This is a genomic window from Paenibacillus oralis, from assembly GCF_003863965.1.
GTDB classification, from domain to species: domain Bacteria; phylum Bacillota; class Bacilli; order Paenibacillales; family Paenibacillaceae; genus Fontibacillus; species Fontibacillus oralis.
In genome coordinates this window covers 7,496,960-7,554,630 of the sequence record NZ_RRCN01000001.1, presented here as the reverse complement: position 1 = coordinate 7,554,630, position 57,671 = coordinate 7,496,960, and the positions used below count along the sequence as shown (strand labels likewise).

The 57,671-nt window shown below is 49.0% G+C and carries 47 protein-coding genes and 1 pseudogene (2 of these 48 running past the window's edge); 40 read left to right on the top strand and 8 right to left on the bottom strand.

What is annotated here, in order from left to right; translation table 11 throughout:
- The 6 genes in view from EHV15_RS33515 to EHV15_RS33490 are tightly spaced (at most 41 nt apart) and all read left to right on the top strand, a layout consistent with a single transcriptional unit that may run on beyond the window.
- Window positions 1–1,247, top strand: the 3' portion of a protein-coding gene (locus EHV15_RS33515; protein WP_128635080.1) for a HAMP domain-containing sensor histidine kinase. The gene continues 286 nt to the left of window position 1, outside the view; 1,247 of the gene's 1,533 nt are visible here — the last part of the coding sequence; its start codon lies beyond the left edge, outside the window; the stop codon is at window positions 1,245–1,247.
- Window positions 1,222–2,124 (top strand): carbohydrate ABC transporter permease, encoded by a 903-nt coding sequence (locus EHV15_RS33510; RefSeq protein ID WP_246061872.1) that lies wholly within the window; start codon window positions 1,222–1,224, stop codon window positions 2,122–2,124. The genes EHV15_RS33515 and EHV15_RS33510 overlap by 26 nt, the downstream gene beginning before the upstream one ends.
- 41 nt (window positions 2,125–2,165) lie before the next feature.
- Window positions 2,166–3,086 carry a carbohydrate ABC transporter permease gene (locus EHV15_RS33505; RefSeq protein WP_128635079.1) on the top strand — a complete coding sequence of 307 codons (921 nt, stop codon included), beginning with the start codon at window positions 2,166–2,168 and terminating at the stop codon, window positions 3,084–3,086.
- A gap of 12 nt (window positions 3,087–3,098) precedes the next feature.
- Window positions 3,099–4,280 carry an efflux RND transporter periplasmic adaptor subunit gene (locus tag EHV15_RS33500; RefSeq protein ID WP_128635078.1) on the top strand — a complete coding sequence of 394 codons (1,182 nt, stop codon included), beginning with the start codon at window positions 3,099–3,101 and terminating at the stop codon, window positions 4,278–4,280.
- A gap of 5 nt (window positions 4,281–4,285) precedes the next feature.
- Window positions 4,286–5,701, top strand: coding sequence for an ABC transporter permease (locus EHV15_RS33495; protein ID WP_178076032.1), 1,416 nt, complete (start codon window positions 4,286–4,288; stop codon window positions 5,699–5,701).
- The gene (locus EHV15_RS33490; protein ID WP_178076031.1) at window positions 5,691–7,073 is read left to right on the top strand and encodes an ABC transporter substrate-binding protein; all 1,383 of its coding nucleotides are present in this window, start codon (window positions 5,691–5,693) and stop codon (window positions 7,071–7,073) included. The genes EHV15_RS33495 and EHV15_RS33490 overlap by 11 nt, the downstream gene beginning before the upstream one ends.
- Before the next feature lie 614 nt (window positions 7,074–7,687).
- On the opposite strand, the gene tet is transcribed toward EHV15_RS33490, so the two are convergent.
- The 3 genes from tet to hisC form a co-directional block, all read right to left on the bottom strand.
- Window positions 7,688–9,622 (bottom strand): tetracycline resistance ribosomal protection protein, encoded by a 1,935-nt coding sequence (gene tet, locus EHV15_RS33485; RefSeq protein WP_128635075.1) that lies wholly within the window; start codon window positions 9,620–9,622, stop codon window positions 7,688–7,690.
- 404 nt (window positions 9,623–10,026) lie between these two features.
- The gene (gene dapA / locus EHV15_RS33480) at window positions 10,027–10,890 is read right to left on the bottom strand and encodes a 4-hydroxy-tetrahydrodipicolinate synthase (protein WP_128635074.1); all 864 of its coding nucleotides are present in this window, start codon (window positions 10,888–10,890) and stop codon (window positions 10,027–10,029) included.
- A 53-nt stretch (window positions 10,891–10,943) separates the two neighbouring features.
- A complete protein-coding gene (gene hisC / locus EHV15_RS33475; RefSeq protein WP_128635073.1) occupies window positions 10,944–12,053 on the bottom strand; it encodes a histidinol-phosphate transaminase in 1,110 nt (369 codons plus the stop codon).
- A 38-nt stretch (window positions 12,054–12,091) separates the two neighbouring features.
- Between hisC and EHV15_RS37755 the strand changes: the two genes are divergently transcribed.
- From EHV15_RS37755 to EHV15_RS33410, 12 genes are all read left to right on the top strand, one after another.
- Entirely contained in the window at window positions 12,092–12,616 is a 525-nt protein-coding gene (locus tag EHV15_RS37755; RefSeq protein ID WP_246061871.1) for a bifunctional 4-hydroxy-2-oxoglutarate aldolase/2-dehydro-3-deoxy-phosphogluconate aldolase, read from the top strand.
- A gap of 15 nt (window positions 12,617–12,631) precedes the next feature.
- Complete coding sequence (locus EHV15_RS33465) at window positions 12,632–14,131, top strand: aminotransferase class I/II-fold pyridoxal phosphate-dependent enzyme (RefSeq protein WP_128635072.1); 1,500 nt, start codon at window positions 12,632–12,634, stop codon at window positions 14,129–14,131.
- An 89-nt stretch (window positions 14,132–14,220) separates the two neighbouring features.
- Window positions 14,221–15,078, top strand: coding sequence for a COX15/CtaA family protein (locus EHV15_RS33460; protein WP_128635676.1), 858 nt, complete (start codon window positions 14,221–14,223; stop codon window positions 15,076–15,078).
- 191 nt (window positions 15,079–15,269) lie between these two features.
- Window positions 15,270–16,190 (top strand): ubiquinol oxidase subunit II, encoded by a 921-nt coding sequence (cyoA, locus tag EHV15_RS33455; protein ID WP_128635071.1) that lies wholly within the window; start codon window positions 15,270–15,272, stop codon window positions 16,188–16,190.
- Window positions 16,191–16,210: 20 nt separating this feature from the next.
- A complete protein-coding gene (locus EHV15_RS33450) occupies window positions 16,211–18,199 on the top strand; it encodes a cbb3-type cytochrome c oxidase subunit I (protein ID WP_128635070.1) in 1,989 nt (662 codons plus the stop codon).
- Window positions 18,199–18,792 (top strand): cytochrome o ubiquinol oxidase subunit III, encoded by a 594-nt coding sequence (gene cyoC, locus EHV15_RS33445; RefSeq protein WP_128635069.1) that lies wholly within the window; start codon window positions 18,199–18,201, stop codon window positions 18,790–18,792. Before EHV15_RS33450 ends, cyoC begins: the two co-directional genes overlap by 1 nt.
- Window positions 18,793–19,119 (top strand): cytochrome o ubiquinol oxidase subunit IV, encoded by a 327-nt coding sequence (cyoD, locus tag EHV15_RS33440; protein WP_128635068.1) that lies wholly within the window; start codon window positions 18,793–18,795, stop codon window positions 19,117–19,119. It abuts the gene before it with no gap.
- Window positions 19,120–19,200: 81 nt separating this feature from the next.
- Entirely contained in the window at window positions 19,201–19,509 is a 309-nt protein-coding gene (locus EHV15_RS33435) for a c-type cytochrome (protein ID WP_128635675.1), read from the top strand.
- A 16-nt stretch (window positions 19,510–19,525) separates the two neighbouring features.
- Window positions 19,526–20,101 (top strand): SCO family protein, encoded by a 576-nt coding sequence (locus EHV15_RS33430; RefSeq protein WP_128635067.1) that lies wholly within the window; start codon window positions 19,526–19,528, stop codon window positions 20,099–20,101.
- A 13-nt stretch (window positions 20,102–20,114) separates the two neighbouring features.
- Window positions 20,115–20,639, top strand: coding sequence for a TlpA family protein disulfide reductase (locus EHV15_RS33425; protein WP_128635066.1), 525 nt, complete (start codon window positions 20,115–20,117; stop codon window positions 20,637–20,639).
- Window positions 20,640–21,407: 768 nt separating this feature from the next.
- Window positions 21,408–22,040 (top strand): phosphatase PAP2 family protein, encoded by a 633-nt coding sequence (locus EHV15_RS33415; RefSeq protein WP_128635064.1) that lies wholly within the window; start codon window positions 21,408–21,410, stop codon window positions 22,038–22,040.
- 330 nt (window positions 22,041–22,370) lie between these two features.
- Window positions 22,371–22,928: a YjgB family protein gene (locus EHV15_RS33410; protein ID WP_246061869.1), complete on the top strand. Its 558-nt coding sequence runs from the start codon at window positions 22,371–22,373 to the stop codon at window positions 22,926–22,928.
- A gap of 302 nt (window positions 22,929–23,230) precedes the next feature.
- On the opposite strand, the gene pdxR is transcribed toward EHV15_RS33410, so the two are convergent.
- The gene (pdxR, locus tag EHV15_RS33405) at window positions 23,231–24,688 is read right to left on the bottom strand and encodes a MocR-like pyridoxine biosynthesis transcription factor PdxR (protein ID WP_128635062.1); all 1,458 of its coding nucleotides are present in this window, start codon (window positions 24,686–24,688) and stop codon (window positions 23,231–23,233) included.
- A 221-nt stretch (window positions 24,689–24,909) separates the two neighbouring features.
- Between pdxR and EHV15_RS33400 the strand changes: the two genes are divergently transcribed.
- The 15 genes from EHV15_RS33400 (at window position 24,910) to rsiV (ending at window position 39,751) form a co-directional block, all read left to right on the top strand.
- Window positions 24,910–26,037, top strand: a complete 1,128-nt coding sequence (locus tag EHV15_RS33400; protein WP_128635061.1) for an MSMEG_0568 family radical SAM protein — start codon at window positions 24,910–24,912, stop codon at window positions 26,035–26,037.
- Entirely contained in the window at window positions 26,034–26,525 is a 492-nt protein-coding gene (locus EHV15_RS33395; protein WP_246061868.1) for an MSMEG_0567/Sll0786 family nitrogen starvation N-acetyltransferase, read from the top strand. Before EHV15_RS33400 ends, EHV15_RS33395 begins: the two co-directional genes overlap by 4 nt.
- Complete coding sequence (locus EHV15_RS33390; RefSeq protein WP_246061867.1) at window positions 26,476–27,426, top strand: amidohydrolase family protein; 951 nt, start codon at window positions 26,476–26,478, stop codon at window positions 27,424–27,426. The genes EHV15_RS33395 and EHV15_RS33390 overlap by 50 nt, the downstream gene beginning before the upstream one ends.
- A gap of 53 nt (window positions 27,427–27,479) precedes the next feature.
- Window positions 27,480–27,992, top strand: coding sequence for an MSMEG_0572/Sll0783 family nitrogen starvation response protein (locus EHV15_RS33385; RefSeq protein WP_128635059.1), 513 nt, complete (start codon window positions 27,480–27,482; stop codon window positions 27,990–27,992).
- Between the two features lie 46 nt (window positions 27,993–28,038).
- A complete protein-coding gene (locus EHV15_RS33380) occupies window positions 28,039–28,962 on the top strand; it encodes a methylenetetrahydrofolate reductase (RefSeq protein WP_128635058.1) in 924 nt (307 codons plus the stop codon).
- Between the two features lie 34 nt (window positions 28,963–28,996).
- Window positions 28,997–30,163, top strand: coding sequence for an MSMEG_0565 family glycosyltransferase (locus EHV15_RS33375; RefSeq protein WP_128635057.1), 1,167 nt, complete (start codon window positions 28,997–28,999; stop codon window positions 30,161–30,163).
- Window positions 30,138–31,103: an AIR synthase related protein gene (locus tag EHV15_RS33370; protein WP_128635056.1), complete on the top strand. Its 966-nt coding sequence runs from the start codon at window positions 30,138–30,140 to the stop codon at window positions 31,101–31,103. The genes EHV15_RS33375 and EHV15_RS33370 overlap by 26 nt, the downstream gene beginning before the upstream one ends.
- Window positions 31,093–32,691 (top strand): nitrilase-related carbon-nitrogen hydrolase, encoded by a 1,599-nt coding sequence (locus EHV15_RS33365; RefSeq protein ID WP_128635055.1) that lies wholly within the window; start codon window positions 31,093–31,095, stop codon window positions 32,689–32,691. Before EHV15_RS33370 ends, EHV15_RS33365 begins: the two co-directional genes overlap by 11 nt.
- A gap of 4 nt (window positions 32,692–32,695) precedes the next feature.
- Window positions 32,696–33,247 carry an NADPH-dependent FMN reductase gene (locus EHV15_RS33360; protein WP_128635054.1) on the top strand — a complete coding sequence of 184 codons (552 nt, stop codon included), beginning with the start codon at window positions 32,696–32,698 and terminating at the stop codon, window positions 33,245–33,247.
- Between the two features lie 4 nt (window positions 33,248–33,251).
- Entirely contained in the window at window positions 33,252–34,238 is a 987-nt protein-coding gene (locus EHV15_RS33355) for a sugar phosphate nucleotidyltransferase (RefSeq protein WP_128635053.1), read from the top strand.
- A 140-nt stretch (window positions 34,239–34,378) separates the two neighbouring features.
- A complete protein-coding gene (locus tag EHV15_RS33350; RefSeq protein ID WP_128635052.1) occupies window positions 34,379–35,863 on the top strand; it encodes a spore germination protein in 1,485 nt (494 codons plus the stop codon).
- A gap of 22 nt (window positions 35,864–35,885) precedes the next feature.
- The gene (locus EHV15_RS33345) at window positions 35,886–37,013 is read left to right on the top strand and encodes a Ger(x)C family spore germination protein (protein WP_128635051.1); all 1,128 of its coding nucleotides are present in this window, start codon (window positions 35,886–35,888) and stop codon (window positions 37,011–37,013) included.
- A 16-nt stretch (window positions 37,014–37,029) separates the two neighbouring features.
- Window positions 37,030–38,088: a GerAB/ArcD/ProY family transporter gene (locus tag EHV15_RS33340; RefSeq protein ID WP_178076028.1), complete on the top strand. Its 1,059-nt coding sequence runs from the start codon at window positions 37,030–37,032 to the stop codon at window positions 38,086–38,088.
- Between the two features lie 277 nt (window positions 38,089–38,365).
- Window positions 38,366–38,866, top strand: a complete 501-nt coding sequence (locus EHV15_RS33335) for an RNA polymerase sigma factor SigV (RefSeq protein WP_128635049.1) — start codon at window positions 38,366–38,368, stop codon at window positions 38,864–38,866.
- Complete coding sequence (gene rsiV, locus EHV15_RS33330; RefSeq protein ID WP_128635048.1) at window positions 38,867–39,751, top strand: anti-sigma-V factor RsiV; 885 nt, start codon at window positions 38,867–38,869, stop codon at window positions 39,749–39,751.
- Between the two features lie 10 nt (window positions 39,752–39,761).
- Here rsiV and EHV15_RS38495 read toward each other — a convergent pair.
- The 3 genes and pseudogenes from EHV15_RS38495 to EHV15_RS33315 form a co-directional block, all read right to left on the bottom strand.
- Window positions 39,762–39,860: pseudogene (locus tag EHV15_RS38495) on the bottom strand (IS3 family transposase); the annotation flags it as partial.
- 312 nt (window positions 39,861–40,172) lie between these two features.
- Window positions 40,173–40,535 carry a nuclear transport factor 2 family protein gene (locus EHV15_RS33320; RefSeq protein ID WP_128635047.1) on the bottom strand — a complete coding sequence of 121 codons (363 nt, stop codon included), beginning with the start codon at window positions 40,533–40,535 and terminating at the stop codon, window positions 40,173–40,175.
- A gap of 86 nt (window positions 40,536–40,621) precedes the next feature.
- A complete protein-coding gene (locus tag EHV15_RS33315) occupies window positions 40,622–42,961 on the bottom strand; it encodes a glycoside hydrolase (RefSeq protein ID WP_128635046.1) in 2,340 nt (779 codons plus the stop codon).
- A 574-nt stretch (window positions 42,962–43,535) separates the two neighbouring features.
- Between EHV15_RS33315 and EHV15_RS33310 the strand changes: the two genes are divergently transcribed.
- The 3 genes from EHV15_RS33310 to EHV15_RS33300 all read left to right on the top strand — a co-directional run bounded on the left by EHV15_RS33310 (window position 43,536) and on the right by EHV15_RS33300 (window position 48,284).
- Entirely contained in the window at window positions 43,536–44,183 is a 648-nt protein-coding gene (locus EHV15_RS33310) for a response regulator transcription factor (RefSeq protein WP_128635045.1), read from the top strand.
- A complete protein-coding gene (locus EHV15_RS33305) occupies window positions 44,176–45,579 on the top strand; it encodes a sensor histidine kinase (protein ID WP_128635044.1) in 1,404 nt (467 codons plus the stop codon). Before EHV15_RS33310 ends, EHV15_RS33305 begins: the two co-directional genes overlap by 8 nt.
- An 89-nt stretch (window positions 45,580–45,668) precedes the next feature.
- Window positions 45,669–48,284, top strand: a complete 2,616-nt coding sequence (locus tag EHV15_RS33300) for a winged helix-turn-helix domain-containing protein (protein ID WP_128635043.1) — start codon at window positions 45,669–45,671, stop codon at window positions 48,282–48,284.
- Between the two features lie 116 nt (window positions 48,285–48,400).
- Here EHV15_RS33300 and EHV15_RS33295 read toward each other — a convergent pair whose 3' ends face one another.
- A complete protein-coding gene (locus EHV15_RS33295; RefSeq protein WP_218571260.1) occupies window positions 48,401–49,219 on the bottom strand; it encodes a methyl-accepting chemotaxis protein in 819 nt (272 codons plus the stop codon).
- Between the two features lie 675 nt (window positions 49,220–49,894).
- Here EHV15_RS33295 and EHV15_RS36790 point away from each other — a divergent pair.
- From EHV15_RS36790 to EHV15_RS33275, 4 genes are all read left to right on the top strand, one after another.
- The gene (locus EHV15_RS36790) at window positions 49,895–50,059 is read left to right on the top strand and encodes a hypothetical protein (protein WP_178076027.1); all 165 of its coding nucleotides are present in this window, start codon (window positions 49,895–49,897) and stop codon (window positions 50,057–50,059) included.
- 43 nt (window positions 50,060–50,102) lie between these two features.
- On the top strand, window positions 50,103–52,694 hold the full coding sequence (locus tag EHV15_RS37975; RefSeq protein ID WP_281281705.1) for a winged helix-turn-helix domain-containing protein: 2,592 nt from the start codon (window positions 50,103–50,105) through the stop codon (window positions 52,692–52,694).
- Window positions 52,695–53,407: 713 nt separating this feature from the next.
- On the top strand, window positions 53,408–53,842 hold the full coding sequence (locus EHV15_RS33280; RefSeq protein ID WP_128635041.1) for a hypothetical protein: 435 nt from the start codon (window positions 53,408–53,410) through the stop codon (window positions 53,840–53,842).
- Between the two features lie 602 nt (window positions 53,843–54,444).
- Window positions 54,445–57,671 carry the 5' portion of an Ig-like domain-containing protein gene (locus EHV15_RS33275; RefSeq protein ID WP_128635040.1) on the top strand. Its footprint extends 817 nt past the window's final position, so the window shows 3,227 of its 4,044 coding nt (coding positions 1–3,227); the start codon lies at window positions 54,445–54,447; the stop codon falls past the right edge of the window.

Genomic DNA, 57,671 nt, shown 5'->3' with positions numbered 1-57,671 from the left:
ACGCAGGCGGGGAGGCTACACCGAAACAGGACGGTAACGCAGGCGGGGAGAGTAGCTCGAAGACGTCGCCTGTAACAGGTTTCACGAGAGGCCCGAATATCGGCCATCTGGTGTTGGCGGACGGCGAGACGGCCTTTTTGAGCAAAAATCCGGATCTCCCTGAAGCGTTCCTTAAACGCCTTGAGCGGGAAGCCGCCGGGCAAGTCCGGGAAGTGGAGACACACTCGGCCAACGTCGAGGGCGACACCCTGTTGTACGTCATCTTCAAAATCGGCAAAGGCAGTTCCAATGCGCTGATTTCCTACGCGTGGGCCAACTATCGCAATGAGATGGTCGGGACGATGTTCTGCAATTTGCTTCTGCTCCTGATCGCGCTCATGCTGCTCAGTTCGCTTCCCTGCATCTGGCTTGCCCGCTATTTGTCCAGGCCGCTCGACGTGATAGAGCGGCAGGTGAAACGGATGTCGGAAGGCAATTGGCACGAGCCGTTCGAGTCGACGCGAAGAGACGAGATCGGCAGGCTGTCCCGGGCTTTCGACGGGATGCGCCGGCGTCTCCTGCGACAGGATGAGGCACAGCAATCGTTGCTGCAGCACATCTCCCACGAATTGAAAACGCCGGTGATGATTATTCGCAACTATGCCCAGTCGATCGTCGACGGCATTTACCCGAGAGGCTCGCTGGCGGGCAGTGTGGACACCATCCTGCAGGAAACGGACCGGCTCATGGAGCGGGTGTACGAATTGCTGTCGCTAAGCAGGCTCCAATACGTTTCTTCACGCGAGGTTCCGAATCAGTGGTTTGACGTCGGCGACGTGCTGCAGGACGCGGTGGAGCGGCTGCGCTTCCGCCGGCCGGAGCTGCGCTGGGACGTCGAATCGCCGCCTTGGCGCATCCACGGCAATGCCGACCAATGGAAGGTCGTGTTCGAGAACCTGCTCGACAACCAAATCCGCTACGCCAATCAACAGATCTCGATCGTGCCGGTTTCCGCGGACGATTCCCGGACGCGTGCGATTGAAATCCGCAACGACGGACCGCAGGTGAAGGCCTCTCTCCTCGACCGCCTGTTTGATTTGTATCGTACCGGTGCCGACGGCCGGTTCGGTCTGGGCCTTGCGATCGTCCGGCAAATATTGAACGGCTGCGGGGCGCAGATCGAAGTGTTCAACGAAGAAACCGGCGTCGTCTTCCGTCTGACGCTTCCCAAGGAGGACAAGGATGATGAGAACCGCGTTCGCGAATAACATCGGTCGCCGGCTCGCGCGGTTCCGAAAATCGGATGGGGCCAGCGCCATCTGGCTTCTGGCTCCGAGTCTGGCCGGCTTCTGCCTTTTTTTTATCCTGCCGTTCGGCGTCGCCTTCTATTATTCGATGGTGGATACGCCTGTCGGCGGTTCCTTCGTGGGACTTCACAATTATGCGATGCTGCTCGACAACGCTTCCTTCCGGCGGGCACTTTGGAACTCGCTGCGGTTCACCGCGCTGTGCGTTCCGCTCAACATGATGCTGGCGCTGGCGCTGGCAACCTGGCTGCACGGCGGAGCCTACGGCCGCCGCTGGTTCCGCATCGCGTTCGTCACGCCGCTGGTCATCCCCGTTGCTTCCGTTGTGTTCGTCTGGCAAATGTTCTTCGATCTGAACGGCGTTCTGAATGGCTGGCTCCAGTCCTGGGGCTGGACGCCGACGGACTGGATGGGCAGCAGCTCAGCGCTAGGGGTCACGGTTGTCGTCTATTTGTGGAAAAACGTCGGTTATAACATGTTGCTGTTTCTGGCCGGCCTGCAGAACATCCCGGTCGACTATTACGAAGCGGCGCGAATCGACGGCGCGGGAAGATGGCGGCAGTGGCGCTCGATTACCCTGGTATATTTGATGCCGACAAGTTTTTTCGTTCTGGTTATGTCGATCGTCAATTCGTTTAAAGTGTTCCGGGAGACGTACATCCTTGCAGGCGCGTATCCGGACCCGAGCATGTATACGCTGCAACATTTTATGAACAACATGTTCCAGCAACTTGATTATCAGAAGATGACGGCAGCAGCTTTTCTGCTCGCAGCCGGTATTTCGTTGCTCGTGCTTATCCTGTTTATTGCGGAAGACCGTTTCAACCGTTCATTATAAGACAGCGGGAAGAACATCCAAATGCAAAGGAGGTGATGCAAATGGGGGTGGCTCGGAGTTTTGATCGGTTGCGCCGCAACATTGGCGGCGGGTTATACAAAGGACTGCTCACCGTTCTGCTGCTCATATGGACTGTACCTTTCGTGTTCCCGATAATCGTGACCGTGACCCATGCATTTATGTCCGAGAAAGAATTGGCGAGGGAATTGACGCCGATCTCGGGAGATTCGTCAAGCATGGCCGGGCGGATGACCGAGGGTAATGAATTCGTTCAACTGAGCTGGATCCCACTGCAGGCGACATTGAATGCGTTCTATGATACCCTTGTCGGCCAACCGCAATATTTGCTGCTGTTCTGGAATTCCGTGAAGCTGACCGTGCCGATCGTCGCCGGACAACTCGTCGTCGCCTCTATGGCTGGCTACGCGTTTTCGCAGCTTCGGTTCCGCCTGCGCAAGCCGTTGTTCTTCGTCTATATTACGGTGATGATGATGCCGCTGCAGGTCACACTTGTTCCAAATTTTATCATGGTCAAGCGGCTTGGTTTGTTCAACAGCGATTGGTCGATCATTCTGCCCGGCATCTTCGGCGCCTTCGGCGTGTTTCTGATGCGGCAATTTATGCAAGCCGTGCCTTATGCCTATATCGAAGCGGCGCGCATGGACGGGGCGGGTCACAAGACCATTATGATCCGGATCGTACTGCCGATGTGCAGGTCCGGTCTGGCTGCATTGGCAATTCTCACGTTTATCGATAACTGGAACCTGGTGGAGCAGCCCCTCGTTTTCTTGCAGGATGCATTCAGGCAGCCGTTGTCCGTCTATCTGACAGCCATTAACGAGAAAGATCGGGCCATCGCCTTTGCGGCGTCCGTGCTGTACATGATGCCGGCGATCCTCCTCATGATGTACGCGGAAAATGATCTGATCGAAGGGATACAAACATCAGGAATTAAAGGATAGAAGGTGAAAAGGATGGAAACAGCTGCTCCCTCAAAAGGGACGGCCGCGGCCGTCCCGCCGGGCCGCAGGACGGCGGGCCGCCTGCTGCTCGCATTTATCGCGACTTTACTGCTGCTCACACTGTTCTCAAATACTTTGCTGCAATATTCGTTGCCGCAGGTATCCGTAAAGATGCCTATTCAAGGAATGCTTCAGTACAAGAAGAACGGCTCGGGAACGATCAAGCCGGTCGAGACGTTCGAGCTGAGGACGGAGGCGGAGTGGCCGATAAAAGAGCTTAAGGTAAAAGTCGGCGATTCGGTCCGCAAAAACCAACCGCTGTTAGAGCTGGATACCGAGGAGGCGCGGAACACCCTTGACACCGAGGAGCTTAGTTACCAGCAACTAAAAATCAACCTTGAAAAGCTGCAACTCGACTATAAACAGGCTGTCTATAACGGCGACGAGCAGCAGCAGGACTCCCTTGCGCTCGATTTAGAGAGCGCAAGGCTATCGCTGGAGGCGCAGAAGCTCAAGGTAAACCGGCTGCGGGAGAAAATTTCGCGCGGGTCGGTCATGACTTCATCAGCGGACGGCGTGGTAACGGAACTGAACGTATCGGTAGGCGGAGTGGTGCCGGCGGGGACGCCGGCGGTCAAGGTGGCGTCGCTCGCGGGCGGGTTCCTGTTCCACGCGGTCTTGTCGGAAGAAGAGACGGAGCTTCTCCGGGTCGGGGATGCGCTCTCGATCACCGTGCCGGAACTGGACGACGCCTCTTTGCAGGGGAAGATCCAGTCGATTCAAACGCCGGCGCCCGAATCGCCGGGCGGGAAGGAAGAGAATCCGCCCGCGAGCGGACAGAAAGAAGTGACGGCGACGGTCAGCGACAAGCGGCTCCGGGGAGGTGAATCCGCTACGTTCGAATGGGTCCGCAAGACCCAGCAGAAGAAGGAGAACATGCTCCTTCCGCTCAGCGCGATTCGCGAAAGCGAAGATGACGGCACGTTCGTTTATTTGCTGGAGGAACGAAAAGGCGCGCTAGGCACCGAATACTACCTCCGGACATCCAAGGTGACAGTCAAGGACACCGACGACAAAAACGCGCTGATCGGAGACGGCGTCGCATGGGGCGAGCAGGTGGTCGTCTCGGGGGATTCGTCGTTGAAAGATGGAAAAAGGGTGCGTGTGGACGATGCAACGCCGGAGGGGGGCTAACGGATATGAGGGAGAAACGCTGGGCGACGGTTCTGGTTCTGGCCGGCATCCTGCTCATGTGCTTCGGCAGCGGCTTCTCCGAAGCGGCGAATCAGGCTTGGCGGGAGTCGGGCGGCTCGGTCGGTCCGGATCGATGGACCATATACGCCCTGCCCGATTCCGGCGGCGCGAACGGCGATTCAGGTTTCACCCTTCAGCAGGCGGAAAGACTGGACGAGAAGTGGCAGGGCGAGGTTGCTTATGCTGCCGGAATACCGGATGATATCCCTCTGAAGGCAAGGTTTCAAGCACGGACCGGGCGAATTGCCGGAATCGGCGGCGCGTTCAGCGATTTCACCACGTTGCGCTTGCGCGAGGGCAGGCTGTTCCACCAAGAATCTGCTAACGGCAATAGTTGGGAAATTGTGCTAAGCGACGCTTTTGCGGAGAAACTGTTCGGCTCGGCGAATGCGGTTGGGCTGGAAGTTCGGCTGCTTGACAAGATGTTTCGGGTCGTCGGCGTCTACCGCTCGGATGACGATCTGCTTCGATGGACCACCGGCGGCGCGCTGCCGGATGCGCTCGTGCCGATCGGCGCGCTGGCGGAACTCCAGCCGCAGCTTCGGGTACAGGCCATCGAATTGCAAGCCGCCGGCGAAGGGGACGCCGGCAGAGAGCAGGCGGTGAGGAGCGCTTTGACGGAAAGTGGCTTTGCCACTTCCAACTATTCGCTGCGAAGCGGAGTCCGGGAATGGGCGCTGAACGCGCAGCTGCCGCGGCTGATTCCTTTTGCGGCGGGGGTGATGGCCATCGGCTCCTGTATCGCCCGCATGCGCCGGTTGATCCAAGCCGCCATCCCCCGTCTCCGCGTGGGCCTAGAGCCGCTTCCGGCGGCGATTCCGGAACAATCCGACAGGCGTCGCCGCGTCCTGCTGGGAATGGCGGCGGCGTTCGCCGCCAGCGGAGCCGCAGCGGTGATGATGTGGCTGCTCATCCGCTATCCCTTCTATGTGCCGCGGGAGCTGGTACCGGAACGATGGATCGATCTCGGTTTCTATCAGAGCAAGCTGATGACGTTATGGAATGAGCATCCCGTTCTATCCCAAGCGGCGCTCTCCCCGTTCGACCGAACGGGAGAACAACTGGGCCGCTTGATCGGCGGCCTGTCCGCCGCAGGTTTGCTGGCCGGTCTGCCGCTCTTGCGGATCGGACTCCGGCAATGGCGGCTGCTCGGGCTGACACCGTCCGCCGCTTTGATTCGGGTGTGCGGCGGGATGACGGGGGCTGTTTTCCTGACTGGACTCGCTTCCGCGGCATCCGGCATTCCGCAGGCGATGCGCCCGGGCCTGATCACGGCGCTGCTTGGGTGTTGCGCGATTTTCGCGACCAATATACACATGAAACGAAAGGACGATGAAGGAAATGAAGAAAATGAGCTTTAAACGTTCTGCTTGGAAAGCGTGGATGCTGGGGGCGTTGGCGTTGACACTGGCAGCCTGCAGCGCGTCAAACGGCGGCAGCGCCGAGAACGGAGGAAGTGGCGCACCCGGCGATGGCGGTTCCGCCTCGGGTGGGCAGAACGGACAAAAAGTTATCGCGGTGTCCGTCGTCGAATCCAACCGCTTTCTGGACCTGGCGAAACAGAAATTTGAAGCGGCCCATCCCGATATCCGCATTGAGATCAAACCGGCTTTCTCCACACCGCAATCGGAATCTGGCATGGCCAGGGCGACGGGCTTTTTCGATCCGAACACGCTTGAGAAATATGCGACGACGATCAACGCGGATCTCATGAACGGCACCGCCTCCGACTTGCTGGTGGTTGATCCGCTGCCGTATACGAAGTATGCGGACAAAAAACTGCTGGCCGATATGGGCGAGTTCATGAAAGACGACGACCGGTTCAGCCCGGACAACTATTATATGAACGTGTTTGACGCGTTGAAGTATGATGGCGGCCTGTACGGGATTCCTTACAGTGTCTCCATGATGGTGTGGATGGGCAATCAGGATCGGCTCGAGCCGCTGGGCATCCGTCCGGACCGCTGGACGTGGAAAGAATTCAAGGAGAAGATCGGCACACTGGCGCAGGACCCGAGCGGTTCTCCCTTGCAGTGGGAGGACCCGGGAGATTGGATCATCGAAAGGGTCGGCGCGGAACGGAACGCCTTCATCGACAGTGACAGCCAAACCGCCGAATTTGCCGGACAAAAGTTTATCGATTTGTTGGAGGAGACCAAATCGTTATATGACCAGAAATTTTTCTCGCAGCCGGATGTATCTATATCACTTTCCGGAGACAAAGCCGGTTCCGAATTGTCAGTATTTTTTCCTGTAAGGGTCGGTGATTTCGCCGCGGCCGCAATAGGCCATTTGCTCTTCGCCAACCCGGCGATTTACGAAGTTCCGTCTGAAAGCGGGGAGCAGGGAATGTCGTTTGATGCGCACACAATGCTGGCCATTAACAACAAGTCGCCGAACAAACAGGAAGCGTGGGAGTTCTTGAGCTTTCTGCTAACGGATGAAATGCAGTTTTCCCCGGAATTGGAAGGCCTGCCGGTTCTGAAAAAGGCGAGCGAGGCTCAGATGGAAGCAGCGAAGAATGCCAGCGTTGAAGGTAGCCCCAAAGCGACGCCCGAGGAGTTGAACAAGATTCATGAATTGCTGTCCCAAGTGAACCGGTTTGCCGGACTCGATCCGAAAATTGAAGCCATTCTGAAAGAGGAGACGAAGCCGTTCTTCACCGGACAGAAGACGGCGGAAACGGTCGCGAAGAGCATCCAAAACAAAGTTAACCTGTATTTGCAGGAATAGCTGCTTCGAGAGGAGTGTGGGAGGCGGGTGAGCCAACGATACTTGGCAACCCGGTGCCCGCCAGCCGTTCGTAACGGTTTCGTTCTTGACAGGCATTTCAGGGCCCCTGTACAAACCAAAATGTATTGATAATGCACATCCAATGCTGCCGATTATCGTTAGAACAATTTGAAGGTATAAGTATCTTCATGGCTCCTCTTGTATCAATTAATGGTCCCAAACAATCTGCATAATAGCAAGAATTAACATATAAAGGGATTCCGAAGCATTGACGAGAGAAAGAGATACTTGAAAAGAATCCCTTTAATACCGACAATATGGGGGAATAAATATTTTGGGTTAGTGATGCGAGAAAAGAACTAAAACAGACAAGATAAAGCAAGAACACAGAGTTTTTCTGCGTTTTTTCCATAGTTCATGACTGCTTAAGATTGGTTTGGAATATAGTTTCCTAGAAACATTAAAACATAGAGGTGATCCTCTACTGTTAAATAAAAAAGAAATGCGCGGGGAGGGGGAAGAACTATCAATGCCCCCCTCCCGATTGCTTCGGTCTGATTGGGAAATGTCTGCTACCGGCTTTCGAAATTCAGATTTATGTCAAGTTGTTGGTCTCATCCATCCTTCTGTTCTTGAAATTTCTCAAACAAATGGCGTGTCTTGTCCAGTCGAGCATTTGGCTTTCTAGCTTGATAAACAGGCTCTCCATCATTTAGCTGATACCCAGCCGGTTCCGTCAAGAAAACTCCACGCCCTTCTGTAAACTCCGTAAGCTGCTCTCTGTAATACTGTGCTGTACGAGCCGGAATTTTACCTGTCACTATGATTTCATTATGTTGCGTTTTTAAAGATTCGATGGTAGCCCAAAGTTTTTTTAAGTCGCTATAGACACGAGAGTTACAATCTTGAGGTACATAGAGCTCAAAAGATAAACATGGTTGCAAAAGTTCCGTCCCCGATTTTTTTAAGGCCTGTTCAAACACAATAGGAGCTAACTGTCGAAAATCGACTGGAGTACTTAATGGATTGTACAAACAATATTCAAAACAAACTTTCAGATCAGTCACTTCCCATCCAAACAATCCTTGTTCGCATCCGTATTTTATTCCTTCTTCAACTGCGTTCTGAAAAGATTTGTTTAAATAGCCATAAGACACTTTGCTTTCATAGCATAATCCAGAACCAATGGGAAGCGGTTCAATTGATAATCCGATAGATGCCCAAAAGGGATTTGGGGCAACTTGCATATGAACTGTATATTCTGCTTTTTTCAGTGGTCGTTCCTTGTAGATTGTCGTAATATTTTCTAGTTTGGTTGGCAGATGATATCGGTTTTGCAATAAAGCAATGATAACTTCCATCTGAATTTTTCCCATAAAAGTAACAATAATATCAGTCTGAGAATCTAATTTATATTGTAGAAGCGGATCTGTTTCGGATAGTTCTGAAAGTGCTTCTAAAAACGATGTTCGGTCTTCGGGAGAAATTGGGGAAATATTGGCCTGCATCATTTGGTGTGTATTGTGAAAGAACAAATTCTTTCCAGGTATTGATCCTATTATATCCCCAATTTTTAAATTACTTTCATTGGGAAGAATAGCAATATCTCCGCTTTCGACTTGCTCCACTTCTACAATTTTCCCATTTTGGGGAGCTAACAATTTCTTAATCTTGATTTTTTCAGAGCGTCCTTCTAGCATTACTGCATTACGTACTTTGATAGAACCCTCATAAATACGAATATAAGTACGTTTGTTCAGCTGATCATCTCGCTCAACTTTGTATACTAATGCAGATAGCTTGGAAGTTATTTGTGATATATACGGATTGAACTCTAATAGAAAAGCATCCATTAGTTCTCTTGTTCCAATATTTTTAAGGGCACTTCCATGATAAACGGGAAAGAGATTGCAATTATTCACATTCTGCTTTCTGCTAATATGCAATTCTTCGGTTGAGATAGGTTGATCGAGCATATACTTTTCTAGCAGGGTTTCATTTGCTTCAATAATCATATCCTTATATTCCCCTGAGGACATATCAATCCCTTTAACCGAAAGTGCCTTTTCCATTGAAACCTTCTGCATGACAAAAATATTGGGCGTGAGTTTTTCTCTGATATCTTGATAAAGCGATTCAAGATTGACTCCTGGTTGATCAATCTTATTGATATAAATTAAAGTAGGAATTTTTATCTTTTTTATCGCTTCGAAAAGTATACGAGTTTGAGATTGGATACCATCTTTAGCGGAAATTAGCAGGATAGCTCCATCTAAAATACCTAATGAACGCTCAACTTCTGCGAAAAAATCTATATGCCCCGGAGTGTCAATTAAATTGATTTTGGTATCCTTCCACTGAAAAGAAGCAATTGAAGCCTGGATTGTAATACCCCGTTGTTTTTCTAAGAGCATAGAATCAGTGATAGTAGAACCATCGTCAACACGTCCGGGTTCAGTGATTGTACCACTTGTATATAACATGCTTTCGGTTAATGTTGTTTTTCCTGCGTCCACATGTGCTAAAATGCCAATATTGATTACTTTCATAAATTTTCCTCCTCAGAATATAAAAATCCCCTGTGATTGAAATACTTTCATCACAGGGGATAACCATCATATCGCTATAAGGATATGGCCTCAGAAGCTGTGGAGATATGAAATGCACAGCGGCATCAGCAAATGAAGTACGAAAGTATTCTTAAATTAAGGTATAGAAAACCAACCTCATTCAGCTAATAATGAGGTAAAATTTTTCCATTCCCACCATCATTCAATTGATAGTTATTTAAGAATACCTTTTCGCATTTAATAAACTCCTTATACCATTTTCGTTTGTATACTACCTCTCACCATTGGATATGTCAAGTCAATTGACATTTAGAGCGCTGTTAGAAATGTGACAGTAAAGTGAAACAGATGTAATTGGATTTTTAAGTATCCCTCAGAGTATCTTATAGCAGTTGAACTCCCTTTTCCGCAGAATCGCTACTAATTGAGGTCATCGGCAACCGAAGCCGATCCGTGCGAATATGTCTGCGTTGGGCGAGTAACCATTTCAGCGGAGCAGGGTTCGGCTCCGAGAACAGAAATAGAATAAGCGGCAACAGTTGGTCAAATCGTTCACGGGATGCGTCTATTTTTCCAGCGCCGAACAGCTCGTACACTTGCACGAATTGCTTGGTGTCCAGATTGGCGCTGGCCAGAATGCCTCCTTTTCCTCCACAACAAAGCGAAGCGAAAAACAACTCGTCTTCTCCGCACAGGATGGGCTTAGGTATGGTACTGACCAGCCTCATAAGGCGTTTGATGTTGCCGGTGCTCTCCTTCAGTCCGATGATATGATCCATTTTCATTATGACCTTAACTGTGTCCAGTTCCAACGTTACGCCGGTGCGATGCGGGATATCGTACAGTATAATGGGCAAGTCGGCTTCGGCCAAGGCCCGAAAATGCTCGATAATGCCTTGCTGCGAAGGACGATTGTAGTAAGGGGTGACGACCAGTGCAGCATCGGCTCCAAGCGCTTTGGCTAAGGCTGTTTTTTTTATGGTAGCCGCGGTATTGTTGGATCCGGTGCCTACAATCAGCGGAGTCTCTCCCAAAACGCTGCGCGCTGCGGCAATCATGGCCTCCAATTCGGCATCTTCAATCGTCGGCGATTCTCCGGTTGTCCCGTTGACGACCAGCCCATGTATTCCGCTACTTTTTAACCGGACAACGAGCTTCTGAAAGGAATTGATGTCAAGATTTCCTCGTTGATCAAACGGTGTGACAATAGGAACAATGACGCCATGCAATGATTTTTCGCTTAGCATAATTTTGAATTCCCCTCCCTAAAGTTATCATTGGGTAAGATTGTTGTTATTTATTAGCCGCATGCCAGAATATCGGCGATGGCTTGAGTGAGCGCCGAGATTTCCTCTCGATTTCCAATCGAAATGCGAAGGTGGCGGGGCAGGTTCCAAATTTCCCCGTATCGTACAATGATCCCTCGAGCCATGAGGGATTCGTATACTCCCTTCGCTTCAGCCCCGAATTCAACCAGCACGAAATTCCCCATGCTTTCCACATAAGGCAAACCCATTTTCTGAAAAGCGTGATAAAGCTGTAATTTCCCTTCACGGTTTGTTTCTAGCGTCAGTCGGATATGTTCATTGTCTCGAAGTGCGGCTGTGGCAGCAATTTGAGCTAACGCGTTCACATTGAACGGTTCTTTAACTTTGACAATTTGTTGAATAAGAGTCTCACTTGCCGCGCCATATCCGGCTCTTAAACCAGCCAGGCCATGCAACTTCGAAAAAGTCTGCAGCACGATCACCGGATATCCTGCACGAACAAACTCAAGACCGTCGGTATAATCGGATGCGGTTGCAAACTGACTATAAGCGGCATCCAGCAGGACGAGGATATCCTTAGGGAGTGCATCTAAGATGTAGTGCAGATCTTTCCTTGTAAGATAAGTGCCAGTCGGGTTATTCGGCGAACAAAGGCAGAGCCATCGGGTTCGGGCGGTCACGGCATTGATGATGGCTTCTCTGTCGAACTTAAAGGAAGGACCCAGAGGCACTTGAACGACGGTTGCGCCCATCAAATGCGTTCCGAATTCATACTCGCTGAAGGAAGGTGAACATACGATCACTTCATCTTCCTGTTCCAGAAAAGTTTTGGCAATGAGAGTAATCAACTCATCACCACCGTTACTAACGATGAATTGTTCAGGAGTCATCTGATGGTGAGCAGCGAGCGCCTGCCGCAGGCGGACGGTACTCGCATCCGGATATCGGTGCAAATCGGATAACGATTGCGCAACCACTTCAAGCGCTTTGGGTGACGGGCCCAACGGATTTTCGTTAGAAGCCAATTTGATGATATTGGATAGTCCCAACTCTTGTTGGAGCTCCCAGATCGGTTTTCCTGGCGAATAAGGCGACAGGTTGCGCAGTGCCCCCCGTACCGGAATAGGGAATGAATGTTTCAAACTTGTTCCTCCTTATTGTGAAAAATGGGCCATGTGGCATGAATATAAACCGTTTCATCCGAAAAGTAACCACCCATTTGACGACGCTTTTAGGCAAGCCGATTGGGCCAGTCAAGCGGTTGGCGCAGAAAAAACAAAAATGGATGGTTACGCCAGGCTGGATAGCCGTTATATTCGGATTAATTTGTGGTGAAGGGGGAAGAGACAGGATGAGTATGTTGGAACAACTGAATAAGGAAAAAATAATGGCGATGATTCGCGGCGTACATCCGAATGCTGCGGAGCGGACCGTAGAAGCGTTGGTGCAAGGCGGCATTCGTTTTATTGAGGTGACAACGAACACTGAAGGCGTTTACTCTTTGGTTGAACGATGGAGAAAAACGTATGGCCGCGATTTGACTATCGGTGTCGGTACGGTGTTGGGTATGGAAATGGCAAAACAAGCCATTAATTCGGGGGCGCAATTTATCGTTTCGCCCAACCTGGATGAAGAGGTAATTGCCTATGGTGCGAGTAATCACATCGATGTCTATCCTGGCGGCAGCCGGAATCGCGTTCATTGAAAGGAAAGAAAGCTAATGAATCATTATCATACACCATTGTTTACAGCGCTGCGGAGACATGCGGCATGCAAACCGCTGCAGTTTCATATTCCAGGCCACAAGAAAGGCAGCGGAATGGACCCGGAATTCCGTACTTTTATGGGGGATAATGTGTTGTCCATCGATCTTATCAACATCGTGCCGCTTGACGATCTTCATCAACCGGCAGGTGTCATCCGCGAAGCGGAGCGATTGGCAGCGGATGCCTTTGGCGCGGACGAAACGTTGTTTTCCGTCCAAGGCACGACCGGAGCCATAATGACAATGCTTTTGTCCGTTTGTGCCCCCGGCGACAAAATTATTCTTCCACGCAATGCGCACAAATCGATTTTGTCCGCTGTCATTTTTGCAGGGGCGATCCCTGTATGGGTGGAACCTGAGAAAGATGAGCGGTTAGGAATCGAGCATGGAGTGACATTGACATCGATTCGGCAAGCCATCGAACGGAACCCGAATGTCAAAGCCGTTTTACTCATCAATCCGACGTATTATGGGACCAGCATCGACTTGCTTCGAATGGTCAAGTTGATCCATAGCTACGACATTCCAGTATTGGTAGACGAAGCGCATGGAACACTTCTTCATTTTCACGACCGGCTGCCGATGTCTGCGATGCAGGCGGGAGCAGATATGGCGGCTACAAGCGTGCATAAGCTGGGGGGATCGCTGACGCAAAGCTCTGTGCTGAATGTCAAGGGTAACCGCGTGAACATTCGGCGTATCCGCTCGTTCATGAGTATGCTAACTACCACTTCAACTTCTTATTTGCTGCTTGCTTCTCTCGATGCTGCGAGAAGGCAGCTCGCCTTACATGGACAAGCCTTGGTGGAACAGACGATTCGCCTGGCTCATGAGACTCGTCGTCAAATCAACGAAATTCCAGGTTTGTATTGTTACGGCGAGGAGATTTGCGGACTGGCTGGTGTCTATCAATACGATCCAACCAAGCTATGCATTCATCTTGAGAAACTTCCCTTGACCGGGTTTGAAGCGGAACGGTGGCTTCGGGAAACGTATAATATCGAAGTCGAACTAAGTGATTTGACGAACATTTTGTGCCTGATCACAATTGGCGATACCGAGCGTGAGACAGCCCGATTGATTCAAGCATTACGACATCTATCCCAAACGTTTCGACTTGACGATAACGCAGTTCGCCATATTAAAGCATCTGTTGTTCCTGCAGCATCACAATTTATCGTAACACCGAGAGAAGCATTTTATATGCCCGCGGAGCCGCTGAAATGGTCTCAGGCCATCGGGGGAGTGTGTACGGAATTTGTCTATGTCTATCCTCCCGGAATTCCGATTCTAATGCCCGGGCAAAGGATTACAGCTGAAATCGTCGACTACATCAGCCGTCACGTTGCAGCGGGGCTCCCGGTCAAAGGTCCGGAGGATTCGACGTTGCAAGAGATCAAAGTGATCATGGAAGATGGTCGGCAACATGAAACAGTCGGACCGACGGGCGGGTAGATCATCCCCGATTAAGGAATGAGGTGAATAAGGTGCAACATCGGATTTCGTTGCGCTACCGATGGTTAGCTTGGGTATCATTTGTAGGCATGTTTGTCGTACTGATGGCTGGAGCGATCGTGACCAAAACCGGTTCCGGACGTGGGTGCGGAGACGACTGGCCGTTATGTAACGGCAAGTTTATTCCGGCTTATACCTTGGAATCCCTGATTGAATATTCTCATCGCATGACCACAGGAATTGTCGGGTTGCTGGTACTGGCAACCTTTCTTTATACCTGGCGTCACTACAGAAACAACCGGAAACCCTTCTGGTATGCCGGCGGCACACTGTTTTTTACGATTGTTCAAGCGCTCATGGGAGCTGCCGCAGTAAAATGGCCGCAGCAGCCTGCCGTAATGGCCCTTCATTTTGGTATATCGCTGCTTGCGGTCTCCAGCAGTATGCTATTGGTTTTATGGACATACCGTTCAGGAAGAAACAACGAGCAGACAACAAGGAAACCAATGTCCAAGTCTCTTGTCTTTTATTCATTGGGAGTATGGGTATTTTGTTATGGCGTTGTTTATTTGGGGGCATACATCCGACATATGGAAGCGGAGGCCGGATGTGCAGGCTGGCCGCTCTGCAACGATCAAATCGTTCCTCCCATGTCTGGAGCAGCAAGCATCGTGTTTCTCCATCGGTTGGCCGCACTGGTGTTGTTCTTTTTGGTTTTAGGAGTATGTTTGTTTGTTCGGAAGTGCGAATCAAAAAGAAATGGGGGCATTTTCACCGAAACTTTGCTGCTCCTACTTCTTGTTATAGGTCAAATGCTTAGCGGCGTATGGTTGACCCTTACCATCAATAACGATCAGGTGTATCTGTTTACGAGCCTTCTCCATAATGGCCTGGCAACGCTATTGTTCGGAGTTCTAACCGATATAAGCATTCGTTTATTGAAGTGAAGCCAACGAAATTGCAAGAATTTTTCTTGGATACGTACATGAGTTTTGTCACTAAAAGACTCTTGAATTGTTACAAATTTATGAATATGGATGGTTGCATGTTCGTGTTGAGCGGCTGGTGACATCTCTATAGTTCTTTTATAAAGTGAAAAGGATTCAAAACGAAAGGAAGTCGACAGGAGCTGAGTTTGATGAAACAATCGAAAGCTAGCAAGCGATTGGCTATGAGTCTGGTGCCGGCGTTGCTGCTCTTCACGACCGGTTGTACCCGCAACATGATTGTACTGGACCCCAAAGGGCCAATTGCCGAGCAGCAACGGGACTTGATGGCTATCTCTTTGGCGTTGTGTTGTGTCGTCATTGTTCCGGTTCTTATCATGACTGCGGTCATCGTTTGGCGTTACCGAGACCGGAAGGGGCGGAAAGCGACTTATACGCCTGAATGGGAGCACAGCACGAAGCTGGAAGTCGTCTGGTGGGGGATTCCGATCGTCGTCATCTTGATACTTGGCGTGATCACCGTTCAAGCCACGTATGCTTTGGAACCATCGCGGCCGCTGGAGTCGGATCAAAAACCGCTCACCGTTCAGGTCACCTCTCTGAATTGGAAGTGGCTGTTCCAATATCCGGAGCAGGGCATTGCGACGGTGAATGAGCTGAGAATCCCTCAAGGGGTACCCATTAAATTTGAAATTACTGCTGATTCGCCAATGAACTCGTTCTGGATTCCGCAGCTTGGCGGGCAGATGTACGCGATGTCCGGCATGGCCATGACGCTTTATTTGCAGGCTGATGAACAAGGAATGTATTGGGGCTCTGGCGCCAATTTTACGGGCACGCACTTTGCCGACATGTATTTTGACGTGAAGTCCACTTCAAGGGAGGAGTTTGACCGATGGGTGGATGAGATCAAAAGTTCTTCGCCTGCGTTAACGCTGGACGGGTACAAACGACTTTCGGAACCTTCCGTCTCGCAGAAGCAATTCTTTTCTTCTTTTCCAGAAGGATTGTTTGAAATGTCCGTGACCAAATACGCGGCGTCTCACAACCACGGGTTGTCTTGGGAGAAAGCGAAGAGATTCGAACTCGAAGAGACAACGTCGGGCCAATAACAGCCAAGGGGGAGATGTTTATGTGGGACAAAGTGAGGAGCTTTGCCTCAGACTTTTTTGTAACAGGCGATCCATTAATTTACGGGGCGGATGCCGCGATTGTGCTGACGCTTATTGCTATCGTCGCTGGATTGACGTATTTCCGGAAATGGAAATGGTTGTGGCGGGAATGGCTGACAACCGTTGATCACAAGAAAATTGGTATTATGTATATTTTGTCGGCTTTTCTAATGTTGTTCCGCGGCGGCGTGGATGCGCTACTCATGCGGGCGCAGCTTACTGTACCGGAATTTGATTTTCTCAAGCCGGATCATTACAACGAAATTTTTACGACGCATGGCGTCATTATGATTTTGTTTATGGCCATGCCGTTTATGTTCGGTTTGTTCAATGTAATGGTTCCGCTGCAGATCGGGGCGCGAGATGTGGCGTATCCGTTTCTGAATGCGCTTAGCTTTTGGCTGTTTTTCTCTGGTGCGATGTTGTTTAATCTGAGCTTTGTCATCGGTGGATCGCCGGACGCCGGCTGGCTGGCTTACCCGCCGTATTCGGAGCTGATGTACAATTCCGGCCCCGGGCAGGATTTCTATATTTGGGGCATTCAGATATCGGGGATCGGCAGCCTGATGACCGGAATCAACTTCATCGTGACGATACTGAAGATGCGTGCACCGGGCATGAAGTTGATGAAGATGCCAATGTTTCCATGGTCCGTGCTGTCGAGCTGCATCGCGATAATCTTCTCGTTTCCGATTCTGACGGCGACGCTTGCGCTTCTGTTTCTCGACCGTTACGCCGGCGCGCATTTTTTCACGTTAGACGGGGGCGGCAATCCGATGATGTACATCAATCTGATCTGGATGTGGGGACATCCTGAAGTGTATATCATCGTCCTTCCAGCCTTTGGTATTTTCTCGGAAATCGTGTCGACTTTCGCGAAGAAGAAGCTGTTCGGTTACAAGTCAATGGTGTACGCAATGATGATCATCAGCATCTTGTCTTTCCTCGTGTGGGCGCATCACTTCTTCACGATGGGTTCGGGTGCCGACGTCAACGCCTTCTTCGCCCTGACGACGATGCTGATTGCCATTCCGACGGGGGCCAAAGTATTCAACTGGCTATTTACGATGTTCCGGGGCCGGATTACGTTCGAAACACCGATGTTATGGACGATCGGGTTTATTCCGTGCTTCGTAACCGGCGGCCTGACGGGTGTGCTACTGTCGGTTGCGCCGGCCGATTTCCAGTTTCATAACAGCTACTTTCTGGTCGCCCACTTTCATCACGTCATCATCGGCGGGGTCGTATTCGGTTATTTTGCCGGCTTATATTACTGGTGGCCGAAGCTGTTCGGCTTTAAGCTGAACGAGCGCATCGGTAAATGGGCGTTCTGGTTCTGGAATATCGGTTTTTACTGTTGTTTCATGCCCCAATATGTACTTGGTTTAATGGGGATGACGCGGCGGGTCGTCACCTATGGTTGGGACAAAGGCTGGTGGGAGATGAATCTGGTGTCCACTATCGGTGCTGTACTGATGGGCGTTGCCTTCCTGATTCAAGTCTGGCAAATTGCGCATGGTTTCAAGCACCGAGAAGTCAATTCAGATTTAACGGGCGATCCGTGGGACGGCCGAACACTGGAGTGGTCGATTCCGTCACCAGCTCCGCACTACAACTTTGCTGTACTGCCTGAGGTGTCAAGTCAGGATGAATGGTGGGAACGGAAGCAACGCGGTGCTCGTGGAGAACAATCAGGAGCGGAAGCGGCAAAGATTATGCCTATCCATATGCCCAAGAACTCCGGCATTCCGATTATCATATCAGCTTGCTGGTTTGTCGCCGGCTTCGGATTCGTGTTCCATTGGATAGGTTTCATTGTCGCGGGACTTGCCGGCATAGCGATCAGCATGCTAGTTCATTCTTTCAACTACGATACCGACTACTACATTCCGGTTGACGAAATAGAACATACGGAAGCGGAAGCACGGAAAGGCAGGGTGATCGCTTAATGGCACAATCTCATGCGGAGCGTCACGAACATCCAGATTTGGAAGGAATGCGCACATTCGGATTCTGGATTTACCTGATGACCGATGTGATGATATTCGGCACTTTTTTTGCCACCTACATTGTTCTTCGTGGTAACACGAACGGCGGGCCGGGACCCGCTGAATTATTCGAGATAGGTGGAATTATCGCCAGTACTTTTATCCTGCTCACCAGCAGCTACACTTGCGGTCTGGCGCTGCTGGCGATGCATAGGGGCAATAAGCAGGGATTAATCAACTGGCTGGGCATAACCGCATTGCTTGGTGCAATATTTATTGGGATGGAAGTCAACGAATTCACTCATTTGATCCATGAAGGGGCGACGATGGGGACAAGCGCCTTTTTATCGGCATTTTACACCTTGGTCGGCACGCATGGCTTGCATGTGCTCATTGGGTTGGTATGGATGATCGCCGTCATTATGCAATTGGCGAAGCGAGGCATCACACCTGTGACGAAGCGGAAAGTGAACGTCATCAGTCTATTTTGGCATTTCCTTGATGTCGTCTGGATTTTCGTCTTTACGGTCGTTTATTTAATGGGGGTGAGCTAAATGGCGCAGCCGAATGCAACGCATGATGGGGAAGTAATGCACGGTTCGTTCAAATCGTATACGATCGGGTTTATTTGTTCTATCGTATTGACCGTTATTCCAATCGTGATCGTACTGAACGGTTGGCTGGAGGGCAAGGCTAACGCAATAGTGCTGATGATAGCCGCCACCCTGCAGTTAGTCGTGCAATTATTATTCTTTATGCATTTGCGCGATGAGAAGAAGCCTCGTTATAACCTGATTTCGCTTCTTTTAGGTTTAGTCATACTGGTTGTGATCGTGGCCGGATCGATGTGGATTATGATGTACAACATGGTGGCGTTATGAGTCTACGGACATCGATGTCTGATGGTGAGGGATAGCGGAAAGAGGTGGCGGAGGCAGATGAGGCAACGATATATCTTGGCTATGACATTGACAGTGCTGCTATTGTCCGGGTGCGGGCAACAGAAAGATGATACATTCCTGAAGTCGAGCATCACAACACCTGCTGATGAAAAAGCGGCCGCATTATATAAAAATCAATGCATATCTTGCCATGCTGCGGATTTAAGCGGTCGGGTCGGACCGGACCTTCAGAAAGTTGGTGCAAGCTTATCCAAGAAACAATTGATCTCCATTCTCGAAGAAGGTGCAAATGGAATGCCCGCATATAAAAAAAGACTGGAAAAGGAAGAGATTGAAGCGTTGGCGGAATGGTTGGCCGCACTGAAGTGAGAAAGGGGATGTGAGGGTGAAAAAAACAGTGGTAATCGGCCTGTTGATTCTGAGTTTGATGATTTCAGCCGCCTGCGGTAGCAGCAAGCCAAATCAGTTGAACTATCCCGTTGAGCCTTTTTCGTTCACGAACCAAGATGAAATGGAGGTATCCTTGTCCGATTTACAAGGAAAAGTCTGGATAGCCGATTTTATCTTTACGTACTGTGAGACGGTATGTCCGACGATGACGGCGAACATGGCCGAGCTACAGAAGCGTTTGAAGTCGGCCGATGTTGAGGCGGAGCTGATCTCTTTCTCGGTAGACCCGGAGCGCGACGATCCGGCCGCGCTTAGAAGCTATTTGGAGAAATTTGACGCCGATTTTACCAATTGGAGTGCATTAACCGGATACGGATTTGAAGAGATTAAAACGTTTGTGCTGAAATCGTTTAAAGCTCCGATCTCCAAAGATGGGGCATCCGATCAGGTGATACACGGCACGTCCTTCTATCTGGTCGATCAGTCCGGGACGGTTGTCGCTAAATATGACGGCATGGAAAATACACCATACGAGAAAATCATCAAAGATATTAAAACGTTGCTGCGATAGGGGGCCTGTGGATATGGACAGGGTGGCCCGTTTAAGGTGGGTGAAGTGGAGCCTGTTTGTGCTTACGGTTTTTGCAATCATAAATGCATTCATACAAAACCTGCAGCACCAGGAAGATAGCAGAGTGGGAAGTATTGCGCCTTCATTCGAACTTACCGATCTCCAAGGGGAAACGGTACGCTTGGCCGATTTTCGGGGAAGTAACGTTCTGTTGAATTTTTGGGCCTCTTGGTGCGGACCTTGCGTCAACGAAATGCCACTTTTGAATGAGGTTTATGCGCAATCCTCAGATATCGCGATAATCGCTGTCAATGTCGGCGAGACTCCAGAGCGGGCACGTCGGTTTGTAGAGAAAGTAGACCTGGATTTTACTGTTGTGTTGGATCGAGACAATGAAATGAAGAAAAAATATCGCATCAATGGATTGCCGGTTACGCTCCTAATAGACAAGAACGGCCGGATTGTGGAGCGGAGGACGGGGGAACTGCGTAGCAACGAGCAAATTGAAGCGCTGCTGGATAAGTTTCGTCATCCATGACAAATGATAGTTGGTCAGGAGATTGATTTAAGTGGAACAGGTTACGTCGTGGATGGCCTTTGGTGGGGAAATGCTGGCGTTTATTTCTCCATGCACGTGTGCTATACCCCTCTTTTCTATCATATATCACAGGCGTTTCCATAAGCGACATTAAGTCGCGCGAAGCAAAGGGCGTTTCCGGAACGGTAATCGGTCATTCACTATTGTTTTTGGCCGGATTCTCACGGTGTATTACCTGTTAGGTTTCTCGGCGAGTTTATTGGGGCATTGGTTTGAACAATATCGGGATTTGATTCGGATGCTTGGGGGCATTTATTTTCCTGCTAGGCTGTTTCCTGCTGGGCCGTATTCGTCTGCGCTTCCTCATGCGGGAACTGCGTATTTCGCTACCGATCCAAGTGATTCAGCCCAAACTAGGTTCCGTTCTGGTTGGAATTGTGTTTGCTGCTGGCTGGACACCCTGCATCGGCCCCATCTTGCTGTCTGAGAAAGAGACGTCGGTTTTAACGGATAAAATTTGCCTGATAAATTCTTCGATCCAGATCTAAGATTCGTCGAAGTGATCGTCCAATTAAGCTGAAGTAGTAAGTATATTAATGCAGGTTCGGTGGATATTGTATCCTGTCGGCTTTGGACGGTACGTTTTAATGTTTCAAGCGGATATTTGCGGATGTTTCCGGTTTGCAATTTCGGTCTTGTCTGCATATCGTAAAATCGGTAAAATATTGTGGATTAGCAGCATTTTGGGGATCAAAAGGAGGAGACGGATTGAGATATGGGATTTGGGCGGCTTTGCTTGCCGTCTGTTTTGTGCTTCTAGGATATATGGTGCAGCACGATATGTTGGTGCTAATTGATCAAGCGATCGGTGATTTCTTTTTCGCGCTCCGTACAGACGGTTTGAACCCGATCATTAAAGCATTTTCCAATCTGGGAACGACGTCGGGGTTCGTGGTCGCGTTTGTGATTGTCCTGGCTTGGACGCTTATTGTTTTGCGTCGGGGCCAGTACGCCATTTGGTTAACCGTCAGTTTGGCCGGCGCTTGGCTGCTGAACAAGCTCCTTAAATCGGCTTATCACCGCGAACGGCCGGAGCTTTGGGACAGCCTGGCCGTTCCGGACGGTTACAGTTTTCCGAGCGGCAATGCGATGATTTCCGCAGCGTTTTATGGTTTTATCGCTATCCTGCTGCTTCGTTCCGGCCGTAATGGGAACAAAGCGTGGGGGGTTATCATTATTCTGGTGATCTTGCTGATCGGGATCAGCCGCTTGTACCTTGGCGTCCATTATGCGAGCGACATTGCCGGCGGTTTATTGGCCGGTGCGTCGGTGGCGCTGCTCTGTTCCTTCGGGACGGCGTTAAGGTGGGAAACAACAAACAAAATCGTTAATCACCGTTGACGTTGGCGAGACTCCTGAGCGGGCGCGTCGGTTTGTAAGAGGAATTAGACCTAGATTTTACTGTTGGCTGGATCTAGGCAATGAAATAAAGAATAAATATCGCGTCAATTGCCGGTTACGCTCTTATAGACGAGAACGGATTGTGAAGCGGAGGACGAGGGGATTGCGTAGTAACGATGAAGTTAAAGCGCTGCTGGACTTAGAAAATAAGAGCTGCTTTTGGATACTATTGGCACATGCAACTTTCTTTTGCGAAGGTACGTTTAATATATTACGTGTACTTTTAACCAGATTTCATAGGAGGACAACAACATGAAGCATTTAATACAATTGGCAGGCGCCGCATTTTTTACTGCAGCCATTACGCTAAATTTCATTGGAGCTGCGGGTCAGCCATTCGCACCCCAAACTGTATCCGCTGCGGCGGCGAGCAGTGATCAAGCTCAAGCTTTAAAGACCCTGAACAGCTTTTATAAACCGGCCCTGAAAGGCCAATTTCCCGGGGCTGTAGCTGATCTGACCGTAGGTGTCAGTACAAGACAAGACGTTCAGGAGAAAATCGGCAAACCTGATAGCCCGGGTAAGGATTCCGATGCCTTCGATGTTTACAATGCGGAAATGGGTCATCCGGGTTACACCGTAAGCTACAAAAAAGATCGGATTCGCGAAATCCGCTATTTTGGTACGAATGTAGAGCGGCAAACGAATATCGGAGGAATCACCTTGCAAATGCTGGTACATAATTGGGGTAAGCCAAACGCTTCGAAAACGATCAAAAACGGCAAGCTTATCCAGAAAAAAATCGTCTATAACCGCGGAGATTATGCACTCTCCTTTATCTTTAATGACAATGCGCATTTGGATCATATCAATTTGACTGTAAAATAAATGGACCGTGAGAATGTAGCCATGTTTGCTGGATCCCCCCAATATAATTAAGAAGATTATTTAACGATCAAAGTAACTTTACAAAACATTCCAAAAAAAAGCGCAAGTTCCGGGGCTAATTCACCTCTGGAACTTGCGCTTTTTGCTTTATTTTTCTCTATTATGCCAATTGTGAATAAGCGAGAACTTGAACACTGTCATGGTACCAGGCGTAAATATTCGGAACTGAAAAGTTAAAAAGATAGTGTCCACGAAAGTATGTTGAAGCCGATATTGAGGTAGTCAGGCTACACAGTTCCTCGTTAGCTGTGTTTTTGAGTAAGAGTCGCAAAACCTTTCGTCGCTTGGAAAAGTCTATGAACGCCTTGCTCAATCTGGTCGTCATTGGCCCGGCTGAACGTCAGTCGGAAATGATTGAGAGAAGTTCCCAATATACTGCCGGGAGCGTAAACGATCCCATGGGAAACGGCTTCCCTGAAGAGCTGCTGCTCGGTTGCTTCGATTTGCCATTTGCACCAAAGATGAATGCCCCCGTTTGGTACCGTAAACGTAATTTTTTCTGCAAAATACTGTCTCAAAGAGCGGACGACACGATCCCGCTTGTTTTTTAATCCGGTTCGAAGTACTTGAATATGGGCGTTAAACTGCTCCGAGGTCAGTAATTGCGCGGCGATCCATTGCGGATAGCTGGGATGCCCGAAATCGATTTGCTGCTTGATGTCAGCCATTCGGCTGATGATGGCCTGAGGTCCGGCTATCCAGCCGATCCGAAGGCCGGACGCAACGATTTTGGATAACGAGCTGATATAAATGACCGTTCCGTCCTTATCCATAGATTTTAGAGTCGGGATGCGATGACCATCATATTCGGTCAAGCTGTAAGGGTCGTCTTCGACAATCGGAATACCGTACGTTGTGGAGATGTCTAACAATCTTGCACATTTGTCCGTGCTCATCAGCGTGCCTGTTGGATTATGGAAATGCGGATTAACAAAAATCATCCGGATGCGATGCCTTTTATGCAGGGGGACGATGGCATCGGGATCTATACCATCTCGTTCCACCGGAATTGGGAGGGTTTTTATACCCGACGAGTGAAAAATCGGCAAGGAATAGGCATAGGATGGATCTTCGATGACAACGGAGTCCCCCGGGTTTAACAGCGCCTGGATAATGAGGTGCAGTGCTTGCTGGGCGCCTGAGGTAATGAGCAGCGATGAATGAGGGGACGCGATGCCGCGATAGGCCAAGAGGTGACCCGAGAGTGCCTCCCGCAGCTTCAAATTGCCTTGAAAATCCTCATAGCCGGCATAACGATCCGCTTCCATCGTTCGGTAAGCGTCTTTCATTAAGGACACCGGCAGCAAGTCGGGACTAAGTTCGCCAATTGCAAAATTGATCATTTGCCGTTCAGATTGTACGAATTGATGGATTTGACGGTTGACAGGGTGGTTAGGCTGGAAAAAGCCCGCTTTCGCATATTGTTCCCAATCGGGTAATCGTTTGTTCCGATCCGTCAACACACTGGAACTAACCTGAGTTCCAACGCCTTTAATCCGTTTCACTATGCCAGCAGCCAGCAACTCGTCATAGGCTGCGACAACGGTGCTCCGGTTGACTTCCAGCATGGCGGCCAACGCGCGCTCGGAAGGCAGCCAGCTTCCGGCCGGGAATTCTCCGCACAGTATTCGTTGCTCCATCTCATTGGCGATTTGTTTGTATTTAGCGATGGTGGTTGATGTTGAGCTTTTGCGTGTCATTTCCGCGTTCACCCCTCCCTTGTTAAGATGTTCGATAACATTACACATAATGTCAATGAAATTATTCCTTAAATTTAATATATCACAAATTATTGCTATATACCTGACATAAAACAGTGGATGGTCAAATAAATGCTGTTGTGGATGGTGATTTTAACGCTATTCCGCCTTAACATGTGTTATATAATCTAACGCGAAAGTGAGAAGGAGGCGGTCGAAGGATGAAGGAGCGAGATATCGGTCCTTCCTCGGACGAGTCGTTGATACTAGTCGATATTCAAAACCGGGGAATACGGATCGGCCAAGGGATTGCTTCAGGACGACGGGGAGGTGCGGGACCGACGGACGACGCGGCATTCCGATTGGGTGATCAAACGATGATGCTGCCGGTATTCAACGGTCCTGCGGAGAGTTCCCCATACTCTCTGGTAGATGGAGTAGACGGCTACAAGTTGCAGTATGAAGGCAAAACCTTGATGTATTTGAACCCTGTGGACCGTCCCCAATTTTATGATTTGTACACGGCGGATGGGATTCCGTACAACAAGATCGCTGTACTGCACAGTTCGGACGTACTGGCGAGTACGGTTATCCAGAGTTGCATTCGCTGGGGTCCGGAAGATCGTTGCAAATTTTGCGCCATTGGTCATTCGCTTGCGGCTGGCGCCACATTAGCCAAGAAATTGCCAGAGCAACTGGCCGAGGTCGTCATGGCCGCAGAACGGTTGGACGGTATCCGGCAGATTACGCTTACGACGGGAACGCCGAATGAAACGGACAGAGGAGCGCATCATTTGGCCGAATGTGTCCGGGCGATTCGGAAGGTGAGCTCACTGCCAATCCAGGTGCAGTGCGAGCCACCGGAAGACGATAGCTGGTACGACATCCTTAAAGAAGCCGGCGCTAATACGATCGGTCTTCATGTCGAATCTTTCGATGAGCAGGTTCGTCGCCGAATGATGCCGTCTAAATCCCGGATTTCGCTGGACACCTACTTCGAAGCTTTCGGCAAAGCTGTTGCGGTATTCGGACGGAATCAGGTGACGACCTATGTCATTCTCGGAATGGGAGAGGATGAGGAGGTAACAATTGCCGGCTGTGCGCGGGCGGTGTCCTTGGGCGTATATCCGTTCGTTGTACCGCTTCGTCCTCTACGAGGCACACTGCTCGAGCATTCGCAGCCGCCTTCCTCCGATTATATGGAGAAGGCCTATCGCAAGGTGGCTGAAATGCTGTCGGATACGGGATTATCCTCTGCGGACAGCATGGCTGGATGTGCCAAATGCGGCGCATGCTCGGCGTTGGCTTCCTTTGAGCGCCGGAAGGCCCCAGGGGTGGCGACCCGATGAGTAAAGTGAAATTAAAAGTGGCCATGAGTCCTGAGGAAAAGGCAGCCGCATTGGCTTTGAGAAAACGGGTGTTTGTCGGGGAACAAGGATTGTTCGAAGCGTCGGACGAGGATGAGTATGATGGTGACGCGATCCATATTAACGCTTGGCGAGACGACACTGTTTTAATGGGAACCGTGCGCTGCTTTCCCGACCGGTCAGATCAGGGAACCTGGTGGGGAGGGAGGCTGGCGGTCGATGAAGCTTATCGGCTGAGAGGAGTGGGGGTTTATCTTATCGAAGCGGCAGTGGAGGAGATGGAGCGTCTAGGGACGGGCAGGTTTCTCGCCTGGGTCCAAGAGCAGAACGTAAATTTGTTCCGCAAGTTGAACTGGACTACTCTTGAACAGAAGCGGATCATTCAGGGCCGCGAACATTACTTGATGGAGGCGAAGCTATATGTGCATGATGCACAATCCCACAAGCGCCGCAGGCTTGCCGGAAGCTGACAGAATGGGCGAGAAGCTAGCGGAACCGGAAAAACCGCTGACTATGGGCATCGGAAGAAAGGTGTACAGCGTCCATAACCACGTCGGACGGCTGGAACCATGGGCGTTTTACGAAGCGCGGGGACCGATCTCGCCTGCCGATCCCGGCCCGGAAACGGCCGAGGAGCTAGACTTGTTTATGAAATGCCGCGGAATCGAGAAGACGCTCATTATTCCGAACTATGGCATCCCTATTCAGGAGCAGCCGTTCGGCCATAACGAATTGGTCGCCAGTCTATCTCAGCAAGGAGAAGGCAAGGTGGCGGGAGCTTTATGGATGTCGGGTCTGCCCCGAAACCGCGAGCTTACCGAAGGCGCGCTGCGTATGCTGGATCGGCCGAATATTTTAGCGATCAAGATGAGTTATTTGCTGGGTGGAACGGCTGATCCGAACCAATGGGATGGGCAGACGCTCAGGCAGCACGAGACGATTTTCCGGGCGGCGATCGAAAGGGATATTCCGATTCACTTCCACACCAGTCCTGGGGGAGGATCGGATATAACGGGATTTTTTGAGATCATCAAACGGTGGGGCAAGGATTTGAAGATTCATCTTGTGCATATGGGTGGCGGTGTCAGTGGACATATCCGGCTGCTTTCCCAATGGCGGGATTTGATCGAAGGCGGTTACAACGTTTATTTGGATACGAGTTGGGCGATCGGCTTTGCAGTGCGCAAGTTGCTGCAGGAGCTGGATCGAACGGGCATCGGCGTCGACCGGGTCATGTTCGGGTGTGACGAACCATGGAGCGACTTCGAAAGCGAGTTTTGGAAAATCCAAGGCGCGAAAATATCGGATGAAATCAAGGAGCGGATTTTCTGGGGCAATGCCGAGGCGCAATATTTCAGCAAGTTGGTTTAAGGGCATTTCGCTCTTTTCCATATAAAAACAACGTAATGGAGGAATGACGAACAATGGCGAACTACACAGAAAACGAATTAAAGGCGATGAACGAGATTCCCCATCCAAGCTTGCCCGTCGGCGAGAAAATCTATGGAGATACAAAAGTATTTCCCGATTACAAGGCTAACGAGGGGGAAAAATTTCTGGCGCTGGTTCACGGCATCGCACATGAATCTTCTTTATCTTATATCGCCATTTTGCAGGCGATCCGGGCGCAGCGTAAAGGTTTCGAGACTGCAATATACTTCTATGGCACGGGGGCAATGAACGCCATTGCTACGCGCGGCTTTCCGACGATCGGTAACGCCGCCTTTGCCGGACAAATGAGCCATAATGACAGTCTGGCCACCTTTATTAAGGAAGGCGGAAAGGTGTATGTGTGCCGTTTCGGTCTCGGACTTCACGGACATCGCGAAGAGGATTTAATTGAAGGGACAATTCCGTGCCATCCGCTGGATTTGCAGGATTGTTTGATCGAGTATTCGCGTGCAGGCGCCTTTATCTTGAGTACATTCCAAATCTAACGAAAAAATGTGGCATCGCACATTAGGAAAGGGAAGGAGAAACAATATGACTTTATCGCTGGAGAAAGGACGATTGTCCGACGATCGTTTTATTGTAACAGCAGAGCTGATACCGCCTCGCAGTTGGAATCCGCAGCCTCTTGTGGAGCAGGCGGTCCGCTACCGGGGCAACGTCGACGCGGTGGATCTAAGCGACAATCTGCTGGCCATCGCTCGTATGTCGCCCGTTGTCGGCGCATTCTTCGTGCGTCAGGTCGGCGTTGAGCCGATCGTACAGATTAATTTGCGCGACCGAAACCGAATGGGGATTCAGAGCGATCTGATGGGACTGGCTGCCATGGGAGTTAAAAACATCACGATCCTTGGCGGCTATCCCGCCAAGGTGGGCACTGAGCCGGAAGCTAAAGAGGTCTACGATTTGCAAACGATGGAACTGGTGAGCCGGGTACGACGATTCGTTGACGAGGGGCGTCTGTTCGACGGCACGTTGATGGAGGAAAAGCCGATCTTTACGATCGGAACGGTGGAAAATATCGCGGGTAAGCCGATCAAAGAGCTGATTGACCGGCTGGAGGCGAAGGCGGAAGGAGGCACCGATTTTGTCCGTACTCAATTGGTGTTTGATATGGATCTGATCGGTGAGTGGATGGAGGAGGCCAGACGGCGTGGTTTGCACAAGCGCATCACCATAATGGCCAGTATCTTGCCGCTCCGTGACGCGGCGCATGTCGATACCGCGCTTCGAATTCCCGGCATCGTTATTCCCGATGCGTTCAAAAAGCGGCTGGTCCAATCGGAATCACAGGAAGAGGGCCTTTCGCTTGCAGCGGAGCTGATCGGCAAACTCCGGCAAATCGAAGGCATTAAAGGAATTCATATTCGTCCGATCGGCGGAGCCGAAAACAGCGTGAACAAAGTGGTTCAACTGGCCGGTCTGAAGGATGCTAGGGCGGCGGAGATCGGTGCTTAGTTCGGAAGCTGGGCATCAGGAAAAGAGGAACCTGATGAGAATCGCACTATACACATACAACACCAAGCCGCGTGGCGGAGTGGTTCATACGCTAGCGCTGGCCGAAGCGTTGCGTAGTCGCGGCTGCCGGATAACCGTATACGCTTTGGGCTCCGGAGGGGAGAGCGGATTTTATCGGCAAACAACGGCGGAAATCAGAATCGTGCCCTTTGTACCTAAGGGGGACGAACCTTTCGAAGTAAGGATCGTTCGGTATATTGACACCTATGAAAAATGGCTTGCCGAGGAGCCGCTTGAGCAGTTTGACATACACCATGCGCAGGATTGCATCAGCGCCAACGTGCTTGCGCGGCTCAGAGAGCGCGGGCGCATTCCTTTCTTTCTGAGAACTGTTCACCATCTGGACGATTTTACAACGCCGGTTTTGGTCGACTGTCAGTTGAAGTCGGTGATTTGTCCTGACATTTTAGTCACGGTAAGCGATTACTGGCGGCATCGCCTGCACGCCGAGTACGGCCGAGAATCGGCCGTCATCCACAACGGAGTGGAATCGCGATTTTTCGAGCCTGTTGGCTCCAAGGAACAATTAAAAAAGGCGTACGGTTTGGCAGGCCATACGGTTTATCTGACATTGGGCGGCATTGAGCCCCGTAAAAATACCATCCGCACGCTACGCGCCTTCGCCGTGGCAAAGCGGGCGATCCCGAACGCAACGCTGGTCATAGCCGGAGGAACGACGCTGTTCGATTACCGGCATTACCTCGAGGAGTTCCAGAAGGAACTGGGCGCCATGGACAACGACGTCCGCGGTAGTGTGCGCCTAGAGGGGACCCTGGATGCGAAAGTGATTAGCGACTATTACTCGCTGGCGGACTGCTATATGCAGCCGTCGATGAAGGAAGGATGGGGACTCGCGGTAATGGAGGCGATGGCGGTGGGAACACCGGTTGTCGCCTCCACCATCGAAGTATTCCGGGAATTTCTTACGCACGAGTTCAACGCTCTTCTGGCTGATCCGGAGGACGAGTCGTCCATCGCGGCCGGCATGGTACGTATCGCGGCCGAGCCCGAACTGCGCGGACGGCTGAGTGAAAAAGGGAAGGCGTTCGTTCGTCTCTACAGTTGGGAGGCGGCAGCCGACAAACATTTGTCGCTCTATGAAAGGATGATGGCGTATGGAAGCGTTGGCGCGAATGATTGAGGAATTGGTTCAGTCTGCGGGTATTCGACGGAAGCGTGAGATCCTGCCGCTTTTACGGGTGCTCCCTACCTTTCCGGAAGGGATGTTGGACCCGATCGGAGACGACGCAGCAGTGCTGCCGGATGGCGACGGGTATTTGCTCCTGTCCGGTGACGGCATTCTACCGGAGCTTGCCCGGGATGAGCCTTTCTGGGCAGGTTATTGCGCGGTACTGGTTAGCGTAAGCGACATCTATGCGATGGGAGGCAGGCCAACCGCAATGATCAATCTGCTGAGCGCTCCGGACGAAGCGGTGGCGGTACTCATTGCTGAAGGAATGGCGGAGGGATGCCGTAAGCTGGGCGTTCCTATGGTTGGAGGCCACTATTTGCCCGGCGTTACAGCAGGGGTCGGCACGGCTATACTGGGCAGGGCAACTCGTCTACTTCGCGGCACAAGCGGAAGACCAGGACATTCGCTGATCGTTGCGATTGATCTGAACGGTCGTCAGGTCAAGCATTATCCCCAATGGGACAGTACTAGCTTCCATTCTGCCGAGTCGATTCGCCGTAAGCTGGAACTGCTACCCGCGTTGGCCGAGGCCGGAATGGCAGTGGCGGCTCGGGATATCAGTAATGCAGGCGTACTCGGCACGATCGCCATGCTCGCCGAAAACGCCGGCTGCGGTGCGTCTATCCGGATTACAAGCATTCCAAAGCCGGAGGCGGTGGAATGGGAATGGTGGCTGCGGGTGTATCCGGGCTACGGTTTTGTATTAAGTGCTGAGCCGCAGCATTGCGATGCGTTGGTGGCATTATTCGCCGGCGAAGGCATCACGGCCTGCGTTGTCGGTGAGCTTACGGACGATCCTCGCATTGTCGTTCGTTACGAAGAGGATGAGGCGGTATTGATCGATTGGCTAAAGGAAGAAATGGTGGTGGGGAAGGTCCATGACATCTAAGGACAGTAGTAGGGAATGGATAGCGGCGGCCGTTCAATTTCATCCAGTGCATGGAGTGCCCGAGCGCAATCGGCAAGCGATGGCCGCGCTCCTGCGGGAGGCTGCTGCACACGGCGCAAAGCTTATCGTGTTTCCGGAAATGGCGTCGAGCGGCTATGTATGGGAGAGTCGGGAGGAAATCTCCCCGTTCGTGGAGCCGATCCCCGGACCAACGACGAATGCGCTGCTTGAGATGACCAGCCGCTATGATTGTTACGCCGTAGTCGGTTTACCGGAGCTTGATCTCAAAACGGGCGCCTACTACAACAGCGCAGTTTTGATTGGTCCGCATGGTGTTATCGGCGTCTATCGCAAAACCCATTTATTCGCCGCGGATCCCAGGTGGGCGCGCGAGGGAGGAGAAGGCGTCCAAGTTTACCATACCCCGCTTGGCAAAATCGCCATGCTGATCTGCATGGATGCCATGTACTTTGAGCCGTCCCGGCTTGCGGCGCTACAAGAAGCCGATATCGTGGCTTTTCCGACCAATTGGGTGGGGGGCGGGAATAATCCGCCCAGCAACACTTGGCGCTTAAGGGCTTGGGAGAATGGCGTCAATTGGATAGCGGCCAACCGGTCCGACCTGGAGCGAGGCGCACAATTTACAGGCGGAAGCGGCATTATTAGTCCCAATGGGGAGGTACAACAATCTAAGGTATCCGGTGAAGGGATCGTCTACGGCGTTGTCAAAGCAAGCGGTGAACGGCGACGTCGCCAGTTGAAGGGGAGACGTCCCCAAGCTTATCAGGAATTGCTGCTTCATCCCTACTTATGGCAGGAGGGAGAGACAAGGCGCATCTCTGTGCAGCAACCCTTCGATGTAATCCTCGTTCCGCACCGGAGTGAGGATGGCGAGACTGTGGAAGCGGTTGACGCATCCCTGCGCCGAGTCGAGGCACTGCAGCGACAGTCGGAGCGGCGGATCATTGTTCTTCCGGAACTGAGGCTCGATCCGATGCAAGAAGGTAAGGCCAGCATGTTGACCGGGCTTGGCCATCTCGCCGAAGAATACGGCAGTTATCTTGTGGCGGCGCTTGTAGAATCCGGCGTGGCGGACCTGAAGAGAAGCATTTATCTTGTCGGACCGGAGGGTCAAATCGGCCTGGCGCACGTTGTTCATTCGGATGCCGTACAGCTTGATGCGTTAGGTGGCCAGACGGCATTTCGAACCTTCGAGCTGCCATTCGCCAGAGTTGGCATACTGACAGGGGAAGACGCAGGGTATCCAGAATCGTTCCGGATACTGGCGAAGCAAGGTGCAGACATTATTGCGGTCAGCAGCAATGGTTCGGAAAGAGGAGAGGTATGGATGCGGCGAATCTGGGCGTTCGAGAACGACGCTGTTCTGGCTATGGCCGCTCCACCCGAATCCGACCAGAGCTTGCTGTTTTTACACCGTCAAGTTCACCTCGAAGGAAGGATGGAGGGGGAAGCTTTCGGACATCGCTTCTCTCTGGAGGAAATACGCATAGCCCGAGGCCGCCCTTTTATGCGGCGCTTAAAAACTCATTTGTATGATCAATTGGTGCAGTCGGATAGGAAGGAGTAAAGGGATGAAGCTACTAGGCATTTCTGGAACATTAATGGGAACGAAAACTTTAACACTAGTGAGTGGTGTAGTGGATCGCGCAGCGCGGCTAAATCCGGCGCTTCAGACGGAAGTGATGGACTTAAGGAACTATGCGCTCGAGCTGTGCGATGGCCGCGATCGGGCTCATTATAATGAAAGTACGCAGCAAGCGATTGAGAAAATTATCGCAGCCGATTGCTATGTGATCGGCACACCTATCTTTCAAGCGTCATTGTCCGGGGCACTGAAAAATTTATTCGACTTGCTCCCGGCCACTGCTTTTCGTGGCAAGGTTGTTGGATTTGTCGGGACAGGGGGCACTTATCAGCATTTTCTCGTCATTGAAAATCAACTCAAGCCGATCGCCGGTTATTTCAAAGCTTACACTGCGCCGGACTATGTCTACGCTCACCGTGATCATTTTAACGGTCAAAATGAAATTTCTGATCTGGATGTGCTGAAGAGAATGGATTCGCTTGCCGCGCAGATCGTGCATATGTCGGGGGCGCTGACAAGCGTATCGCAAGGAGTGTGATGGATTGTTGAAAATTATTCTGCTTTGCGGAGGCAAGGGAAGTAGGTTATGGCCGCTTTCGTATCCGGGCCGGACCAAGCCATTTATCCCATTATTTGAAAGCGGCGGAAAGAAATATTCGGCAATCCAGCGTATATGGCATCAACTTCAGCGAAGCGGGCTCTCCCGCTTCGCTTGCATATTGATTGGACCTGATCAGAGGAAAATCCTGCTTGAGCAGTTAGGTGATTCGGTCCCTTATCTTGTCGAACCTTCAGGGCGCGGTACCTATCCAGCGATTGTCTATGCGGCGGCCTCCTTGAATTCGCTCAATCAGGCGGATGAAATGTTTCTTGTTTTGCCCGCCGATTTTTACGTTGAGGATGATTTTTTCGATCTGCTGTGGAAACTTGAGCCATCCTTGATTCGGTCAGGCGCTAAGCTGGCTCTGATCGGAACTAAGCCGACGGGAGCGTCAGAACGATTCGGTTATATCGTTACCGGCGCCAAAGATAATTCGCAACGATGCGAATATATGACAGTTGAACGATTTGTCGAGAAACCTCTCCAGAATGAGGCAATGGCGCTCGTAGCCCAGGGCGGCTGGTGGAATTGCGGCGCTGCGGCCGTAACGCGCTCCACCTTAGTGCACTTGCTGGAGCAGGATGGTTTTGAACTGGATAGCAGTATGATCTCCAGGCGATTTCATGAACTGGAACAGATAAGCTTTGACTACAAAGTACTTCAGCGGACAAGGGATATCATTATGCTGCCATTTGAAGGGAAATGGCGGGATTTGGGGAGCTGGGATGTATGGGAGCAAGTAAGAAGAGAGCAAAGAGGAAGGGAGATGGAAGAGCGCAGCGGCAGAAAGGTTACGATAATTAACGAAACCGAACTGGAGGTAAAAGTGGAGGGCGTTGACGATGTGCTGGTTGTCGTAAGCACGGCGGGGGTTTTAGTCAGGAGGATTGGTCGATCTCAAGAACTGCGGCAAATGGATGGTGATTAATGATCATATTCAATGGTTAACTTCATAACAATGTTTGGTGGGGGCGCATAGATACTTCGACTGTGTTTGCCCCCTCTTTTTGGTTGCTGGAATAAATCATTCTTTTCAGGAGAAACTGTACAATCATAGGGGGTGTTAACGTGTCTAGAAAGTTAAAACGATTCCTAAGGAGTAAAGAGATTAGAGCTCAATTGAAATCAAATGATTCTGTTCGAATGAGTACATCTATTGATAAAAATCTTGCCTTCATTCGAGACGAGCTTAGAAATCGTCAGGATCTTCGTATTCGAAAATTCTTCTTTGGAAATTCAGGTAAAGGAGCATTATTATTCCTGGACGGAATGATTGATGAGTCCGTTTTAAATGAATATGTTTTAAAACCGCTAATGACACTTAAAGAAGAAACAGATTCGACTTCCACAGAGGACATTTATAACTCTGTAATTTCTGTCGCAACGATAAACAAAGAATCGGAGCTAAGCAGTACTATTTCTGCACTTTATGAGGGTAAGTCTCTAATTTTGTTTAATGGAGAAGCAACGGCAATTATCGTCGACGCAAGAAGCAGTAAAGGGCGTCAGATATCCGAACCGACAGTTGAAGGATCGCTTAGAGGATCCCACGAAGGTTTTATTGAAAGCTTACAGACGAATTTGGCATTAATAAAAAAAATAATTAAAAATAAGAACTTGCATATTGAATCCATCCAAATTGGGGAAAAGAGTAAAACGGCTGTTTCAATAATATATATGTATGGAGTTGCCGATCATACAAAGGTTGAGGTTATACGCAACAAGCTATCGCAAATAAAAGTGGATGCTGTATTGGATTCCGGCTTTATTGAACAATGGCTTGAGAACAGACCTCTTTCTCTTTTTCCAACAGTTTACCGAACTGAAAAACCGGACATCGCTGCTGCAAAGCTGTTTGAGGGTAAAATTGCCATAATGGTTGATGGGAGTCCGGGTGTACTTCTTGTCCCTGTCTTACTTAAAGAATTTTTTGAAACAGCTGATGATTATTACGCAAGACCTTTGTTCTCAAGCCTAAATCGTATACTAAGGTATTTGGGGACAGTTACATCTTGTGTGCTGCCGGCTCTCTATATTGCAGTGGCAAACTTTTCAGATGAATTAATTCCTACAAACCTGTTAGTTACTTTTACAGGAGAGAGAGAAGGAAGACCGTTCCCATTATCTATAGAAATGCTGTTGATTATTATCCTTTTTGAATGGATTCGCGAGTCAGGTATTCGAATGCCTCGAAATATCGGCCAAGCACTGAGTATTGTCGGGACACTGGTAATTGGAGAAGCAGCTGTCAGCGCGGGGCTAATTGGAGCATCAACTGTTATTATAATTGCTGCTGCCGGCATTACATCGTTCATTACGCCAGCACTGCTCGAGTTAGTTTCTATCCTCAGACTGCTTTTTTTAATAGGCACGAGTATTTTCGGGCTTTATGGATTATTTATAATGCTTATTGCCTTATTTATAACATTAGGTGATACACATTCTTTTGGTTCCCATTACATGAAACCAATTATGCCTATACGTAGGAGAGGTTGGAAAGATTTTTTGGTCCGGTTCCCCTTCGTCTCCTTACTTAAGAAATCGAGAATCTAAACAGTATTAAATGCTGTACTGATTGGAGGGTAAGGTCACGAATAACTTTTTTACTCAAATCATACGATTGACATTGCTCTCGGTAAACATCGTGTTACTTTCGGGGTGCTGGAACAACATCGAAATAAATCAGACGAGATGGGTAGGGGCTGTTGGTATAGACGTTACTGAGAATGGCCAATACTTACTCACATATTCAGTCTTAGTCCCTTCGAAGTCTGGTGAAGCAAAAAAGTACGTATTAGAAAGTAGGGGAAAGACCGTTTTTGAGGCAATTCGAAATGCCATAGCCAAGTCGGGATATAAACTAAACTATAAACATTTACAGTATATTGCACTGGGGGATAAATTAGTTAAAAAAGAAGGTTTTGAATCCCTCGATTTCTTTCGCAGGGATCATGAATTGAATTTCAAAATTTGGCTTGTTGTTGTTGATGGCTCTGCATCAAAATTGTTAAACACCAAAGAATCATTATCACCACTACTTTCTATACAGATTTATGATGCCATGGATTCCATGGATTTAATGGGGGCTTTTCCGGCTATTCAAATATATGATTATTTGCAATTCATGGAGGTTAACCACAAAAACGGATATATAGCCGCGATTAAAACAGATGGTGAGAATTTTGAAATTTATAAAACATGCTTAATTAAAGACGGTAAAGTAGTACAGGATATGAATATCACCGAGTCACGAGGGCTTATGTGGATCACCAATAAAGTAAAAGGCCGAATCATTAATTTTCGCAGCCAGAAGGATAGTCCATTTTCTTCCTTTGAAGTGATTAACTCAAATACAAAAATTGAGTCTTACTACGACAAAGAAGACAAACTAAAAATTAAAATTTATGTCAAGGTAGAGGGAAATATAGGTGAATACCATGAATCACACTCCTTGACCGTAAAGGAATTTTACCAAATTCAAGATGAAGTTCAAAATGTAATAATAAATGAAATTCAACATGCGCTAAAACGGGCGCAACTAAGCAGAGCTGATATTTTTGGCATTTGGAAAAATGTATTTAGGAAATATCCAAGTACATGGAAAAACATTAAAACAGACTGGCAAGAAATATTTGTGAGTACTGACATTGAAACCGATGTCCAAGTGAAACTACTTCAAAACGGTTTATATCTAAATAACTAATTAAGGATTGATTGTGTTGGAAAAGACAGCATTTACCTTGAAACAATGGGTGTGTTTACTAATATCATCTTTAACATTAGTAGGGCACTTTATACTGGTCAAGGCAGAACTCGAGATTTCTGGGAGAGATAGTTGGCTTTCCGTACTAGTAAGCATACCAGTAGGTTGCTTTATTGGAGGGATGGTCCTCTTCATACGAAGTAGAATAAATCAAAGGGACGAATTCCACAATAAAGATACGTTATCAAAAAAAATAATAATGATAGTTTTTGTTTTTTATTTTTTAATAGCGGCAATTGCTGCATTAGTTAATTTGCAGCAATTTATTGTAACCGTATTTTTACCGGAAACCCCTAAATGGGCAATTGGGCTTGCCTTTATCTTTCTTGTTGTTTTCTCTATACATAAAAGTTTGAGAAGTGTTGGAAATTTAGCTGTCTTATTTGTATGTCTTTCCTTCATTACAGGCTCTGGTATGAGTTTAGGGCTTATGGAAATGAAGCAATATTCGCAAATCCTTCCTGTTTTAGCTGATGGATGGACATCAGTGTGGTTAGGTGGGATACTTTATCTCTCAATGTGGACTGAGTTAACGGCGTTCTTATTTATTCCAGTAACGCTTGGTTCAACAAAAAAAGGAGTTTATGGGATTTTTACTGTCATTTTATTTGTATCTATTCTCAGTATTGTCAGTCTGATCTCAATCATAGCGCTATTTGATTATCCACTTGTTGAGAAACTGGACTACCCAATGCATAATGCCGTAAAGATGGCTCGATTTGGATTTTTTCAGAGAGTAGATATATACAGTATGTACGTTATGACAGTCAGTAGCTTTTTGCGGATTTATTTGTTACAGTTAGCCGCATGTCAGGCGTTATCCCGATTGCTTATACTGCAATCTTATAAAAAATTCGTTATTCCTGTTTCGGTAATGACTTACATAGGCTCTATCCTCTGGTTTTGGGATAACCAAGTGTATGAACGTTTTACAAAAGTCTTTTATGGTTATGGCTTTTTACTGTTGATATTTGCCTTAGTCCTGGCTTATCACAAAAAATCAAAGCCCAATTAAGCGACTAAAATTAAGGCTCAATACCAAAGGTTGCCCCCATACAAGTGCTTTTTGCGGATTTACACCCTTAAGAATGATCAAAAAAACAGGCGATAATCATTTATGTTTTGAAATTCAGAAGCAGTTTTTTCTTATAACAAGGAAAAGCCTGCTCTATTCTTCGTTATTTGATTACTTAAAAAACTTTTTATGCTACGTAATACGTCTATAAAATATATGACAATGATTGATGCGCATCAAAAGGAGTCTTTTATTTACCAGAAGGAGTCTTTTATTAATGGGAAAATTGGAGAACTTATTTATTCGGTATGTAACAGAAAATAAAGAAAGTATTTATCGATTAGCTTATAGCTACGTAAAAAACCCGGATGACGCTTTAGATATCGTTCAAGATTCGATACACAAGGCGATTTCATCAATACGAACCATTAAAAATCCTGGAGCAATGAAGAGTTGGTTTTATCGAATTGTGGTCAACATTTCCTTAGATTTTTTGAGGAAACAAAATAAGGTTTATATCTTGGATAAGGAAGTGTTGGAGTCTGTTAGCCCTGGAACGGATGATGCTTATCACGATATTGATTTAGAAAGAGCATTGGATGATTTACCGCCTAAATATCGAAGTGTGATTGTACTTCGATATTTTGAAGATATGAAAATAGAAGAAATTTCTGAAGTTCTTGATGAAAATGTAAACACCATAAAAACGCGACTATATCAAGCACTTCGACTCCTTCGTGTCAAAATGAAGGATGAGTCGATAGAGGAGGTTAAATAAGTGGATCAAAAGCTAGAACAATTAAAAAAAGAATATAGCGATATCCCTATCCCATATGAACTGGATTTTGTTGTGAAAAAGGCATTGAATCAAAGAATAAAAAGAAATATGAATGTGAAATGGCTTCTTGGAACAGGAGCTGCAGCGATTGTATTCGTAGCAGGGATTAATAGTAGTTCAACTATTGCCCATGCTTTTTCCGAAATACCTGTGATAGGAAATATTGTAAAGGTATTTACTTTTAGGGAATTCAAAATGGAGGATGAAAATTATAAGGCGGATTTGAAAGTGCCTGCTGTTGCTAATTTAGGGGATACATCATTAGAATATGGCTTGAATCAAAAATATCTGGAGGAAAACAAAAAACTTTACGATGATTTCATGGCCCAAATCGATAGAGAGAAAACGGAGGATGTCGGCGGACATCTCGCAGTAGATAGTGGATACGAGGTAAAAACCAATAATGAACGCATTTTATCGATTGGCAGATACGTAGTTCATACAGCGGCATCTGGTAATGAAACCTTTCAATATGATACGGTTGATAAACAAAAGAAAGTACTGATTACACTACCAAGCCTCTTTAAGGATGATTCCTATATTGAGGTAATCAGTAAATATATTAAGGAACAGATGATCCAACAAATGAAGAACGACCCGAATATGATCTACTGGGTTTCCTATCCCGGTGGAGAGGAAGTCATGCCTCAAGATGAGTTTAAGGGTATTACAGAGGATCAAAATTTTTATATCAATAATGAAGGGAAATTAGTGATTGCCTTTAACGAATACGAGGTTGCTCCTGGAGTTATGGGTGTTGTTGAATTTATCATTCCCACAGACGTTATTTCCGACCAGTTGGTTAGCCATGAATATATAAAATAAATGATTAGCGTTAAGCAGCCTTAGTCCAATACTGTATTGGACTAAGGTTTTTTAATTTCTTCTGAAACCGATGGTGGTTATAAAAATGGATATAGCGGTGAACTTCATCCCTAAGTTCCTTTGAATCGGTGGACTATTGAAAGTGATGGGACTCACTCTTGAGATGGCCCAAAAAGCTCTCTATACAAGTATCATCGAGAAAATTGTCTTTTCGCGACATGATGGCCTCAATACCGTAATCCCCTCCAAGTAGACTTTAATGCGCTTTTTTAGCACCTGTCTACTCAAAGGGGATAATATCATCTTACATTGCCGTTATTTAATGAAATTTCTTATTTCTGTTCCTAACATCTTATTCTAAAACTGCACTTACTCTAATTGCTGTTGAAATGATCAACTCCAATAAGCAAAAATTGAAGGATCATGTTATGGAACTACAATGTCCTGAGACAATTTTCCATTTCCCCATGCGATACTGCCAAACGCGGGTATAACAGAAATCACCTTGAAATGGTGTTCCGAAGGTGCCGGCTATTGTCACTTGAGTAATGGTTACGGCTACCGCATCTAAAAGTTTAATTTTTTGGTCTACAATATCAATTTGAGTCAATTTCAAGTTCCCTGACCGGTGCGCTTCAATATCCGATTCTTTTGACAAAGTTTGTCCGAATTGATTGACGAAGATAAGGTCGTCAGCGATCAGTTCATCTAACAATTCCACATTACCGGATAACATGGCTGTCCGAAGAAGTTCTTCATTAGCAATAATTTGGGCCTTATCCACAAAAACCCCTCCTTTTTGTATTGGTCTTTCAAATAGATCCGGGATTATTCTATTATAAAACCAATTTGGCTGGATTATGAATCGTTTTACTCCGAAAGCATCTTGGCATTGTTCGCAGCGTTGAAGATCAGGCGCTTTCCATCTTCATGGATTACCGCAGACTTCGCCGGGATCACCTCGCTATCCACCGTCACGTCCTGGTCGGAGAAATTGGCAATCACCTTCAGATCGTCTCCGTATTGCGCGCTTTGTACGAGCCGGTCGTCTGTTAGGATAGAGAAATTGCTCATCTCACGGGTAACGGCCTGACGGTGGAAGGGAGACCAGACCTTTAGAAAATCGACGATGCTTGCTTTATCCTGTTCCCAGGACGCGCGATCCAGATGATAGAGAGGAGGAGCATTGTACAGCAACTCATAAAGCATTCGTTCATCCTCTTCACCCTTGATCTTGTAACTGCCCCATTCCCAGTGATTGGTCGTAATGATTGAGTCGTTATAGACCAGCTTATAGAGAGGCAGAGAATAGGCCGGATCGGTATAGACCTTGTGATACAGCGGCTTGATCGGTACGGACTTGCCGTAACGTTCGGGGATTCCTTCCGCTGCATAATATCCTCCAACGTAATAGGGACTATCCTGATTTTCTCGCATATCGGGATCGCCCCAGGCGATAATCGGACTCTCAATCCCATGTGCGAAAGCGATCGTTCCGCTCGCGTAATCATTGCCGCCTTCCGAGCCTACAACCATTCCTTTTTCTCCTGCAAAATAGCTAAGCCTTTGCAGGCGGGCGGCCAGATCCTGGCTTTGCGTGGTCGGGTGAGCCGGCGAATAGTCGTCGTAAATTTCTCCAGTCGCGTCGCAGTCCACAAACCAGGAATTGAAGCCGATTCCGTCCTGCAGGATCCCCGATACACGCTGTTGTACACTGGGCATAGCCAGTGTGGGATTCAGCTTGCGACCACGCCCCAGAAAGCCGGCCACCTTGGTTCCATCTTTCTTCGTAATCGTAGCTTCCTCATACAGTGTCGGATCCGGGAAGGAAGCGGTATTCCAGGAGATGTCCGCGTCATGTTGGATCGAATGGTAGGAATCATATGGGGCGATTAAATAGCCGTTTTTCACCGCTTCGCTAACCATTTGCGGATTCATTAGACCATCGGCCCAGTTTGGTAGGCCAATCCAAGCGTTGTCGATACCTGAGCTATGCATGTCATCCAGTACGTCCGTCGAATCGGCCTGCCCCCAATCGTCAAGGTCAGTAGCGGCATCCAGCAGCACGCTTTTTAACAGCAATTTATTCAGTTCATACAATTTTTGCTCGCTTAATTGACTGACTCCTTGCTTGATGAGCTCAAGAGCTGATTCGCCGGGATTTGGAAACATGTCAGGAGTGTAAAAGTTTCTCATCTTGAGCGCCTGATTCATTGCGCCAAGCACGATTCTCTTTTGATACTTGTCCATATAATCCTGCTTTGCGATTTGCTGAAGCACGTCCTTAAGCTCGCCGCTTCCGTCGGGAGTGTCGGCAAGAAGCTTAGTTAGCCAGGAACCGAACGGGCCTGCCATAAGTGTTCGGATCTTCGGCCACTTGACGTCGGAATCGGTAAGAATGGATTCGCTCCATAGATATACTTGCGGTGCTCCATACAGTTTTTGGATATTCGGATTACTTGCGGCCTTCTCCTCCAACGTGACGAAGTCCCCTTTTTCTGTCACATAGCTTTTGTAAGGGTTAACGATTTCCATCGGATCGCTACCGGTTACGTACAAGCGGAAGCCATAGCTTTTGTCCGGATTAATGGATGGAAATTCATGCTTGAATTGAAATTGAACAGACTTTGTCGTATCAAAATGAACCTCATTGTTAAATTTGTTCGTGACCACGTAAACCAGAGAGTAAGGATCGGCGTTCAGCGCAAAAAAATCCATGGAGAATGATTCGCTCCAGGTATAGGTTTGATCGTTCAAAAACGATCGCCAATCCGCATCGTTCGCTGGAATTTCTTTTCCTTCTCCGATGGGGAGTGTATAGCGGTCCGCCTTGACGGTCGGCCACGCGAACTGCTCAGCACCGGCGGAAACTAACTGAATGTCGAGGTAGCCGCTTTTGCGGACGATGCTGACATCCACCTTGCCCGGATATGTCCATTGGACTGAGTCCTCCTTTTTGACCAGATTGGTTATTTCCATCTTAGGAAGCGGAACCGACGCTGGGATACGGGTCCCATCCTTCACAATCGTTAGCGCAAAGGTTTCCGGATCGACTTCGAAATCAAACGGCTCCGTGATTGCAGCAGTCTGTTGTGACGCTTTTACCACTGACGTAGGTAATTCCGCCGATCCAGCAACACCGTACCCGCATCCGGTAACGGCAACGCTTATCAGACAGAGCGTGCAAAGCCAAACAAACATTTTGTACATACTTTTAATTTCCTCCATTCTTGATTATTGTCATTCAGCGGCATTATAAGTGTGTATTGTTACACGAGTATGTCAAAGATGATGCTTAATAGAAAAGAATAAAAATAAATTACGTTTGTACGAAGTCAGAGTATTTGTCATACTGATGTAACAAACGTCTTCTAAAATTAAACAGCTGCGTGACAAGGGATTGTAATATGATCAGGTAAGCTGGCTGAATTCCGCCGGTCCGGCATAAAATGGTGTGGTTGTTCGGGTATTATTTTCATTTCTCTAAAACATTTTTTACCAACATGCTTATGAAAGAGTGGCGGGTGAATATTTTTATCAATTGGACGGTTTCAGATTACCCCTAAAGTTATACAATAGCGTAGTTTGGAAAAAACGATTCAGGGAGGATTCAGTGTGAACGAGTATAAGTTAGGAATGGAAAAAGAGTTCGACTGTTTTCCAATTCCCATTAAAGTAGAGAATCACCCGTTTATTAAATTGAAAAATGACGAAGGATACCTTCTAGCTTCCCGTATTTGTCTGCATATAGGATTTCAGGTGGAAGTGTAAAATGGGGGCGGACATGAATTTGTTGTTAGCTGACGATGAACTGCTCATGTTGCAAATTTTAAAGGCTTATTTCGCGAAAGAAGGCTTTCAGACATTTCTGGCACAGGACGGCGAGGAAGCGCTGGACTTATTCTATAACCATAAGATTGATCTAGCGATCCTGGACTGGATGATGCCGAAGCGAAGCGGTATCGAGGTGTGTCAGGAAATCAAAAAGACCGGGCGGGCGAAGGTGCTGCTGTTAACGGCAAAGGGGGACACGAACGATGAATTTCTTGCCTTGCAGTCCGGGGCAGACGATTATCTGCGCAAACCATTCGATCCACGTATCCTACTGCTGCGCGCACAAAAGCTTCTGCAGATTGCCTCGAAAATTACGATCGGAGAACTGACCGTCGATCTGGAGGGGCAGAAAATATACCGCTGCGGTAAAGACGTTAAAGCTACACATAAGGAATTTGAATTAATGAAATATCTGGCGCTTAATAAGGGACAGATCGTCACCCGCAAGATGTTGCTCGATCAGGTATGGGGGTTTGACTATTTCGGTGAAGAACGGACGGTCGATACCCATATCCGCAGGCTTCGGGAGAAGATCGGCGAGCAGCCGATCAAAACGTACCGAGGCATGGGCTACTGCTTGGAGGCTGAAGATGAGTAAGTTAAGCAGGAAGCTGATTATAAGGATTACTGCTGCGCTTTGCGTCGTGTTCGTACTTTCCTTTGCTGTGAACACCTATTTTCTTCCGGAATTTTTTTTGTATCAGAAGAAAAACAAACTTGCCGAGTTGACAAGCGATCTTTCTTCCATGCCATACGAGCAAATGGTACAGCAGATCGGGGCGATCGAGGATCAGTATCAGGTCACGATCGCATACGCCTCTCTGTCAGAAACTGTCGACGACGTGAACAACGAGCTGCTTCTGCAATTGAAACGTAAAGGCATAGCATTGGGAAAGTTTTGGCTGACCGATGAAAGCATTGCAAAGCTGCAAGAAGGCAAGCGAGTCAATAAAATTTACGATCAGACAAAGCTGAAATCGAGCTTTCTGGTCAATTTTCTGGCGATTGATGGTTCGGTCTTCGCGGTGGGCGAATCGATCAGCCATTCGTCGGAGACGATTCAAATCGTCAACCGGTTCAATCTCTATATTTGGCTCGGCATGCTGTTGCTGCTTATTCTGCTGTCCGCGCTCTTTACGACCCGGATCGTGAAGCCACTCGGGAAGCTGAACGAGACGGCAGAAGCGATCTCTAATCTTAAGTTCAACAATGTAGACATCCGGACCGGTGACGAAATTGAGTCTCTCGCGAATAGTATCAACCGGATGAGCGATAAGCTGGAGGAAACGCACAAGTCGCTGGAAGCAAAAAATACCAATTTGCGGACATTTATCGCGGATATCTCACATGAGCTGAAAACTCCGCTCTCGCTTATCCGGGTCTATGCCTCCGGCCTTCAGGACGGCTTGGACGACGGTACCTACGCCGATGTTATTCGTCAGCAAAGCGAGGAGATGAGTGTCCTGATTGATCGGCTTCTGGAGCTGTCCCGACTGCAGGAGGAGACATATCATTTCGAGCCGGTCGACTTCAAGGAAGTGCTCGGAAAGCTGCTTGACGCTTACCGGATCGCCTACCAGCAGCAGGGACTGGAACTGGAGACTGAAGACCGGTTGCCTGCGGTGGTGTGGGTGACGGCCGATCGGAAGAAGCTGGAATCCGTTCTCCACAATTGGCTAACGAACGCGATGAAGTACACGACTGGCAATCGAGTGAGCGTTTCAGCAGAAGTAAAGGGGGATGCCATTTACTTCGAGATTGTCAATGAAACGGACATCGACGAGGACGCCCGTTGGGATCTGATATGGGAGCCCTTTTATGTCATGGAAAGTTCACGCAGCAAAAAATTCAGCGGCACCGGGCTCGGCTTATCTATTGTCCGGACCGTCCTACAGAACCATCACTCTTCCTTCGGATTAACGGTGAGGGACGGTAAGGTAGCATTTTATTTTTCCTTGCCCTTTGTTGGCGGACAGAAGGATAAACAAAGTTAAGCCAGTTACTGTCATATTGGTGTTTTAGCATTCGTTTTTTTGTTGCAATATTTGGATGCAGATTTTCCGTTATTTAGGAGAGCTTGTTTATGAATGAAAAGACGTACCCTATAGATTCCCCGTATGAAGCGCCGCTACTGGAGACCAAACTGAATATCCCTTCCCGAACTGTCGAGACGATGGTGCGTCCTCGGCTGATCGAGCGGCTAAACTGGTGTGCTACGGTTAAGCTTACCCTGATCTGTGCGCCGGTCGGCTTTGGCAAATCGACCCTTCTGCAGCATTGGGCGCTGCAGGCGCCGGAGCGTCCAGCGTGGTTCTCCGTCGAGCCGGCGGACAACGATCCAGTGCGGTTCTGGCGCTATGTCATCGCAGCTATCGACCGGATCCGCCCGGGATTCAGGGTACGGACCGCCGACGTCGTCAAGCTGGTTCATCCTTCTGATTACGAGCTGGCGCTGACAATGCTACTCAACGAACTTCAGCAGACGGAGAAGCCGCTTGCGCTTATTCTCGACGATTTTCATTCAGTTACAAACGAGAGTCTGCTCGATTCCTTCAGCTTTTTTCTCGACCATTTGCCAGAGAATGTCCACCTGATTGTTGCCAGCCGAACGGAGCTTCCCATCCCGACCGCTAAGCTGCGCAGCTATCAGTCGATGGAACGGTTAGATGCCGAGGAACTGAGCTTTACCCCGCAAGAAGGCAGTAAATTTTATTCGTCTTGCATGGCGCTTGATCTTCAGGAGGAAGAGACGAACGAATGGGTCCGGCGGACGGAGGGCTGGATTGCGGCGATGAAGCTAGCCGCCCTGTCGATTCGAGATTCACGCCATCCTTCCATTCTGCTCCGGAATTTATCCGGAGCTTCCCATCTGCTCGAACAGTACCTGATGGAGGAGGTTTTTATCAGGCAGAGCGAATCCATCCGGCAATTTCTAATGGACTGCTCCGTCCTGAAACGTATGAATGCCTCTCTATGTCGCGCCGTCACCGGAGAATCCCGAAGCCAGGAAATGCTTGAACTGCTGGAACACGTGCAACTATTTATTATTCCGCTGGACGATCAGAGAGGCTGGTACCGACTCCACCATCTGTTCGCAGAATTTCTACTGCATCGGCTGCAACGAGAGAGTCCCAACCGCATGCCGATTCTGCTCGAAGTTGCGGGGCAGTGGTGCGAGCAGGAAGGATTGAAGGAGGAGGCGCTGGAGTATTATTTGACAGGCAAGCATTACGACCTAGCGATCAGACTACTGGAAGAGATGACTGCGAAGATGATACGGCTCGACACGCTGTGGCTGAGCTCGCAGTTGGCGCTTATTCCCGAGCCAATTTTGCTGGAACGGCCGACGCTATATTTTTCCTATGTTCACTCGCTACTACTCGGCGACAACGATTTTGCGAAGGTCGACCGAATGCTACTATTCGCCGAACAGATGTATGAAGAGAAGATGGTCGAGTGGACGGAAGAAGCCAGAGACGACTACTGGGGCAGCTATTATTTTATAAAAGCGTACTATGAGCTTGTCGTATCAAAGGACCGCGAACAGGGATACCGGTATATGATCATGTCGAAGCAGCATAAGCCCACAGGAGTGAATCTTGTCTTCGCGCGGCCCAAAAGGTCAGGTTTGCCTTCGATTTTGAAAGAGTATATGCAAAAGGAGGAAGGACATCCCGGCCAAAAGTTTCTGATCCCTATTCTAACCCAACTAGCGGAAATGATGGAACAAGTCGATTTGGCGAATCCGGTGACAGCCTGTCTAGCGGAATGTTATTATGAGTTCGACGAGTTGGACGAGGCGGAGAAGGCAGCACGCAAAGCTCTACAGTCTACGGGACTTCCAAGATCGAGCAGAGCTGCTGCTGAGGCGCTGCTTCCGGCTCGGCTTGTGTTGGCGCGCATCCAGCGAATCCGCGGTTTGATTGCGGCCGCGAAGGAGACCTTGAGGGAAACGAGACGGGATCTCGTGGAGATGGGTATGGCCGGGGCGTTGATTTTTTGTGATGCCGAGCTGGCTCAGTTCGCTTTGGAGGAAGGCGACACAGCCCCGGCTGACGCTTGGGAGCGGTTGTACAGCTTGAATGACCGAGGGGAGCTCTCGGTATGGCAATTGTACGAGCAAATCTACTGGTCGAGGCTGCTGATGAAGCGGGGCCGGGACGAGCAGGCGTGGCGTTTGACGGACCGGCTGTTGGCAACCGGGAAGCGGGAGAACCGGTTGTACATTGAAGTCGAGGCTGGCTTAATGCAAGTCGTTATGCTGTATAGGTCGGGGAGGACGGAAGAGGCGTTGCAGCGATTTCAGTCGCTCCTCTACGTCGCAGAGCCGCACGGCTTGAGACGTGTCTTCCTTGATGCCGGCGAGCCGGCGGCCGAGCTGGTTTCGCTGCTGCTTCTTCCGCAGAACCGGCAGCGGGAGAAGAGCATCCCCTCGATCGGCTATCTCCGCAGCCTGCTGTCCGGTTTCGGCAAGGAGATGGCATCCGGCGATTCGTCTGCCAATCTTAAGATGATATTGACGAAAAAGGAATATGAAATTTTACGGCTGTTGACACAGCGGCTGACCAACCGGGAGATTTCGGCCAAGCTCGGAATCGGTTACGGCACAGTGAGGACGCATCTGAATAACATCTATAGCAAACTTTTTCTCGAAGGCCGCGAGGAAGCGATCCAAAAGGGTGAACAGATAGGTCTGTAGTTTTGACGTGAAGCGCCCTTTAAAAGACTGGCGCAAGTGACAGATTTTACGGGAGGACTTGTGACGGTAGGAAGTTAAAGCCTCTCGGGCTCGAGCTAGGTAAGGGATTCACTGCACTACAGTCTGCGAGCGTATTCGTTCAATTGGACAGCCATCTCTCGGACTTCCTCGATAAAGTCCGATATTTGCTTCGTCGATAACGCTTGCTCTTGACTAATCGAAGAGACTTCTCCGATCGCGTCTCCGATCCGCCTAGTCATTTCTTTGATCGCTTGGAGCGTCTGACGGATATCACGTGTCGAATCCAGCGTCTCCCGGGACAGCTTGCGGACTTCATCGGCGACGATGCCGAAGCCTTTTCCTTTGTCGCCTGCATGAGCCGCTTCGATAGCAGCGTTCAAGCTGAGCAAATTCGATTGATCGGCGACATTTTGAACGATACTCACCACTTTATCGGTCTTTTCCACGTCTTTGCCTGCTTGTTGAGACAGCGTGAGTAATTGCCGGTTCAACTCGGCCATTGTGTTGGAACGTCCGACCGCTTTTTCCATTGTTTCGTTCACCTGGTTTAGAGCGACCTCGATGTGGTCGGCAAGCCGGAGCAATTCGCTTTGCCTCCGGATTTGCACGGCCAATCCACCGATGACAGCGCCTTGCTCATCGTGAATCGGCAGAGCCGTTCCGGTAAACTCGAAGCCGTAATGTTCGGCGGGAACATCGTCAACTAAAAATTTATCTTCGACCATAGCGGACATCAACGGCTCTTCCGGACTGATCTTATTCCCAATACCGATGCGAAGATCGATGTTCTTGCCCGGAGAATAGACGATAAACTTCTCGCGATCACACAATGCTATAGACATGTCCGCCGGCACAGCCGCCTGGATGATGGGCAGCACCGCAACCAGACTTTCCAACGATTCTACTTTGTTCACTTTCAATCCTCGTTTCAGACCGGCCCGTTCACCGGACGGATTCCGTAACAGGCCCCAATATTATAAGTCGGTTACTTTCCCAATCTTTTGGTTTCAGAATTGCACTTCGGATGACCAATTCATTATAAGAAGAATTGGAATCAAAAAAAACAACCCCCTGTATAGTTCAGGGGAAGGTAATAGCGCCTGTAAAGAGGCCTCTGTCCCTTTTCCGCCCTTCTCCATAGCTCATCGTCCGAAAGGGAGGTTTGAATTAGTTTGACAGGAACGCCGCTATCGTTGATTATCTCAACCCAGAAATCATCAGTTGGTTTTTATGTCCTAAAAGTACTTCTTCTCCATCAATTGCGACTTTTAAATCATTCCCCTTAAAGGCAAAGGTGAGGCAAATTTTTAAGGAGAGGATGAAGCAGGGAATCAGCATTAAAACGATAACATTGAATTCGAAAGCTGCCCTCGTTATCCAACGCATGCACACTTTTCACTTAAAAAGTTTAATGGAGAAAAGCATACTATTTCGTTTCATACGTGTCACTAACCCTATGGAAAATGACCACATGTTTATACCCCCTCTTTATACAGGGGGAGGTTTTATTTTAATTGCTCCCAAACTATAATACATGATTACCAAAAGTAGGTAGAAAAGCTTGCAAGTTAGGAATAGGAGAGATTATCTTGAAAAACGTGAGTGTACGAGAGTTGAATAGAGGTCAAGTTATTGCCCAAACTGTTGTGAATGGCGACGGTTTGGTACTCTTGCAGAAGGGTACCGTCTTGACAGAACAGTACATCGAAAGATTGAAAAAACTTGGTATTTTCTATGTATCTATAAGAGGATAATATTCACAGAAGATAAGGAGATGCATCAAATTAGGAGAAGGATATGAGTAAAGCTGAAAATAACAACGAAATAACTACCCGTACACCCATTTTAGCCACCAAGATTCACATCCCACATGATATCGCCCGAACAATTAAACGGCAACGACTGATTGATCGTATTAATACAGACACAACAGGTAAGCTGACCTTTATATCAGCTCCGGCGGGTTTTGGCAAGTCTACCTTGCTTGAACATTGGGCGCGACAAGCCCGAAAGAGCCCTGCATGGTACTCCCTTGACCAGGGAGACAACGATCCTGTTCGTTTTTGGCAATATGTTATTGCAGCTATACACAAGATTTTTCCAAGGTTCAAATTAAAGGGCGACAGTATATCTAAAATGATCCGACCTTCTTATTATAAGATGGCGATTACAATGCTGCTCAATGAGATTAATCATATGGAGCCGTTCGTGTTGGTTTTGGACGATTTTCATTTCATTTCAGATGTGGGTTTAATTGCTTCATTTGTTTATTTCATAGAATGTTTACCAGAGCAAGTTCATCTGATTATTACAAGCAGGACGGATCTTCCATTTTCAATAGCAAAACTCAGTGAAAAAATGACGCGGCTCAGTACGGAGGATTTACGCTTTTCCCCTGAAGAGGGGAGTGAGTTTTATCTCACTTGCATGGATTTAGAATTGTCTGAGAAAGAAACTGGCGAATGGATGCAGAAGACTGAAGGATGGATCACAGGAATGAAGCTGGCTGCTCTTTCTCTGCAAGGTTCGGCGCACTCGGAATCCTTACTGCGTAATTTTTCGGGAGCCGTTCACCTCCTTGATCAATATTTGCTTGAGGAGGTATTTTTGCAACAAAGCGAACCCATTCGCCGGTTTCTTATAAATTGCTCGGTTTTGAAGCGAATGAGTACACCTTTATGTCAGGCAGTCGCGGGAGATTTATTAAACAGGGGAGAACTGGAGTATTTAGTTAACTCACAGCTTTTCATTATATCACTGGACGATCAAGGAAGATGGTACCGATTCCACCATTTATTCGCCGAATTTTTGTCCAACCGTCTTAGACGGTTGGAACCGGAAAGAATTCCTTACTTGCTTGAGCAAGCCGGACAGTGGTGTGAAAGAGAAGGGCTGCAAGAGGAGGCGTTGGATTATTATCTGACGGGCAGGCACTACGGTCACGCAGTCAGGTTGCTGGAAGAGATGACCGAAAAGATGGTGCATGTGAATACGAAATGGCTGTGCGATCAATTTGGGCTAATCCCCGAATCAATTCTACTGGAGCATCCAATCCTTTATTTCTCATACGTTTATAATCTTATATATGCCGGCAATGAATTCATAAAGGTCGAGAAAATGATGCGTTTTTCGGAGAAAGTTTATAAAGAAAAGATGCAGGGATGGACGGAAGATGCCATTAATGATTTTTGGGCTAGCTATTATTTTGTAGCCATGTTTTATGAGCTTTATGTGGAAGGGAATCTGGAAAAAAGTCTGCAATATATGATGCTTTCAAAGCAGCATAAGCCTACGGGTACGAAGCTCGTCTTTGCAAATTCCCGGAAGTCCGGGTTGCCTTCGATTTTGAAGGAACACATGCCGATGCAGAAGGGGGATATCAGCAAAGAGCGTATTATCCTTTTTTTAAATCAACTGATCGGCATTTTGGATGGGGCTGGCCTTGCAAGCGTAGCGCTAGGATGCTTGGCTGAATGTTATTACGAGTTTAATGAGCTGGACGAAGCTGAAAAATGGGCGAGAAGAGCCTTGGAAACGAGAGACAATATCTCCATAGAGGCGCTGCTTCCGGCACAATTGGTTTTATCCCGAATTTTATGGATAAAAGGCAATCGCAACAAAGCAAAGCTAACCATGGAGTCAACCCGGCAAAGAACCATTGAGCTGGGAATGGCGGGAGCGCTAATTTACTGCGATGCTGAACTTGCTTTAATGGCTTTGGAAGAAGGCAACTCGGAGCCTATGGAGACCTGGATGAAATTGTATCGTTTTAAAGGAGATAAGGAGATTACCGATGACCACTTGTACGAGTACCATTATCTAGGCCAAATGTATTCGGCTCAGGGGCGAATTGAGAAAGCGCACGCCCTTACCGGTAAATTGATTGATATTGCGTCGAAAGCAGGCCGTTTTCATCTCTGGGTCGAGATTTCGGTGCTTCATGCTGCACTGCTATACCGAATGGGAAGGACAAGTGAGGCGTTAACATGTCTTTTGCCGATCTTGCGCGCTACTGAACCACTAGGTTATATACGTACCTTTCTTGATCGTGGTGAGATCGTTGCCGAGCTGCTTACCTTGCTTATCGGATCCTGGGATAAGGTGAATGAAGAGGGCTATCCGTCTTTAGGTTACGTCAGAGATCTGCTTGCCAGCTTTGGCAGAAGCGTGACGGTAGGAACCCCGGCCTTGGACCTGAAATTCATTCTGACGAAAAAGGAGTATGAAGTATTTTGTCTTATAGTTAAGCGAAAAACGAACAAGGAGATCGCGGCAGAGCTTGGAATTGGCCACGGTACGGTAAGGTCTCACCTAAATAATATTTATAGCAAGTTGATGGTAGATGGAAGAGCGGAAGCGATTAAGCAGGGCCAAGCATTCGGATTGTAAAGGTTTCAAACGATGGGATTGTTTTTGTTCTGGTTCAATGTCCGATATGTGAAGGGAAGTTGTTGTGAATGTGCATGATCGTCAGGGTGAATGGTTGGTTCGCTTTTGTTTCGCTTCATCCGAGTCCACTACATGTTCCCTTTAGTGCAGGTGCTTGAAATCAGGGAGTATCGCCAACGTTACGTCGTCAATGACTAGCGAGAAAGGAAGGCAACGTCGATGACCGAACAAGAGATCATTGATCGACATGTACAATATCGAAAAATGAAAGCTAGGATCAAAGTGCTATCCGAAGTTAGCTTAGGCAGCGACATTACAGTTAGCCGGTTGAATTCAGAAGACCAACTTCAAGACCTATACCGTCGACTCCGTGGCTCTCCGAAAAGAACTGCAGGAATTGCAGGCTGAAGTTAGGAAAATTGATAACGTCTTGGCAGCATTAGAAGAGTATAAACCAGAATTTGCAAGACTGTTGAAGCTTCGATATGTCGAAGGAAAGACGTAGACGGAGGCGGCGGCCACTATCGTCATCACGGAAAGAACATTCCGGCGGTGGAGGAAATTAGCAGAACAAGAGTTTGTGAAGTTGTCTGGTTAATGTCCTGATGTTGTCCGGGGCTGTGTCCGGTTTTTTTAAAAATTCCGAATTAATATGTACGTGAAGATATCCGATATCCATCGGCGTTCTATTCATCCCAGGAGGTGCGTTTTTCGTGAAAAAAACAGGCAAATTGATCTTATCAACCGTGGTTGTGGTAATCGCGGCTGTATCCGTTGTATCCGCCGCTTCGGCACAAAGTAAATATGATAGTGTCGTGAGCCAATCTATACCTTCCATTTCAAGCAATTTTCTGAGCTTGCAAAACCAAAATGCTCAACTGCTTGAAAGCCAGATTGTAGAAATGCAACAGCGCAGTCAGCAGATCGCCCAATTGAATGACCGACTGCGTGAGACTACACAGCAAGGGGATACGGTAGCCATTCAGAGCATCCAGAGGCAGATTGACGTCCTCCAAAATTCGCAGCAAATGGAAATGATTCTCATGGGATCGTTGACAAACGAATACGATGTAGCCACTGATATGATGTTGAACTTCACCCGATCAATGCATGATGCCTACGAGTCCATTATCCGCAATTTGCGTTAAAGCGAGATTTGCACCGGCACAGTAAGCAGTGCCGAAGGGCTAGGTACCTTTTTACGCGCGCATGAAACAGCAAAATAGCGAAGACGAAACGAAGGTTCCGGGACTTCGCTTTTTTGGCATGCCTTTTTGCAGATGATCGGGAAACGGGATCGTCCGACCGGACGCTTCGTTGGGTGAACGGGTTTTCAGTTCTACTTGAATAATATTTATGGCAAGTAGATGGAAGAACGGAAGCGATTAAGCGGGACCAAGCATGCGGATTGTAAAGGTTTCAAGCGATGGAACTGTTCAGATTGTTTTTGTTCAATGTCCGATGTGAAGGGGAAATTGTCGTAAATGTGTTTGATTGTCAGGGCAAATGGTTACACGTTTTAGAATCTGGGCTTCGCCTCGCCGCAGCAGCCCAGGAACTTCTCCTGAGAAAGTCCCTCCTTTCGTGTATACAGGGGGTAGTTTTTTTGAAATAGGCTTTCCTATATTATTCTTAATTGTCCGGTTGGCGAATTACGGCGGAACGCTAGTGTATCAGGGTTAAAAATACGTCGGCGGCAGAGTTGGACTTGAAGAATGTTGTATTGCATCTGCAGAAAGGAGGAAAAGTTATGAATCTCTATCGGCGACTCACGGATGCTCGCCGGTTCCGGAAAACATGGATCTACGGGAGTCTCTGCGTAATCCTCTTGTTCGGGTCGCTTTCCGCAATCGGTGCCCAGACATCCTATGCGGCCGAACGGACGGTAGGGACGTGGGATGAGTTGGCTGCTGCGTTCGCGAACGGTCAGGATGGCGACACGATCGCGTTGAGTAACGATATTACGCAGCTGGATGGCTCAGTTTCCGTGCCAGAGGGAACAAGCTTGACGCTGAACCTGAACGGACACAGACTGTTTATTAGTGCGGGTAGAACTCCAAACGCCGCGGTGGGGGTTCCCGCATACGCGTCCCTGACTATTGAAGACACAGTTGGCGACGGAGCGATAAACGCGTTCGGTGGCGATTACGGCGGCGCGGGAATCGGCGGAGGCGCGTACGTGTATGCTTCTGGTGGAACGGTGACAATCAACGGCGGGACTGTACATGCGGCCAACAACTACGGCGGCGCGGGTATCGGTGGAGGCAAGTATGGTTCCGGTGGAACGGTGACAATCAACGGCGGGACTGTAAATGCGATTGGCAACCGTGGAGGCGCAGGTATTGGTGGCGGTATTCAAGGAGACGGTGGAATAGTAACGATTAACGATGGTACAGTAAGTGTTCTTGGCGAAGATGTTTTAGTGAATTCTGATCCAGGAACCGGTGGTGGTGCAGGGATTGGCGGAGGCTCTCATGGTTCCGGTGGAACCGTGATGATTAACGGTGGTACCGTAAATGCAATCTCTCAGCACACGGATGCGAGAAACGGAGGAGGTGCAGGAATCGGAGGCGGTTACAGAGGGGACGGCGGAACGGTGACAATCAACGGCGGGATTGTAAATGCGACCGGCGACAGTGAAGGCGGAGGTGCAGGAATCGGAGGCGGTTACGAAGGGGCCGGCGGAACGGTAATGATTGGTGGGGGGACTGTAACGCCTAATGGTTATTCTACCATTGGTCCCGGGAATGGCGGCTCCCCTTTCGGTTCCTTGAACAACGGCGGTACGATTATGCTTCCGAGTGGGGAATTTCTGGACATTCCAGCCGGCATTACTGTTCAGAACACAGGCACGATTGATGGCGAAGGTACGCTTAAAGGCGAGGGCATCATCGATAATGCCGGCACGATCAAGAGTGCCGTGTCGGGAATCACTGTAAGCGGAAATAACTTCGATCTGAATTTCGACTTGAATGGCGCACCCGGTACGCCTCCGCCTTCCTTGCGCATTTTGGCGCCGACGGTGCAAGCAGTCGGTTTGAGCCTGAATCGTCCGACTTCTTCGGGATATGAATTCGAAGGTTGGTTTACGGCTGCCGGGGAACAACTGACAGATACGGCTAAGATCAGCGCGATCACAAGCACGGGCAGCACGACGCTTTACGCCCGCTGGAAAGACATCACTCTTGAATCTGTCTTCACGTTGCAGGGTATTGTAATTCCGTACGGTACGAAGCTGTCGGACATCGGTCTGCCGGGGACCGTCGGGGTGACGCTGAGCAACGGAGAAACGAAGCAAGCAGCTGTAACGTGGGACGATGGTAATCCGGCTTACGATGGATCACAGCCTGGTACGTACAGGTTTACGGGCACGTTGACCGCGCCCGAACGGTCGACGAATCCGGACGGCAAGACGGCCAGCATTAACGTCATCGTAGACGAACCGACTGTAAAATCAGTAGAGGCGCTGTCAGACATTCATGCTCCGTACGGTACGAAGTTGTCGGATATCGGTCTGCCGGGGACCGTTGTGGTGACGCTGAGCAGCGGAGAAACGAAGCTGGCGACGGTCACGTGGGATGTGTACGAAGCGAACTATGACGGAGAGCAGCCCGGCACGTACAGGTTTATGGGCACGCTGACCGAGCCCGAAGGATCGACGAATCCGGACGGCAAGACGGCCAGTGTGAAGGTCATCGTAGATGAACCAACGGTGGAATCCGTGGTGGATCTGCCGGACATTCATATTCCGTACGGTACGAAGCTGACGGACATTAACTTGCCGACAGACGTCGAGGTAACGCTGAGCAGCGGGGAAACAAAGCTGGCGACGGTCACGTGGGATGTGTACGAAGCGAACTATGACGGAGAGCAGCCCGGCACGTACAGGTTTACGGGCACGCTGACTGCGCCCGAAGGGTCGACGAATCCGGGTGGCAAGCCGGCCAGCGTGAAGGTCATCGTAGACGAACCAATCACGAAATCGGTGGGGACGCTGCCGGACATTCATGTTCCGTACGGCACGAAGCTGCCGAACATTGGTCTGCCGGGGACCGTCGAGGTGACGCTGAGCAGCGGAGAAACGAAGCTGGCGACAGTCACGTGGGATGTGTACGAAGCGAACTATGACGGAGAGCAGCCCGGCACGTACAGGTTTACGGGCACGCTGACCGTGCCCGAAGGGCCTACGAAACCGGATATCCGACAGGCGATCGTCAACGTTATCGTAGACGAACCAACGGTGGAATCCGTGGCGGAGTTGCCGGACATTCATGTTTCGTACGGTACGAAGCTGACGGACATCAATCTGCCGGGAACCGTCGAGGTAACGCTGAGCAGCGGAGAAACCAGGCTGGCAACGGTCACGTGGGATGTGTACGAAGCGAACTATGACGGAGAGCAGCCCGGCACGTACAGGTTTACGGGCACGCTGACCGCGCTCGAAGGGCTGACGAATCCGGACGGTCAGACGGTCAGCGTGAAGGTCATCGTGGCTGACGTTCAGATTCCGAAACCCCTGCTGAACGGATTGGAGTTGAATGCTTCCGAGTACCGTTTCAAGGCGGGGGAATCTCATTCCGCGATCGTGTACGGCCTTTATTCGGACAACAGCCGCAAAGCGATGGCCGAAGGTGTCGTCTTTCGCTCGCTTCAGCCGGAGATTGCCTTCATCAACGATCAAGGTCTAATCACGGCCGTATCGCCGGGAACCGCAACGATCACGGCCGAATTTGGCGGTTTTACCGTCACGGCAACGGTGCGAGTAAGCGCTGCTGTTTCCGCAAGGAGAGACAATTCAACGGCGGTCCAATCAACGAATATAACGGTTCTTTGCGGAACCGAGGGCTGTACGGCAAGTCTGGGGGATCAGGTCAAAGTGTCTGTTCCGGCCCATGCGGCCGACCGACCTTTTTTCCTGACGATAGAGAAGCTTGGCCCGGATGGGGTGCCCCTGCCGGAAGAAGCGGAATTGCTCAG

Excerpts from the sequence above, each read along its gene's own strand:
- EHV15_RS33510 (WP_246061872.1), top strand. The coding sequence starts at position 1,222 with ATGATGAGAACCGCGTTCGCGAATAACATCGGTCGCCGGCTCGCGCGG.
- EHV15_RS33505 (WP_128635079.1), top strand. The coding sequence starts at position 2,166 with ATGGGGGTGGCTCGGAGTTTTGATCGGTTGCGCCGCAACATTGGCGGC.
- EHV15_RS33500 (WP_128635078.1), top strand. The coding sequence starts at position 3,099 with ATGGAAACAGCTGCTCCCTCAAAAGGGACGGCCGCGGCCGTCCCGCCG.
- EHV15_RS33495 (WP_178076032.1), top strand. The coding sequence starts at position 4,286 with ATGAGGGAGAAACGCTGGGCGACGGTTCTGGTTCTGGCCGGCATCCTG.
- EHV15_RS33490 (WP_178076031.1), top strand. The coding sequence starts at position 5,691 with ATGAGCTTTAAACGTTCTGCTTGGAAAGCGTGGATGCTGGGGGCGTTG.
- tet (WP_128635075.1), bottom strand. The coding sequence starts at position 9,622 with ATGAAAGTAATCAATATTGGCATTTTAGCACATGTGGACGCAGGAAAA.
- dapA (WP_128635074.1), bottom strand. The coding sequence starts at position 10,890 with ATGCTAAGCGAAAAATCATTGCATGGCGTCATTGTTCCTATTGTCACA.
- EHV15_RS37755 (WP_246061871.1), top strand. The coding sequence starts at position 12,092 with ATGAATATAAACCGTTTCATCCGAAAAGTAACCACCCATTTGACGACG.
- EHV15_RS33465 (WP_128635072.1), top strand. The coding sequence starts at position 12,632 with ATGAATCATTATCATACACCATTGTTTACAGCGCTGCGGAGACATGCG.
- EHV15_RS33460 (WP_128635676.1), top strand. The coding sequence starts at position 14,221 with ATGTTTGTCGTACTGATGGCTGGAGCGATCGTGACCAAAACCGGTTCC.
- cyoA (WP_128635071.1), top strand. The coding sequence starts at position 15,270 with ATGAAACAATCGAAAGCTAGCAAGCGATTGGCTATGAGTCTGGTGCCG.
- EHV15_RS33450 (WP_128635070.1), top strand. The coding sequence starts at position 16,211 with ATGTGGGACAAAGTGAGGAGCTTTGCCTCAGACTTTTTTGTAACAGGC.
- cyoC (WP_128635069.1), top strand. The coding sequence starts at position 18,199 with ATGGCACAATCTCATGCGGAGCGTCACGAACATCCAGATTTGGAAGGA.
- cyoD (WP_128635068.1), top strand. The coding sequence starts at position 18,793 with ATGGCGCAGCCGAATGCAACGCATGATGGGGAAGTAATGCACGGTTCG.
- EHV15_RS33435 (WP_128635675.1), top strand. The coding sequence starts at position 19,201 with ATGACATTGACAGTGCTGCTATTGTCCGGGTGCGGGCAACAGAAAGAT.
- EHV15_RS33425 (WP_128635066.1), top strand. The coding sequence starts at position 20,115 with ATGGACAGGGTGGCCCGTTTAAGGTGGGTGAAGTGGAGCCTGTTTGTG.
- pdxR (WP_128635062.1), bottom strand. The coding sequence starts at position 24,688 with ATGACACGCAAAAGCTCAACATCAACCACCATCGCTAAATACAAACAA.
- EHV15_RS33400 (WP_128635061.1), top strand. The coding sequence starts at position 24,910 with ATGAAGGAGCGAGATATCGGTCCTTCCTCGGACGAGTCGTTGATACTA.
- EHV15_RS33395 (WP_246061868.1), top strand. The coding sequence starts at position 26,034 with ATGAGTAAAGTGAAATTAAAAGTGGCCATGAGTCCTGAGGAAAAGGCA.
- EHV15_RS33390 (WP_246061867.1), top strand. The coding sequence starts at position 26,476 with ATGTGCATGATGCACAATCCCACAAGCGCCGCAGGCTTGCCGGAAGCT.
- EHV15_RS33385 (WP_128635059.1), top strand. The coding sequence starts at position 27,480 with ATGGCGAACTACACAGAAAACGAATTAAAGGCGATGAACGAGATTCCC.
- EHV15_RS33380 (WP_128635058.1), top strand. The coding sequence starts at position 28,039 with ATGACTTTATCGCTGGAGAAAGGACGATTGTCCGACGATCGTTTTATT.
- EHV15_RS33375 (WP_128635057.1), top strand. The coding sequence starts at position 28,997 with ATGAGAATCGCACTATACACATACAACACCAAGCCGCGTGGCGGAGTG.
- EHV15_RS33370 (WP_128635056.1), top strand. The coding sequence starts at position 30,138 with ATGGAAGCGTTGGCGCGAATGATTGAGGAATTGGTTCAGTCTGCGGGT.
- EHV15_RS33365 (WP_128635055.1), top strand. The coding sequence starts at position 31,093 with ATGACATCTAAGGACAGTAGTAGGGAATGGATAGCGGCGGCCGTTCAA.
- EHV15_RS33360 (WP_128635054.1), top strand. The coding sequence starts at position 32,696 with ATGAAGCTACTAGGCATTTCTGGAACATTAATGGGAACGAAAACTTTA.
- EHV15_RS33335 (WP_128635049.1), top strand. The coding sequence starts at position 38,366 with ATGGGAAAATTGGAGAACTTATTTATTCGGTATGTAACAGAAAATAAA.
- EHV15_RS33315 (WP_128635046.1), bottom strand. The coding sequence starts at position 42,961 with ATGTACAAAATGTTTGTTTGGCTTTGCACGCTCTGTCTGATAAGCGTT.
- EHV15_RS33310 (WP_128635045.1), top strand. The coding sequence starts at position 43,536 with ATGAATTTGTTGTTAGCTGACGATGAACTGCTCATGTTGCAAATTTTA.
- EHV15_RS33305 (WP_128635044.1), top strand. The coding sequence starts at position 44,176 with ATGAGTAAGTTAAGCAGGAAGCTGATTATAAGGATTACTGCTGCGCTT.
- EHV15_RS33300 (WP_128635043.1), top strand. The coding sequence starts at position 45,669 with ATGAATGAAAAGACGTACCCTATAGATTCCCCGTATGAAGCGCCGCTA.
- EHV15_RS37975 (WP_281281705.1), top strand. The coding sequence starts at position 50,103 with ATGAGTAAAGCTGAAAATAACAACGAAATAACTACCCGTACACCCATT.